This window comes from Cytobacillus oceanisediminis (genome assembly GCF_003182355.1).
GTDB classification, from domain to species: Bacteria; Bacillota; Bacilli; order Bacillales; family Cytobacillaceae; genus Cytobacillus; species Cytobacillus oceanisediminis_A.
Genome location: NZ_QGTW01000011.1, coordinates 57,672 through 115,342 on the forward strand (window position 1 = coordinate 57,672; position 57,671 = coordinate 115,342).

The 57,671-nt window shown below is 41.7% G+C and carries 46 protein-coding genes, 1 pseudogene and 1 other annotated feature; of the genes and pseudogenes, 13 read left to right on the forward strand and 34 right to left on the reverse strand.

The genetic code is table 11. The annotated features are described in order from the left end of the window. Positions 1–35 precede the first annotated feature (35 nt). Positions 36–1,373 (reverse strand): penicillin binding protein PBP4B, encoded by a 1,338-nt coding sequence (gene pbp4b, locus DFO73_RS18985; RefSeq protein WP_181396067.1) that lies wholly within the window; start codon positions 1,371–1,373, stop codon positions 36–38. Positions 1,374–1,679: 306 nt separating this feature from the next. Between pbp4b and DFO73_RS18990 the strand changes: the two genes are divergently transcribed. Then, a complete protein-coding gene (locus tag DFO73_RS18990; RefSeq protein WP_110066290.1) occupies positions 1,680–1,994 on the forward strand; it encodes a hypothetical protein in 315 nt (104 codons plus the stop codon). Between the two features lie 487 nt (positions 1,995–2,481). Here DFO73_RS18990 and DFO73_RS19000 read toward each other — a convergent pair whose 3' ends face one another. The 9 genes from DFO73_RS19000 to sppA form a co-directional block, all read right to left on the reverse strand. Further along, the gene (locus tag DFO73_RS19000) at positions 2,482–2,994 is read right to left on the reverse strand and encodes a MogA/MoaB family molybdenum cofactor biosynthesis protein (RefSeq protein ID WP_110066292.1); all 513 of its coding nucleotides are present in this window, start codon (positions 2,992–2,994) and stop codon (positions 2,482–2,484) included. A 61-nt stretch (positions 2,995–3,055) separates the two neighbouring features. After that, on the reverse strand, positions 3,056–3,895 hold the full coding sequence (locus DFO73_RS19005) for an EcsC family protein (RefSeq protein ID WP_110066293.1): 840 nt from the start codon (positions 3,893–3,895) through the stop codon (positions 3,056–3,058). Between the two features lie 375 nt (positions 3,896–4,270). Next, the gene (locus DFO73_RS19010; protein ID WP_110066294.1) at positions 4,271–5,458 is read right to left on the reverse strand and encodes an acetate kinase; all 1,188 of its coding nucleotides are present in this window, start codon (positions 5,456–5,458) and stop codon (positions 4,271–4,273) included. Positions 5,459–5,726: 268 nt separating this feature from the next. Beyond that, the gene (locus DFO73_RS19015) at positions 5,727–6,713 is read right to left on the reverse strand and encodes a class I SAM-dependent methyltransferase (RefSeq protein ID WP_110066295.1); all 987 of its coding nucleotides are present in this window, start codon (positions 6,711–6,713) and stop codon (positions 5,727–5,729) included. Between the two features lie 221 nt (positions 6,714–6,934). Next, complete coding sequence (tpx, locus tag DFO73_RS19020) at positions 6,935–7,435, reverse strand: thiol peroxidase (protein WP_110066296.1); 501 nt, start codon at positions 7,433–7,435, stop codon at positions 6,935–6,937. A 127-nt stretch (positions 7,436–7,562) separates the two neighbouring features. Next, positions 7,563–8,024, reverse strand: a complete 462-nt coding sequence (gene ytfJ, locus DFO73_RS19025; RefSeq protein WP_110066297.1) for a GerW family sporulation protein — start codon at positions 8,022–8,024, stop codon at positions 7,563–7,565. Positions 8,025–8,041: 17 nt separating this feature from the next. Beyond that, on the reverse strand, positions 8,042–8,737 hold the full coding sequence (locus tag DFO73_RS19030) for a DUF2953 domain-containing protein (protein WP_110066411.1): 696 nt from the start codon (positions 8,735–8,737) through the stop codon (positions 8,042–8,044). A gap of 100 nt (positions 8,738–8,837) precedes the next feature. Next, positions 8,838–9,422 carry an RDD family protein gene (locus DFO73_RS19035; RefSeq protein ID WP_110066298.1) on the reverse strand — a complete coding sequence of 195 codons (585 nt, stop codon included), beginning with the start codon at positions 9,420–9,422 and terminating at the stop codon, positions 8,838–8,840. A gap of 14 nt (positions 9,423–9,436) precedes the next feature. Then, positions 9,437–10,447: a signal peptide peptidase SppA gene (gene sppA / locus DFO73_RS19040; RefSeq protein ID WP_110066299.1), complete on the reverse strand. Its 1,011-nt coding sequence runs from the start codon at positions 10,445–10,447 to the stop codon at positions 9,437–9,439. Positions 10,448–10,687: 240 nt separating this feature from the next. Here sppA and DFO73_RS19045 point away from each other — a divergent pair, with 240 nt between their 5' ends. Then, positions 10,688–11,488 (forward strand): NAD kinase, encoded by an 801-nt coding sequence (locus tag DFO73_RS19045; protein ID WP_110066300.1) that lies wholly within the window; start codon positions 10,688–10,690, stop codon positions 11,486–11,488. Between the two features lie 263 nt (positions 11,489–11,751). Here the strand turns inward: DFO73_RS19045 and rarD are convergent, their stop codons facing one another. From rarD to DFO73_RS19075, 6 genes are all read right to left on the reverse strand, one after another. Continuing rightward, complete coding sequence (rarD, locus tag DFO73_RS19050) at positions 11,752–12,684, reverse strand: EamA family transporter RarD (protein WP_110066412.1); 933 nt, start codon at positions 12,682–12,684, stop codon at positions 11,752–11,754. A gap of 146 nt (positions 12,685–12,830) precedes the next feature. Further along, on the reverse strand, positions 12,831–14,426 hold the full coding sequence (locus DFO73_RS19055) for an amidohydrolase (protein WP_110066301.1): 1,596 nt from the start codon (positions 14,424–14,426) through the stop codon (positions 12,831–12,833). 93 nt (positions 14,427–14,519) lie between these two features. Beyond that, positions 14,520–16,109, reverse strand: a complete 1,590-nt coding sequence (gene mbcS / locus DFO73_RS19060; RefSeq protein ID WP_110066302.1) for an acyl-CoA synthetase MbcS — start codon at positions 16,107–16,109, stop codon at positions 14,520–14,522. Between the two features lie 429 nt (positions 16,110–16,538). Further along, a complete protein-coding gene (locus DFO73_RS19065; protein WP_110066303.1) occupies positions 16,539–16,742 on the reverse strand; it encodes an alpha/beta-type small acid-soluble spore protein in 204 nt (67 codons plus the stop codon). A gap of 138 nt (positions 16,743–16,880) precedes the next feature. Continuing rightward, positions 16,881–18,086: a tRNA uracil 4-sulfurtransferase ThiI gene (thiI, locus tag DFO73_RS19070; protein WP_181396068.1), complete on the reverse strand. Its 1,206-nt coding sequence runs from the start codon at positions 18,084–18,086 to the stop codon at positions 16,881–16,883. After that, on the reverse strand, positions 18,076–19,230 hold the full coding sequence (locus DFO73_RS19075; protein WP_110066305.1) for a cysteine desulfurase family protein: 1,155 nt from the start codon (positions 19,228–19,230) through the stop codon (positions 18,076–18,078). The genes thiI and DFO73_RS19075 overlap by 11 nt, the downstream gene beginning before the upstream one ends. A 348-nt stretch (positions 19,231–19,578) precedes the next feature. Here DFO73_RS19075 and brnQ point away from each other — a divergent pair, with 348 nt between their 5' ends. After that, positions 19,579–20,922: a branched-chain amino acid transport system II carrier protein gene (gene brnQ / locus DFO73_RS19080; protein WP_110066306.1), complete on the forward strand. Its 1,344-nt coding sequence runs from the start codon at positions 19,579–19,581 to the stop codon at positions 20,920–20,922. A 50-nt stretch (positions 20,923–20,972) separates the two neighbouring features. Here brnQ and ezrA read toward each other — a convergent pair whose 3' ends face one another. Further along, entirely contained in the window at positions 20,973–22,658 is a 1,686-nt protein-coding gene (gene ezrA / locus DFO73_RS19085) for a septation ring formation regulator EzrA (RefSeq protein WP_110066307.1), read from the reverse strand. Between the two features lie 346 nt (positions 22,659–23,004). On the opposite strand from ezrA, the gene hisJ reads away from it, so the two are divergent. Continuing rightward, positions 23,005–23,799 carry a histidinol-phosphatase HisJ gene (gene hisJ / locus DFO73_RS19090; RefSeq protein WP_110066308.1) on the forward strand — a complete coding sequence of 265 codons (795 nt, stop codon included), beginning with the start codon at positions 23,005–23,007 and terminating at the stop codon, positions 23,797–23,799. Between the two features lie 27 nt (positions 23,800–23,826). Here hisJ and refZ read toward each other — a convergent pair whose 3' ends face one another. Continuing rightward, positions 23,827–24,459, reverse strand: a complete 633-nt coding sequence (gene refZ / locus DFO73_RS19095; protein ID WP_110066309.1) for a forespore capture DNA-binding protein RefZ — start codon at positions 24,457–24,459, stop codon at positions 23,827–23,829. A gap of 177 nt (positions 24,460–24,636) precedes the next feature. Between refZ and DFO73_RS19100 the strand changes: the two genes are divergently transcribed. Next, positions 24,637–25,116, forward strand: coding sequence for a GAF domain-containing protein (locus DFO73_RS19100; RefSeq protein WP_110066310.1), 480 nt, complete (start codon positions 24,637–24,639; stop codon positions 25,114–25,116). A gap of 44 nt (positions 25,117–25,160) precedes the next feature. On the opposite strand, the gene megL is transcribed toward DFO73_RS19100, so the two are convergent. The 3 genes from megL to DFO73_RS19115 all read right to left on the reverse strand — a co-directional run bounded on the left by megL (position 25,161) and on the right by DFO73_RS19115 (position 28,961). Then, on the reverse strand, positions 25,161–26,348 hold the full coding sequence (gene megL / locus DFO73_RS19105; RefSeq protein ID WP_110066311.1) for a methionine gamma-lyase: 1,188 nt from the start codon (positions 26,346–26,348) through the stop codon (positions 25,161–25,163). Positions 26,349–26,504: 156 nt separating this feature from the next. Next, positions 26,505–28,379: a sensor domain-containing diguanylate cyclase gene (locus tag DFO73_RS19110; RefSeq protein ID WP_110066312.1), complete on the reverse strand. Its 1,875-nt coding sequence runs from the start codon at positions 28,377–28,379 to the stop codon at positions 26,505–26,507. Positions 28,380–28,475: 96 nt separating this feature from the next. Further along, positions 28,476–28,961 (reverse strand): hypothetical protein, encoded by a 486-nt coding sequence (locus DFO73_RS19115; RefSeq protein WP_110066313.1) that lies wholly within the window; start codon positions 28,959–28,961, stop codon positions 28,476–28,478. Positions 28,962–29,500: 539 nt separating this feature from the next. Here DFO73_RS19115 and rpsD point away from each other — a divergent pair. Further along, positions 29,501–30,103 (forward strand): 30S ribosomal protein S4, encoded by a 603-nt coding sequence (gene rpsD, locus DFO73_RS19125; protein WP_110066315.1) that lies wholly within the window; start codon positions 29,501–29,503, stop codon positions 30,101–30,103. Between the two features lie 390 nt (positions 30,104–30,493). Here the strand turns inward: rpsD and tyrS are convergent, their stop codons facing one another. Next, a complete protein-coding gene (gene tyrS, locus DFO73_RS19130; RefSeq protein ID WP_110066316.1) occupies positions 30,494–31,753 on the reverse strand; it encodes a tyrosine--tRNA ligase in 1,260 nt (419 codons plus the stop codon). 105 nt (positions 31,754–31,858) lie between these two features. Beyond that, positions 31,859–32,084 (reverse strand) — a binding site (T-box leader). A 185-nt stretch (positions 32,085–32,269) separates the two neighbouring features. Between tyrS and DFO73_RS19135 the strand changes: the two genes are divergently transcribed. Then, entirely contained in the window at positions 32,270–35,164 is a 2,895-nt protein-coding gene (locus tag DFO73_RS19135) for a transglycosylase domain-containing protein (RefSeq protein ID WP_110066317.1), read from the forward strand. Between the two features lie 356 nt (positions 35,165–35,520). On the opposite strand, the gene acsA is transcribed toward DFO73_RS19135, so the two are convergent. Next, complete coding sequence (acsA, locus tag DFO73_RS19140; RefSeq protein ID WP_110066318.1) at positions 35,521–37,239, reverse strand: acetate--CoA ligase; 1,719 nt, start codon at positions 37,237–37,239, stop codon at positions 35,521–35,523. A 224-nt stretch (positions 37,240–37,463) separates the two neighbouring features. Here acsA and DFO73_RS19145 point away from each other — a divergent pair, with 224 nt between their 5' ends. From DFO73_RS19145 to DFO73_RS19155, 3 genes are all read left to right on the forward strand, one after another. After that, positions 37,464–38,096: a GNAT family N-acetyltransferase gene (locus DFO73_RS19145; RefSeq protein ID WP_110066319.1), complete on the forward strand. Its 633-nt coding sequence runs from the start codon at positions 37,464–37,466 to the stop codon at positions 38,094–38,096. A 151-nt stretch (positions 38,097–38,247) separates the two neighbouring features. Beyond that, a complete protein-coding gene (locus tag DFO73_RS19150; protein ID WP_110066320.1) occupies positions 38,248–38,895 on the forward strand; it encodes an acetoin utilization AcuB family protein in 648 nt (215 codons plus the stop codon). Continuing rightward, positions 38,892–40,064 carry an acetoin utilization protein AcuC gene (locus tag DFO73_RS19155; RefSeq protein ID WP_110066321.1) on the forward strand — a complete coding sequence of 391 codons (1,173 nt, stop codon included), beginning with the start codon at positions 38,892–38,894 and terminating at the stop codon, positions 40,062–40,064. The genes DFO73_RS19150 and DFO73_RS19155 overlap by 4 nt, the downstream gene beginning before the upstream one ends. Positions 40,065–40,257: 193 nt before the next feature. Here the strand turns inward: DFO73_RS19155 and motS are convergent, their stop codons facing one another. From motS to DFO73_RS19175, 4 genes are all read right to left on the reverse strand, one after another. Then, positions 40,258–40,992 carry a flagellar motor protein MotS gene (gene motS, locus DFO73_RS19160; protein ID WP_110066322.1) on the reverse strand — a complete coding sequence of 245 codons (735 nt, stop codon included), beginning with the start codon at positions 40,990–40,992 and terminating at the stop codon, positions 40,258–40,260. Then, a complete protein-coding gene (gene motP / locus DFO73_RS19165; RefSeq protein ID WP_110066323.1) occupies positions 40,982–41,800 on the reverse strand; it encodes a flagellar motor protein MotP in 819 nt (272 codons plus the stop codon). The genes motS and motP overlap by 11 nt, the downstream gene beginning before the upstream one ends. Before the next feature lie 315 nt (positions 41,801–42,115). Continuing rightward, a complete protein-coding gene (gene ccpA / locus DFO73_RS19170; RefSeq protein WP_110066324.1) occupies positions 42,116–43,114 on the reverse strand; it encodes a catabolite control protein A in 999 nt (332 codons plus the stop codon). 495 nt (positions 43,115–43,609) lie between these two features. Next, positions 43,610–44,686, reverse strand: coding sequence for a bifunctional 3-deoxy-7-phosphoheptulonate synthase/chorismate mutase (locus DFO73_RS19175; RefSeq protein WP_110066325.1), 1,077 nt, complete (start codon positions 44,684–44,686; stop codon positions 43,610–43,612). A 273-nt stretch (positions 44,687–44,959) separates the two neighbouring features. On the opposite strand from DFO73_RS19175, the gene pilM reads away from it, so the two are divergent. Beyond that, entirely contained in the window at positions 44,960–47,137 is a 2,178-nt protein-coding gene (gene pilM, locus DFO73_RS19180) for a pilus assembly protein PilM (RefSeq protein ID WP_110066326.1), read from the forward strand. A 28-nt stretch (positions 47,138–47,165) separates the two neighbouring features. On the opposite strand, the gene ytxJ is transcribed toward pilM, so the two are convergent. The 3 genes from ytxJ to DFO73_RS19195 all read right to left on the reverse strand — a co-directional run bounded on the left by ytxJ (position 47,166) and on the right by DFO73_RS19195 (position 48,628). Then, on the reverse strand, positions 47,166–47,495 hold the full coding sequence (gene ytxJ, locus DFO73_RS19185) for a bacillithiol system redox-active protein YtxJ (protein WP_110066327.1): 330 nt from the start codon (positions 47,493–47,495) through the stop codon (positions 47,166–47,168). Positions 47,496–47,595: 100 nt separating this feature from the next. Beyond that, positions 47,596–48,120 carry a YtxH domain-containing protein gene (locus DFO73_RS19190; RefSeq protein WP_110066328.1) on the reverse strand — a complete coding sequence of 175 codons (525 nt, stop codon included), beginning with the start codon at positions 48,118–48,120 and terminating at the stop codon, positions 47,596–47,598. Positions 48,121–48,142: 22 nt separating this feature from the next. Next, positions 48,143–48,628: a DUF948 domain-containing protein gene (locus DFO73_RS19195; protein WP_110066329.1), complete on the reverse strand. Its 486-nt coding sequence runs from the start codon at positions 48,626–48,628 to the stop codon at positions 48,143–48,145. 227 nt (positions 48,629–48,855) lie between these two features. On the opposite strand from DFO73_RS19195, the gene DFO73_RS19200 reads away from it, so the two are divergent. After that, positions 48,856–49,971 (forward strand): aminopeptidase, encoded by a 1,116-nt coding sequence (locus DFO73_RS19200; protein WP_110066330.1) that lies wholly within the window; start codon positions 48,856–48,858, stop codon positions 49,969–49,971. 288 nt (positions 49,972–50,259) lie between these two features. Here the strand turns inward: DFO73_RS19200 and murC are convergent, their stop codons facing one another. The 4 genes from murC to DFO73_RS29430 all read right to left on the reverse strand — a co-directional run bounded on the left by murC (position 50,260) and on the right by DFO73_RS29430 (position 57,138). Then, complete coding sequence (murC, locus tag DFO73_RS19205; protein ID WP_110066331.1) at positions 50,260–51,555, reverse strand: UDP-N-acetylmuramate--L-alanine ligase; 1,296 nt, start codon at positions 51,553–51,555, stop codon at positions 50,260–50,262. 218 nt (positions 51,556–51,773) lie between these two features. After that, complete coding sequence (locus DFO73_RS19210; protein ID WP_110066332.1) at positions 51,774–52,424, reverse strand: hypothetical protein; 651 nt, start codon at positions 52,422–52,424, stop codon at positions 51,774–51,776. Positions 52,425–52,484: 60 nt separating this feature from the next. Continuing rightward, the gene (locus DFO73_RS19215) at positions 52,485–53,582 is read right to left on the reverse strand and encodes a nicotinate phosphoribosyltransferase (protein ID WP_110066333.1); all 1,098 of its coding nucleotides are present in this window, start codon (positions 53,580–53,582) and stop codon (positions 52,485–52,487) included. Positions 53,583–53,742: 160 nt separating this feature from the next. Then, complete coding sequence (locus DFO73_RS29430) at positions 53,743–57,138, reverse strand: DNA translocase FtsK (protein ID WP_258309607.1); 3,396 nt, start codon at positions 57,136–57,138, stop codon at positions 53,743–53,745. 345 nt (positions 57,139–57,483) lie between these two features. Between DFO73_RS29430 and DFO73_RS28805 the strand changes: the two are divergent. Further along, positions 57,484–57,633, forward strand: a pseudogene (locus tag DFO73_RS28805) (nuclease-related domain-containing protein); the annotation flags it as partial. Between the last annotated feature and the right edge of the window lie 38 nt (positions 57,634–57,671).

Consider the following 57,671-nt stretch of genomic DNA (forward strand, 5'->3'; position numbering starts at 1 on the left):
AGCAAAAGCCTTAAAAAGGCTTTTGCTATCCATATTTATTGAATTAAAGCTTCATAAACTGCTGACACGATACTTCCATATTGACTGATACTGTATGTGTCACCATAAAACTTATGAGGATCTGTAAGCGGATCAATAACAGGTGAATGTTTTTTATTTGTTAACAATGCAATGGCCAAGTTATTTTTCCTGTCAATAACAGTAACTGTTCCTGTCCAGCCTGTATGGCCAAAAACTTCTTCGTTTGCATATTTGCTGAACATCCATTCCATGCTTGAGTTTCCATTCAGGCGCCAGCCTAATCCATATGTAGGATTCATTTCATAAGGTTTTACAAACAGGTCTATCGTCTCTTTATCAAAAAGTTTTACATTTCCATATCCGCCCCCATTCAGCATAACCTGCATAAGCACAGCGAGATCTCCGGTTGTGGAAAATAATCCTGCATGCCCGGATACTCCATCCATTGAATAAAAGGATTTTTCATCATGAACTTCCCCCTGAAGAGTATAAGCTCTTATATTAGGGAAGTTAACTGCCCCATCTCTTGTGTTTCCATTTAATTCAGTAGCAGCAAAGTTCTTTTCTTTAAATCCTTTTCGAAGAGGGTTGAAGAGCGTATTTTTTAACCCTAATGGTTCATAGATTTGCTTTTCAGTATATTGGTCAAGTTTTTCCCCTGTTACTTTTTCAATAATAAATCCAAGAAGCATATAATCAATATCACTATAAATCTGCTTTGTACCCGGTTCGTATTGAAGAGGAGTCATTAATATCATTTCGAGTGTTCTGCTTCGTTCCTGGGAATATAATTCACCTGCCCTATCCGGGTTATGATAATGCACACTGGAAGGGAAACCAGCTGTATGATGGAGCAAATCAATTATGCGGAGTTCATCTTTGCCTTTTACATTATCTCCAGCTTTATCCTTGAATTCAGGGTAATAATGCTGGATCTTATCGTTTAAATCAACTTTCCCTTCACTGACTAAATGCTGAAGTGCGAAATTAATAGAGTACATTTTCGTATTAGATGCTAAATCAAACATTGTGTTTGTCTTCATTTTTTGCGGATGCTTAAGCATTTCAGATTCTTCGTATATTTTGGCGTAACCGTAAGCTGAATTTTTGACTATTTTCCCATCCTTAATAACAACAAGAGCGGCTCCTGGAAAGCCATTTTCTATTTCTTCATTGATTAGCTTATCAACCTGTTTAAGTTTTTCGGAAGAAAAGCCAGCATCCTCCGGTCTTTTGGCTTGTTTTAGAGTTGAATATTCTGTTGACTTTTTATCTTTATAGACGTCTGCTTCCGAGATTTCATTTCCTTTGTTGACTAAAGAATCGGCAAATGCATTAGAATGCCAAGGCATCACCAATACTGCCGCCATGCTAAATACAACTAAATGGTTTAAAAATTTCCTCATCTTCTCCCCCTAGAATAATTAATAGAATATTTTTAATAGTTTAAATAATATTTCAATCTTACTAATTCTGTAAATAAAAACAAGAGACTATCAGCCAATTCAGTTCCTCTATACCAGAAGAATTTAGTTTATTAGTTATAAATTAGTCCTATTGTATTATCTGCAATAAAGAAAATGGTTACTAAATAATTCATGCAGCAAAGTTAGCTTTATAGTAAAATGAACACAAGATCATTGTTTGGGGGCTTTATAATGGAAGAGCATTTTTTGCATGATAACCGGCTTGGTATCCCCATTCCGGATTTTGACCGCGAGTGGGATGAATATTCCCGGAAAACGCAGCAGGGGATTTTGTTTCAGTGGGAAAGGATTAGAGGCAGGATTCCAGATCGGATTGCTGAGCTTGAAGCGGATATAAACAGGAAACAGGCTGAGCTGTCGGATGAGGGCAATTTCGAAAGATCTTGCAAACTGAACAGCGAAATTTCCGAGCTTGCATCAGTTATAAATGATTTATGGCTCTGGTATAGAACCAATCAGGATATTACAGGAAAAATGCATTCATAGAAAAGGAAAGGCGCTCTTCGGAACAAGCAAAAAACCGCTTGTTCCTGCGAAGTTTATTCTAAGGAGCTTTCCTTAGTGCGCATCGACGGAGCGTGGTGGACTGGGGCCACAGGACAAAAAAGGCTTCGTCAGCTTTTGGGAGGATGTGAGTCACTCAGACGTTGCCTCAGGACAAGGATAGCTACTGCAGCGATACGTCGCACGACTAAAAGCGGGAGCTTTTGGAAGGACTTGGAGCTTTCGGAACGACTTGGCGCTTTTTGTCTGAGTTTCTTTTTTGAGTTAAAGGAAATACGAATTTGATTTTGACTTATAACGCCCGGAAACGCGCACGTCCTGTGCGCACTCGCCTTACTAGCACATCCTGTGCATCGTAGACGAGGTGATGGAAGCATGTCGAGTCGATAGATAGGGTGCCTTCATAGTTCAAAGTTATACTTTCTTATCTTTTAAAAAATCCTTTCCTGCCGGAAAGGATTTTTCTTATTTATAAGTCTTTCTTCAATTCCCTGACAACATGTCCGAGTTCAGGAAGTATCAGCTTATTCATGGCAAGACGTACTGCACCGGAGGAACCTGGGGTTGAGAATACTGCTTTATTTTTGACTGTGCCGGCAGCCGCTCTCGAAAGAATGGCTGCCGAGCCGATATCCTCCGTATAGCTTAACATACGGAAAAGTTCGCCGAATCCGTCTATTTCCTTATCAAACAAGTCTCTCACTGTTTCGATTGTGACGTCTCGCAAAGCGATTCCCGTACCGCCGTTGGTAAGCACAACATCTATATTGGAGTCTTCGCACCCTTTTAACACTGCTTCGCGGATCGGAATAGATTCATCTTTCACAATTACATAATCAGCAATGATATGTCCTGCCTCTTCCAATAGCTGGATCATCAGCTTGCCGCTTTTATCCGTATCTTTATCCCTTGTATCGCTGACTGTTACAATTTTACATCTTACTTCTTTTGGCGCTTCTTTTTTATGTTCGAATGTACTCATATAGCATCACCTTTGCTTATATTCCTAGTTAGCCTCAATCGTGTCGTCTATCTAAAAATTCTCAGCTGCGCTTTTTCTTTTCCTGCAAATATCTCATTTGATAATATTTATGGGCGAAATCTGTTACTTTTCTTGTCAGCTGGTAATTGGCCCCTGCTCCAATCGCCATGCTGATAAAAGGAATCCCTTGAACCGATTTTTTCCGGAAAAAGTAAATAGCCATCGCTTTGAACAGCTGCTTCATTGGCTGCTCAATCCACGTAATATCCGTTAAATCTTCCTTCCCTTCATAGAAATAGAACTCTTCCTGGCTTTGGAGCTCATACATTAATTCTTCCCAGGCACTGCCCTGCATTCGCGGCGGAAGGGTGGCAGCATGGAAAACCTTAAGAGAACTCATCATTTCGTATGGGGTATTGACTTCGAAACCATAGGTCATAGCTATAAGCTGTACAGCCCGAAGATTAATGACAGCCATTGCCGGAATATCTGCACCAAGCATCAGGGAGCTGCCTGTACCGGCAACTCCTCCCTGAGCAAAAGAATATAGCCGATGGCGCGCAATCTGCTGCTGTGCTATGTATTGAAGCTGGTCGATATTTAATGCTTTAAGATCTTCAATTGTCTCAATTTCAGAATGAAAGACACGGCCTGCAGTCAATATACGTTCCTTGGCATCCATCTGCAGCTGTGATCCCTGGATAAGTGCATGAAGATGGAACAGCCAGCTGTCCAGGGCTGAAAAAAACTGCTGCTGCGCCTCTTCAGGCAACAATGAAAAAGACCTTTCCAATGACTTTTCATAGACTAATTCCAAATCATTGGGTTCATAGCTATGCAATTTACTTTCCCAATCACGAATTCCGGCCAAAACACTATTTTCCCGTTCACTCAATGGCATCGCAATTCCTCCCAACAACTTCTTATTGGTCTCAGTATAGCATAATTAAGTTGGCAAATTCTCCTTCCGTCCTTTCGCCTATTAAATATAAAGGCTCTGTTAAATTTACCTGTTGATTTCCGCTGCAGGCACTCCCTTTCCGCGGGCGGTCCGACGCTCCTCGTCGCTTTGCTCCTGCGGGGTCTCCCTTTGATCCGCACTCCCGCAGGACGTTGAATAAGCATCCTTGAATAAACACCGCACGAAGAAAATGCGAATGCATTTTCGAGGAGTTCGTGCCATCCGCGCCAATCAACAGGGTGCTAAAAAACAACAACAAGCTTTAACAGAGTCAATATAAAAAAGACAAGGGCTTTAAAGCCCTTGTCTTGATTATTATTTAGCCAATCTCACAACATCGCGAGCAATCATGACTTCCTCATTTGTTGGGATGATCATGACTTTTACAGGTGAGTGAGGGTAGTTGATGAACGCTTCTTCCCCGCGTACCTTGTTCAACGCTGGATCCCAGTATACGCCCATGAATTCAAGTCCCTGAAGGACACGCTCACGGATAACATCACTATTTTCGCCGATTCCAGCTGTAAAGATGATTGCATCTACACCAAACATGCGGGATGCATAAGACCCGATATATTTGTGGATTCTGTTGGCAAATACTTCAAGAGCCAATTCCGCTCTTTCATTCCCTTCCACAGCTTGGGTTTCAATATCGCGAAGGTCGCTTGAGAAGCCTGAAACGCCAAGCATACCGCTCTTTTTATTAAGTATATCCAGAACTTCATCTGCATTCTTACCCGTTTTTTCCATAATGAACGGAATGAGGGCCGGGTCAATATTACCTGATCGGGTTCCCATTGTTACACCTGCAAGTGGAGTGAATCCCATTGAGGTATCAATAGACTTTCCGCCTTCAATAGCAGTAATACTTGCGCCATTTCCCAGGTGGCAGGAGATAAGACGAAGCTGTTCAAGAGGACGGCCAAGCATTTCTGCCGCACGTTCTGATACATATTTATGTGAGGTGCCATGGAATCCATATTTGCGGATACCATATTTCTCATAATACTCATATGGCAAACTGTATAAGAATGAACTTTCAGGCATTGTCTGGTGGAATGCTGTATCAAACACTGCAACAGCCGGCACATTTGGAAGCACCTGCTGGAATGCTTTTATTCCAGTAATATTTGCTGGATTGTGAAGAGGTGCAAGCTCGGAAAGCTCATCGATTTTCGCAAGTACTCCATCTGAAATGATAACAGAGTCATTAAATGCTTCTCCGCCGTGAACGACACGGTGGCCGATTCCTTCAATTTCATCCAGTGATTGAATGATTCCAAGATTCGTTAATTTATCAAGCAGAATTTTAACAGCTACATCATGATCAGGAATATCTGTAACTTCCTTAATTTTTTCGCCATTAACGGAAATATTGAAAACCGCATTATCCAATCCAATACGCTCAATTAAACCTTTTGTGATAACTTCTTCGCTCGGCATTTCAAAAAGCTGAAATTTTAACGAGGAACTGCCGGCGTTAATTGCTATGATTTTTGCCATAAAGCAACCGCTCCTTTTATATAAAAAACATCTGTGAGATGTCAAAATGGTACAACCTTATTTTGTACAACGGACATCATTAATATCTCTCAATTCCCCATTTAAACACTGTCAGCGGCACATTTCAAGAAATACCTTGCAATGGTATCGTTTTCATGTTAAATTAAATATTTTCTGATTTTCTGATACTTCGCTATATTGAGAAGACTTACTCCTTGCTATACACGAAAAAGAAGCCGGCTTTAGCAGCACGGCTTCGTCCTTTTGTTTATTGTTTACTTTCTTTATACCAGGCATCAACTTTCTTGAGGATTTTTTCAACTTCTGTTGTTTTCGATAAACTTGGCAGATTAACCAGAAGAGCCTGTTTAGGAGGAGTAACTCCTTCCCCTTTCTTCTGAAGAACGAAAATGCTTTTAGCTGCTTTTTCATTTTTGAACATGGTAAGCGGGAGCTGCATTAGACCTTGGATATACGCATTTTCCTTTAAGTACTCGTGCAGCTTCGGTGCTTGTTCGCTTTCAAACATGCCATTTGGAATGATGAAAAATAAATAGCCGCCCGGCTTCACATGATTAATGCTTTGCTCGATAAACAGGTGATGAGAGTAGGAATGCCCTTCATCTGCCTTTAGTTTATACTCAGCCGATCTGACATCATTTGGATAATAGCCAATAGGCAAATCACTGACCACTGCATCCGCAGCTTCGATAAACAGCGGTTCAAGGCTATCCTGGTTGAAAAACTGGATCGGATGTTCCTGCAGATTGGCATTAATATATGCGAGCTTAATTAATAGGTCATCAATTTCTACACCGGTTGCTTCAACTGTTTTATCCTTTTGGTGATTCATCACGGTTGTTAATAAATTCCCTGTCCCCACTGCCGGATCGAGAAGGCGGAAAGATTTTTTCTGGACAAACTTATCAACCAGATAGCCAATTAGCATACCCACAGCATCCGGGGTCATTTGGTGATTGGGCTGCACGTTTTCTTTCATTCCTTTTAAAATCGATAGCTGAAAGGACTTTCTGATTTCCTCTTTTGTATAATCGCTCAAGTTAACGGATTCATAGCTCTTCTTTAGCCTTTTTACCGTCAATTCGCTCAGTTCTTCCTGAAGAATGCTTTCATGGAAAAGATTTTCTCCCGTTTCAGCAAGAGCTTCCAAATATGTACACTGCAGTTCTTCCTGCATGATTGTTGCCGTTTCATTAAAAATTGTAAATAAATCCTCAACCGGAACTATTTTCACAGCATATTCCTCCCGTTCTTATTCTATTTTCCTATTTTAACGGGCTTTTGTGCCATTCACAAGTTTAGTGCTAATATCGGCCACTGGTTTATCCGCTAATATTTAATTTTATCCGTAAAAAATCGAATATAACCGCTATGTTTTTGATTTATCCGCGAAAAATTCTTTTTAGCCCGAAAAAAACCAAAGCCCCGGAAAATATCCGGGGCTTCATCATTCTATTATTTGGCTTGCTTGGCAGCTTCTACTGCTGCTTCGTAATTTGGATGATCCGTTGCTTCACTTACATATTCTACATAAGTAACAGTGTCATTTGAATCAACAACAAAAACGGCACGAGCCAATAGGCGAAGTTCTTTGATTGCAACTCCGTAAGCTTCCCCGAAAGAAAGGTCGCGGTGATCTGAAACAGTTTGGACGTTTTCAATGCCTGCTGCTGCACACCAGCGCTTTTGAGCAAATGGAAGATCCACGGATACTGTAAGAATCTTTACGTTATCAAGCTTAGCAGCCTCTTCGTTAAAACGGCGTGTTTGTGCATCACAAACGCCTGTATCGATTGAAGGAACCACACTGATTAAACGAACTTGCCCTTTTGAATCAGCAAGTGTTACCTCTGAAAGGTCATTTGCCAACACCTTAAATTCAGGAGCTTTATCTCCTGCTTTTACTTCATTTCCAAGCAATGTTACCGGATTTCCTTTAAATGTAATAGATGCCATATAAATCATCCTCCTTAATCACTTATGTACAGTGTAAATCATATCTTTTCAGAATCTTTTTTGCAATTATTAAGGGTAAGATCCAAGAAAAAAGTTAACTCCCCTTTGGAAAGTTAACTTTCTTCTATTAAATATCAAGGTCTTTTTTAGGGCCATTATATTCTTGGCTATTCTGATTTTGGCTTTGCTGATTCCCATTGCTGTTACCATTGTTCTTGTTGAACATTTGCTGAATCTTATCAACAGCCTGAGGGGCAAGGTCAAGAATTTTCTCATATAAATGAGTGCTTTCATCAAGGTGGACCATTTTCACACCATGGGAGTTAACAATTAAAAATGCAATCGGGGTGATGGAGACACCGCCTCCGCTACCTCCGCCAAAAGGGTGGCCCTTCTGCTCTCCTGACGGTCCGTCAAGCATAAATTCGCTTCCTCCAGCAGCAAACCCAAAGCCTACCTTCGAAACAGTTAAAATCACACTGCCGTCTGGGGTTTCAACTGGGTCTCCAATTATGGTATTAACATCAATCATTTCCTTCAAGTTTTCCATTGCAGTAGTCATAAGCCCTTGAATTGGATGGTCAGACATAAACTGCTCCTCCTCTTTTAGACAGATTTTGAACCATCATCAGATAAGGCAGAGAGCGGCTTTGTTTTGAAATCAGGCCGTCCGCCTTTCCAATATTTAATCAGTTTAATTCCTGCTAACATAGCATGCCCGACACGAAAATGAATCATACATGAAAAAGCTGTTTGTGATACAGCAAATTGAAAATGGGGAGTGACCGTGATATCGGGCGGTGCTTTCAGCTTCGTATAGTGGCTGATCAGCCCGATAATGCTGCCTTTAATCGCCCATAGTGCTCCGGTAAGCATACCTGTATGGGCTGCATCCCCGGTTCCTGCAAAGGTATGCCATTCAAGTTTACTGATGGTCACATGACCCAGGAATTTTCGGATGATCCGATGAAGTGACACAATATGGTTTATCAGTTCTTTCGTATCATGCAAGCCATTAATAAGATCCTTTGCGGAGAATTGCTTCGTCTCTTTATTTGTTGCGTCTTCCTGGGTTCCGGCTGCTTTTTTTTCTTCAACGACCAGTGTTGGGGAGTTGTCATCGACTTTTATAAGCGGGACTTCAATCTTGTACCTGATCAGCCCGAACCATGCTTTGAATTGAATCTTTACATGATCATTTTCATTTCCGTGATAAAAATGAAATAATACTTTCAGCTTCGTTACCATAATCAAAATGAAAAGAATTATAAGGGCAATTACGGCGATCAGCAGCCACTTCACTTTTCTCACCCCTTTCAGCCTTGTATTATGCCCAATTGGATAAAAATAAACCTGCCACCAATGGGTGACAGGCTTATTTACAATTACCTTATTATGGTTGCTATATCTGCCTTTCATGAACAACAGAGGTATCAGCAAAGAGATCATGCAGGCCCTGTTTTTTCGGAAGGAAGGCGACGATCACATAGCCGATAAAAATGGTCACTGATATAAACCGCCCAATCCATTCGCGGAAAATAATCGTTCCCCATGTTAGCTTTTTGCCTTCGAGGTCAACTACCTTCAACCCAAAGACCATTTTACCAAGTGTCTGGCCAAAGAATTTTGTCATTAGCACAAAGTAGGCGTAAAAAGTGATGGCTGTTGCTATCGTAATCGGTGCAAATAAACTATTTTCATTTAATGGGATATCCATTGCCCGGAAGATCGGGCTAATCAAAATCCGATCAATACTGCCAACAACAACTAAATCAAAAAGATAAGCCCAAAATCTCATCCAAAATCCGGCAAACCTAATTGGATCTGCTGTTTTTTGATCTGGGAGGAAGTTTCCTTGTTCAGCAGCCTGCTTACCCTCTATAGATACATCATGTTGTGAGTTTAGTAAATCGGTATCTCCATCTTTATACAATGGGTCAAAATCAGATTGTACAAACTCTTTATCATTCGGGTCATTAGAATTCATTTATTCGCACCTCCCTATTCAGCATATAGATACATTAAGCGCGGTGAATTTGGCTGGGACAGCATTTTCATTAATCCTGCCATTTCAAGATCTTCGCCCATGATTTTGCGCGCGCCCATGCTGAAGATGGATCCGAATCCAAGATTCTCGGTATACTCTACAACCTGCGCACCTTTTAAATTATGGTCTTTCTTTAATTGTTCAATCACATCATCGTCATAACCAAAGCCGTCAATCAGGTTTAGTTCCTTCGCCTGGCGTCCGTCATAGATGCGGCCATCTGCGATTTCTTTTACCTTTTGCTCAGGAAGGCTCCGGCCTTCCGAAATTACTTTAACAAAGCCCTCATATGAATTGTTAATCATGGATTGCAGGATCTTTCGTTCTTCTTCCGTCATATCCCTGGTTGGACTCATTATATCTTTATAAGGGCCGCTCTTGATGGTAACAAACTCAACACCATATTTTTCAGCCAGCCCGGCATAATTGTAGCCTTGCATAATGACGCCAAGAGAACCCGTCAATGTTTCAGGACTGGCAAAAATTTTATCAGCCGGAGCGGAAATATAATAGCCCCCTGAAGCAGCCATGGACCCCATTGATATGTAAACCGGCTTCTTTGTTTCCTTCTGAATTTCAACAATCTTATCATGAATTTCCGCGCTTTCGACTACGCCTCCGCCAGGGGAATTTACGCGAATGATAATGGCTTTTACAGCCTCATCTTCCTTAACATATTCGAGATTTTCCATGAAGCCCTTGTGATTGTATCCCGGACTGGCAAATAAAGAAGCAGCGTCTCCCGTATCCTGAATCACCCCATTTACATCCAGGACAGCAATTTTTTTCATTGCGTTCCCTTCCTCAATCACTTCTTCCATAAATGCCTCATTGCTGCCGGCAAACAGATCCGTAACCGAACTTTCAATATCTGTAAAAGCAAATGCCGTGACGAAATTCAGCACGACTGAAAAAACAAACAAACCAGCCGCTATCCCCAGAGCAGCCCAACGTTTTCCATTCATTGAATATCCTCCTTTTTAATCATCGCTCTCCATATCATAATCAGCCAGTGAACATAACCGTAACTGATTATTACGGCAAACCAATCCGTCACATATTCTCCATACGTATAAACTTTTAAAATGTTTCAAAAACAGGTAAACTGAATTCAACAACCATAATCATAGCAAAATATGAATTATTTGGGAAAGAAAAGCCATGTATTAGACTTATTATATAACCTATTGTTTGGAGGAATGAATATGCCTACACGCCGCAACATTTATTTTTATCACAAACGAGATGACGAAATGATGGAAAAAGTCAGCCCTCTATACAATCTGGCTAAAGAGCATGATTTTAATATCGTAACTGATTACAAGCAAGCAAATATCATTGTAAGCATTGGAGGAGACGGGACGTTCTTGCAGGCAGTCCGCAAAACCGGCTTCAGAGATGATTGCTTATATGCGGGAATCTCAACTACCGGCAGCCTGAGCCTCTATTGTGATTTTAATCTGGACGACACTGCAAAAATGGTGGAAGCAATGACTTATGAACAAGTGGAAGTTAGGCGCTATCCAACCATCGATGTAACGGTTGATGACCAGACATCTTTTCAGTGCTTAAATGAATTCAGCATCCGGTCTGCCATTATTAAAACATTTGTAATTGATGTATTCATTGATGATCTTCATTTTGAAACCTTTAGGGGAGACGGAATGATTGTTGCCACACCGACTGGAAGCACAGCCTATAACAAGTCTGTTAACGGCTCTGTGGTTGATCCAATGCTTCCTTGTATGCAGGTGAGCGAAATGGCATCTCTTAATAACAACCGCTATCGTACGCTTGGTTCCTCTTTTATCCTAAGCGGAAACCGCAAATTGACTTTAAGGGTTGTACAGGACGGCAACGACCATCCTACAATGGGCATGGACAATGAAGCTCTAAGCATCCAGCATGTAGAAAAGATAGATATAAAGCTCAGTGAAAAAATCATCAAAACAGTAAAACTTAAAGACAATTCTTTCTGGGAAAAAGTGAAAAGATCATTTTTGTAAGCTCATGGTGATTTTAGTACCCTGCTGATTGGAGCGGAAGGCGCGAGATCCCGATTGTACACCGCATTTCCTTTGTTCGTTGTAAAAATCGGGGAATTATTCAAAGTCCTGCGGGAAGAGCTTGTCAAAGGGAGACCCGGCAGGCGCTCCCGCCAAGGAGTGTCGGACCGTCTGCAGTTCGCTGAACGTCTTAAGCGGAAATCAACAGGCAAAATTAAAAGAGCCGTAAAAAAGAGTTTCGCACATCATGCGAAACTCTTTTTCTATATGCCAACATCTCTGCTGCGCTTCCATTTTGTTTCCCAATGAACAAAAAGCTTCGTCCTTGAGATCGAATAAATGGTCAATGCCAGCCAAATGAACATAAACGAAAGCAGATGGAGCTTTGTAAAATGCTCGTGGTATATAAACACACCGAGTATTAATGTGATTGTCGGAGCAATGTACTGCAAAAAGCCGAGCATGGACATCGGTATCTTCTGGGCGCCCTTTGCAAAGTACAGAAGCGGTATTGCAGTTGCCGCTCCAGCCCCAATAAGAAGCAAGTCGGTGCTTACTGAACCATTTAGGAATGCTTGCTTTTCGTTTATAAAAAGAGAAGTCATATAAAGCAATGCAATAGGGGTCACCACTAGCGTTTCGAGCGTAAGGCCAATGGCGGAGTCTACTTTTATCAGCTTTTTTGTTAAGCCATAAAGGCCAAAGGACAGAGCCAGCACAAAAGCAATCCACGGGAAACGTCCATAGCTTAAGGTTAAGATCATTACTCCCGTAAACGCCAGCCCAAAGGATACATATTGGGCTGGCGAAAGCTTTTCTTTAAAAACAATCATTCCCAGCAGTACACTTACAAGCGGGTTTATATAATAGCCAAGACTTGCCTCGATCATTTGGTCCGTGTTAACCGCCCAAATGTACAAAAACCAGTTTGTGCTGATTAACAACGAAGCAATGACAAGAGCATAAAGCTGCTTTCTGTTGGTCCGGAACCCTTTTAGTGTCGTAATGAGAGAGTGCCACTTCTTTGTGGACAGCAGAATACACAGCATAAAGAACAACGACCAAATAACCCGGTTTGCTAAAATCTCATCTGCATTAACATGATTTAAATACTTCCAGTAAATCGGCAGGATTCCCCACAAAAAGTAAGCGAACCCGGCATAAAGAGCACCCATTTGCACTTCATTATTTTTCATTGTCATTGCCTCAATTCTTTCTAGTATCGAAATATTTATATTATAAGTCGAACGGAAAAATGTTGGCAATCTTTTTTTCCCTTCCAAACGAGTACCAGGTACCTATACCAGTTGAGCGAAGTGGTATAGGTACCTGGTACTGAAATTTATGCATCATAAACGATTTTGCCGTCAATAACCGTTTTATCGACGGTTATATCGGCGATTTTCTGCTTCGGTATTTTAAAGATGTCTGCTTTTAATATGGTGAAATCTGCAAAATAGCCTTCTTTGATTATTCCAAGGTCGGATTCGTGTGATGCGGCAAAGGCACTTCCTTTGGTGAATAAGCTGACTGCCTCGTAAACAGATAATGCTTGGTTTGGATAATAAATTGTTTTATTTGGATCATCGATATTAGTTCTTGTGACAGCTGCATGGATGCCGAGAAGCGGATTGGCAGGTTCGATTGGCGCATCCGAGCCGCCTGCACAAGGTACCCCTTCCTCTAAAAGAGTTTTCCAGGCATAACAGTATTCCATATTTTCTTCGCCAATGCGGTCAATTACCCAAGGAAAGTCAGATGCTGTAAACCTTGGCTGGATATCCAGGATTAGAGGCAGTTTTTTAGCCCTGTCAATCAGATCCTTCCGCAAAATCTGCGCATGGATTAGCCTATCTCTTCCGATTCCTTTTAAAGGATGCTTTTCAATCGCATGCAAAGCCATTTCAAAAGCCAGATCTCCAATCGTGTGGACGGCAACAGGCATTTCATGAATACGCGCTTTTTCCACAAGGCCATCAAGCTCATCCTGGGAATAAATAGCGACTCCCGATGTGGAAGGATCGTCAGCATATGGATGGCTTAACAGAGCTGTTCTCCCACCCAGGGCTCCATCGGCAAAAATCTTCATTGCCCCGAACTCAATATGTTCGCTCCCGGCCAAAAAGCTTCCGCCTGCCTCCACCATATCTTCAACAACCTCGTGGTGGACAAGAAGATGGGCGCGAAACGGCAATTCATCTCCCTCTATTACCTGCTTGAATGCCTGATAGGTTTGGCCGAAGCCTCCATAATAATTCAGATCCTCTGTATGTCCGCCCGTTAGCCCCAGTTTATAAGCATCGCTTATAGCTGCATGAAGAGCCTTCTTTAAATAGTTCTCCGAAACCGCTGGAAGCACATGAAATAGAAGCTCCTGTGCCTGGTCTTTTAATAGTCCATTAGGCTTTCCATGTTCATCTATATCAATAACTCCCCCAGGCGGGCACTCTGTAGCTTCTGAAATATTAGCCTTTTTCAGACCAAGCGAGTTGGCTGCCAGTGCATGTCTGCATACACGTTTAAGCATCACAGGGTGATTGGGCACCACCTGATCCAGTTCATGGGCGTATATAGGTTCAGGCTGATCCCAAAGGTTCTCATTCCAGCCTTCGCCTATTACCCAGTCCCCTTCCTCAACTGTTTCTGAAAATTGCCTTACTGCCATAAGAACATCCTGCTTGGAGGTATGTTTTGAAAGATCCAGCCTGATCAGCCTTTCGCCATGCCCGATCAAATGCATATGGCTATCCACAAATCCCGGAAGCATTGTGCTCCCATTCAAATCTATTTCTTCCTGTATCTCTTCTTTATACTTTTCCTTTAAGTCGCGGAAACCGCCAAGCTCAACGATTCTGTTTCCTTTTGTAAAAACGGCTTCTACCTGATGATTTTCTTGCTGGAGGGTATAAATAGTCCCCCCATGCCACAGCGTTCCCATAAATCTTTTCCCCTTTACCATACTAAAAATTTCATTTTCACATAGTATAACAAAAATACAGGCGGATTTCCCGCCTGTATTTTTTATTGGGATTTAGTTTTGGGCTGAAGCTGTTTCGGCTTCCTTTTTCCTTAATTCAACTCGCATAATTTTTCCTGATGTTGTTTTAGGAAGCTCGGTTAAAAATTCGATTTTGCGTGGGTATTTATATGGTGCTGTCAGCTCCTTCACATGCTCCTGAAGCACTGATACTAAGTTTGGATCGTTTTGGTCAACGCCTTCCCTTAATACAACGAAGGCCTTGACAATATTTCCGCGTAACTCATCCGGACTGCCGACAACTGCACATTCAGCTACATACGGGTGCTTTACCAATGCATCTTCAACTTCAAAAGGCCCTATGGTATAGCCGGAGCTTATGATAATATCATCGCCGCGCCCTTCAAACCAGAAGTATCCGTCTTCATCTTTTTTTGCTTTATCTCCAGTAATATAATAATCCCCGCGGAATTGCATAACCGTTCTTTCCGGATCCTTATAATAGTTTTTAAATAATGCAGGAGTTTCTACATGGACAGCAATATCGCCTACTTCGCCTACAGCACAAACTTCTCCGTCCTCATTAACAATTTCAACCCTGTTGCCAGGAGTCGGTTTGCCCATCGAGCCTGCCTTAAGCTCCATATCTTTTGTAATACCGACAAGCAGGGTATTTTCTGTTTGGCCATAGCCATCACGCACGTTTACATTAAAATGCTTTTTAAATGTATCAATTACTTCGCGGTTCAGCGGCTCACCAGCTGAAACAGCACTATGGAGCTCCGGAAGCTTATATTCATGAATATTATCCACCTTTGCCATCAGCCTGTATTCTGTAGGCGTACAGCAAAGGACATTTACCTTATAATCCTCTAAAAGCTGCAAATACTTTTTCGGCTCAAACTTTCCATTGTACACTAGGCCAGTAGCACCTGAACCAAGGACGGAAAGGAACGGGCTCCAAATCCACTTTTGCCACCCAGGTCCTGCTGTAGCCCATACTGTATCCCCTTCTTCAATGCAGAGCCAGTTAGGTGCAGCTGTTTTTAGATGGGCGAATGCCCAGCCGTGTGTATGTACAACACCTTTCGGATTTCCTGTGGTTCCCGATGTATAGGATAGGAACGCCATATCATCCCTGGTTGTATCTGCCAATGGCAGTTCGTCAGAAGCCTCATTCATTGCCTCATCCAATTGGATCCAGCCCTCCGCTTGGCCCCCAATCACAAATTTCGGAATGCTGCCTGCTTCCTTAATATCTTTAAATTGATCAACATATGGATAATAACTTACAATACCTTTAACATCCCCATGATTAATTCGGTATTGAAGATCTTTTGTACGGAGCATTTCAGAACTCGGTATCACGACAATTCCGGCTTTTAATGAAGCAATGTATACTTGATATGCTTCAATCAGCCTTGGAACGATAATGAGAATAACATCTCCCTTTTGCAAACCATTTCCTAAGAAAACGTTTCCAATTTTGTTCGCATTACGGAGCAGCTCTCTGTATGTAACCTCTTTTTTCTCTCCCTGCTCATTTTCCCATTTGATTGCAAGCTTGTCCTTATCCTCGGCATAACGCTCCATTTCTGATACGAGATTGTATTTCTCCGGTGCGATTAGATCTTCCCGTTTCATCAAATCTCCCCCTAACAATGTCTTTTTGCTGATGCCTTGACCTGAGATGCAGTTCTATAGAAATTATTATACTAAACTATTCTAAAATTTTAAAATATTTATTTTTTGAAAAATATTTTCTGTTTAAAACATAGGCTATTTAGCTTGCCTGTTGATTCTGCTCAAGAAGCTCTACGAACGTAGTCAGTCGGGGAGCGTCCTCGGCCCACGCGCCCTGCGGGGTCTCCCTATGACATGCATTTCCCGCTGGAAATTGAACCATCATCGTCGAATAAACACCGTACTATTGAAATGCGAATGCATTTTCGAGGAGCTGCTCCAACCGCACCAACCAACAAATTACAAAAATTCAACAATGAGCTTAACAAAAAACTTAACATAAATAAGGAGCAGGAAAGAATTCCTGCTCCTTGTAGCCATAGTATTTAATTATTTTTGGAAACCGCCTAATTGCTGTTCAGCCATTTGAACTAAGCGCTTAGTGATTTCTCCTCCTACTGAACCGTTAGCGCGAGAAGTAGTTTCTGCACCAAGGTTTACACCGAATTCAGTAGCGATTTCGTACTTCATTTGATCTAGAGCTTGTTGAACTCCAGGAACTAGAAGTTGGTTTGAGTTGTTGTTGTTTGCCATGTGATTTCACCTCCTTGTGAGTATAGAATGTGTAGAATCACATGGCCATATTCAAATATTTACTGGTAATTATTGCATTATTTTTAAGAAGAATCTTGCAGTACAGCAGTGTATTCCGAACCTAAAAATCCAACAAGATTAGAATAAATCTTCAAAAGACTCTTCCTTGCCTGATTGAGGCTTAATGATTATCTCCTCTGTATTCTTAACCGCTTTTGCAATAAGAGGTTCGAAATCAACAAAGCTTTCAAAGTGACGGACTTTGTCCCGTTTCGGCTTTGTCTTTGGAGAAGCCGGAACAAATACCGTGCAGCAATCTTCAAAAGGCCTGATGGATATATCATGTGTATCAATCTTTCGAGCGATCTCGATGATTTCAGATTTATCCATTGTAATGAGGGGCCTAAGTACAGGAGTGTTTGTTACATCGTTAATGGCGTACATACTCTCCAGCGTCTGGCTTGCCACCTGGCCAAGGCTTTCCCCTGTTATGATGGCAAGCCCGTCATTTTTCCTGCGGATTTCATCTGTAATCCGCAGCATTAGGCGCCTTGTAGCCGTCATTGTATAATTTTGAGGAACCTGCTGCTGAATCAGCTGCTGGATTTCTGTAAATGGAACAATATGAAGTGCAACTGCCCCCGTAATATTTGACAATTTTTCCGTAAGATCAATGACCTTCTGCTTTGCTCGTTCACTTGTAAAAGGCGGGCTGTAAAAATGGACAGCTTCCACCTCCAGGCCTCTTTTCATGGACAAATAACCGGCTACTGGGCTATCAATCCCCCCAGAAAGCATCAGCATCGCCTTGCCGCCGGATCCAGCTGGAAGGCCTCCTGCTCCTTGGAATGTTTCACACGATAAATAAGCAGCTTCTTCCCGGATTTCAATTTGGAGATTAATATCCGGCTTTTTAACGTTTACCTTCAAGCCCGGTACATTCTTTAACAAATGCCCGCCAAATTCATGATTGAGTTCATCTGTATTTAAAGGGAAACTCTTATCGGCCCTCTTCGCTGTAATTTTAAATGTCTTTCCTTCTTCATACTTTTTTTGGAATAAGGCCAGCGCAGCATCCTTCATCGCTTCCATATCTTTATTAGTTTTAACAGCCGGGCTGAAGGATTGAATCCCAAATACACCTTTAAGCCGCTCTGAAACCTCCTTGCCATCTGCACCATTCAAAATGACATACATGCGGTCTCTGGTAGCCTCAATTTTGATTCCCGTAAAATCATGAAGCACATTGGATATGCTTTTTCTCAATTTATCTACAAACTTATTGCGGTTCCTGCCTTTTGTGGAAATTTCTCCATATCTTATAAGTATTCGATCATAATTTATCATATTTCATAACCTCTCTTAGCCGATTAACAGTCTCTTTCACTGCCTCTATGAAAGCTGCGGCTTCTTCCAGTGTATTTTCATAAGTTAAACTGACCCTTATGGCACTTTTTGCATCCTTTTCCTGAACTCCGATTGCAATCAGAGTACTGCTGGCAGCCGCTTTCTTTGACGAGCAAGCACTTGTCGTGGATACATAAATGTCCTTCTCTTCAAGAGCGTGGACAAATACCTCAGCTTTAAACCCTTTTATGGAAAAATTAATAATATGCGGAGCAGAATGGCTTTCAGGAGTATGGACAGTGATATCCTCCATTTTTCCAAGTTCCTCCACGAGGTACTTTTTAATAGATAGAAGCCGATCAAGAAATTTTTCCTTGTTATTCATCGTAAGTCTTAATGCTTTTGCCATCGCCACTGTCCCGGCTACATTTTCTGTACCGCTTCTTTGCTTCCATTCCTGATTCCCACCGGAAAATAATGGTGAAAGATGGATGCCATCACGGATGAACAGGACCCCATTTCCCTTTAAACCGTGAAATTTATGGGCCGAAATGGTACACAGGTCCACATTGGCTTCATAAAGATCAAGCGGAACCTTTCCAACCCCCTGAACATTATCCACATGGAATACAATTTTTGAATGTTTTTTCAGCAGCTTACCTATTTCATTAATGGGCTGAATAGAACCTATTTCATTATTTACATGCATAACCGATACTAAAATCGTTTCGGATGTTATCTCTTTCTCAATATCCTCCACACTTACAATTCCGCTGCTGTCTGGCGGTATAATCGTAATACGATAGCCCAAGTCCCGGAGCTGTGCCATGGTTTCACTAACCGAAGCATGTTCTACTGCCGTTGTAATAATATGGCGGCCCCTATTCCTGTGCATTAAAGCCGTACCCTTTATAGCTAAATTATTGCTTTCTGTCCCTCCAGAGGTAAAATAAACTTCATTAGGCTGGACATTCATCAATTGGGCAATTTGCTCCCTTGCCTGCATCAAAAGCCTTTCTGCCTGGCCTCCCATGCCATGCAGTGAAGATGGATTGCCATAGTATTCTGAGGAAACCTTTATAAATGAATCAAGCACTTCTTTATATGGTTTTGTTGTTGCACTATTATCAAAATAAATCATGGTCTTCTCCTTTCGTTGCGAAAACCCTTTTGCCAACTGTAAATCATATCATAACCTGCTCCGAATGAAAACGTAATTGATTATATCTGCTTAAATGACTGATAATAATAGGAAATGGCACTTTATTAAATTATTCAAATATGCCCTTTTTTAGTAAATGAATGAATATATTTCTCTGTGGAAGGCTGTTAAATGTTAGACTTACAGCACTGATTGTTTACTCGGATGTTATCATAAAATACTAAATATTAAGACTTCATTTTTATTCGACAATTTTTTCATTACGTGTGCTAATATGAAAATGTTCTAAACATTAAGAAATAGAACTATCTGTTCAGGAGGATATATATGGAGAATAAAACACTAACATCAAAACAAATTCTGGCGGTTGGACTAATGTTATTTGCTCTTTTCTTTGGAGCAGGGAATATGATTTTTCCTCCTTTCCTAGGCCAGGAAGCCGGAACAAATGTCTGGACTGCCATTGTTGGATTTTTGATTACAGGTGTTGGATTACCGCTTTTAGGAATTATTGCAATAGCGAAAAATGGTGACTTGCAGACGATAGCAAGCCGTGTACACCCCTTATACGGAATTATATTTACGATCGTCATGTATTTGGCCATAGGGCCACTATTTGGAATTCCGCGTACAGGGACTGTAGCTTATGAAATCGGAGTAATTCCGTTCTTATCTGAAACCGCTTCCAAAAATGGGTTGCCACTTTTTCTGTATACTGTAATCTTTTTCGGCATCACCGCCTGGCTTTCATTAAACCCTTCCAAATTGGTGGACAGGATTGGCAAGCTTTTTACACCGGCACTGCTTATTATTCTTTCAGTCCTTGTGATAAAAAGTTTGATTACACCGCTTGGTGATCTAAAAGCTCCACAGGGTGCATATACGGACGGGCCATTTTTTAAAGGATTTATAGAAGGTTATCTGACAATGGATACAATTGCTGCTTTGGTATTCGGGATCGTTGTCATTGGTTCTATTAAAGGAATGGGCGTTACAAATAAACAGGCTCTTATGAAGATATGCATTACTGCGGGGCTGATCGCAGCAGCAGGTTTAGCAGCGGTTTATCTGTCCCTTGCTTATATAGGGGCGACCAGCATGGATGCTTTAGGAAAAATGGATAATGGTGGTGCTATCCTTTCTGCTTCTGCACAATACCTGTTTGGATCGGCCGGAGCAGCGATACTGGCACTGGCCATTACAGTTGCCTGCCTGACAACTTCTGTCGGTCTTGTCTCTGCATGTGCTCAGTATTTCTCTAAGCTTCTTCCGAAAGTTTCTTATAAAACCATTGTGGCCATTCTCTCTTTGTTTAGCATGGTCGTGGCAAATATCGGATTAACACAGCTGATTCAAATTTCATTGCCAATATTGATCATAATCTACCCGCTGGCAATCGTTCTGATTTTGCTATCCTTCATGCATAATGCATTTAATGGATACTCTTTGGTCTATATAGGTGCTTTAATTCCTACAGGTCTGATCAGTTTTATTGATGGATTAAAAACAGCTGGTATGGATGTAGCATTCATAACAGACACTCTTCATTTCCTTCCATTTTTTGCCCAGGGAATCGGCTGGCTCGTGCCTGCCATCACAGGAGCCATAATTGGCTACTTCCTGGCGCTGGCTTTCGGGGAATCCAAAAAACCAATTCCTGTTCATGAGTAAACAAGCTTAAGACCAAAAAAGACCAGATCCTAGTGGATCTGGTCTTTTTTTTATTCTTTCATAATCTCTTCGATCTTCCTTATGGCCCCTGGCTCTACCTCTTCTATAGAAGCAGCAGCCTGTTCCAATGCTGTTTTATACTCATAGCTCCTAAACGAAGACTCCGCTTCTTTAAGGCCTTTATCTATGGATGGATATCTGCTTCTATATCTGTTTCCATATTGAATCACTTTCTCTGCAAGAAGAATGGTCTCAATCATTTCATTGGTCGAGTCAGCAGCCTTGTCTACAGTGAGAACTGCCACTTCTAGATACTGCTGTACAGCCGGGATGTTTAATGGCTTCTCATCCAGCTTCGCCAGCACATTATCTATGCTTTCTTTTGCATCCTGGATCAAATACTTATATTCCTGCGAAACACCAGGTACATTGCTTTTAGAAATAAACCTCATGGTCTCAGTAACTTTTTTGGTTAGCTCTTTTACCTTTTCCCTGGCAGACAATTCATCTTTTCTTAATGCCTGGAGTTTTTCTGCGAATGCTGTCTGCTCATCCGAGATTTCCTCCAGCTGTTCCTTGACTTCAGCAAGCTCTTCCCTCAAAACAGTGTGAGGAGCGCTTTGGCTGTTAATCTTATGCTCGAGTACCTCAAACTTTTTAAAGAGCTGGGTTAATTTCTTTTCTAATTGCACCTGAACTTCCAGATCCTTATCCGAAACATGGTAACTCTGCCGGACAACCGACATTTCTGCTTTCAGATGGCTGTTAATATCTTTGTTATTATACAGCATGTTTCTGGTTGCTTCATCCTGCTGGCTTAAGTAGTGTCTTGCATGAACTTCCTTTTCTAGGAGATCGTATAACAGCTCAATTTTGTCTTTGATCTCCTCTACACCTTTCTGGACCTCAGCAGTCTCTGCCTTGTCAACATAGCCGGCATATTCAGTTACTTCCTGTTCAAGCCGCTCAATTTCTTTATCCATTTGCAAATGATCAAGGATGTAGCCCTGTTCCAGCATTTCCTTGTATCCATCCTTTAATTCATCCAGCTGGGAAGGAATTTTGGATTGGCACTCCACCATTAAGTTGGGAATAGCCTCCATTTTGCTTTGGGCATCCTCCAGCAGAACTTTGATCATTAGAAGAGTTTCGCGGGCTTCGAGATAATTGCCCTTTTCTGTTTTCTCATCAAATTCTTCAAACTTCGCCATCGCCTCATCGAGCTGTTTTTCAAGAATGGTTTCTGCTTTCCCAAATGTATGGCGATGGGCAAGCAGTGATTTTTTGCATTCGCGGTACATATCTTTTAATTCTTCAATTTCCGCCCTGTTCTTTTCTTCGCTCCCAACAAGCTCATTCAATTCACCAAGCAATTTTTTAATGCTCTCTTCAATTTCGGTTAGACGCAGTTCGATTTTCTGCTGAATTTCCTGGGCTTTTTTAAACCGGTATTTATCGATATTCTCTTCAGCATCAAATAAATACTCCTCAACATCAGGAAGCTGTGTTGTTACAATTTCGTCCCACTCATTTCTCCAGCGTTCAAATAATTCCTCAGTTTGGCCTGTCATATTAAGCTTTTTAACCCTTGACATCTCATCGAGAACAGGGCGATCAGTTATTTCCATCTTCCATGTTTCAAGCCTGTCAATTTCTTTATAGTGTTTTTTCTTCAAAAAAAGTCCCGTCAGATATAGGCATATAAGTATGACTATACCTCCAATTATGTATTCCATGATAAAGCCCCCTGTTCTGTTCCCGAGCCGATATGTATATGTATAGGTTTTAATTTAAGTTGGTATTGCATACCCGAAGGCGCTTCCGCATTTCGTATGTTATTTTCAATGTTTTTATGATACCATGTAAACGACATTTTTTGACTATTTATTTCATATTTTTATGAATTAATTGAGTTAATCAATCGGTAATTTTTGAGTATGACTGATATTTTTCAAAAGTAAGAGAAATGAAAAAGACATTCGCCTTCTCTTTTTATTGAACAATATGAGATTCTCAATTACAAACAATTCGCTTTTTATTGCTTATTTCCTTCCTAAATGTAAAAGAAAGGTGATATTCCTTATGTTTAAAGACGGCCACATCCATACATCATTCTGTCCGCATGGTTCAAAAGACCCTCTGGAAGATTATGTCGAAAAAGCACTGGAGCTTGGCTACCGGGAAATTTCCTTTACTGAACATGCCCCATTGCCTAAGGGCTTCGAGGATCCTGCTCCTGCTTCTGACAGTGCTATTAGGCAAGAAGAACTGGAACAATATTTTGAAGAAATTTCAAGGGTCAAAGCGGCTTATAAAGGGAAAATCAAAATCAATGCGGGGCTTGAGGTAGATTTTATTGAAGGGTTTGAACAGGAAACCCGGAACTTTTTGAATAATGCAGGAAAATATTTGGATGATTCCATCTTATCTGTCCACTTTTTAAAGCATGATAACCAATACGAATGCCTGGACTACAGCCCAGATGTGTTTGGAAAAATGATCGAGCAATACGGTTCAATAGAAGCAGTATACAAAAATTACTTCCGTACCCTTCTTTTATCAGTCCGGTCTGATTTGGGTCCGTTTAAACCTAAAAGAATCGGTCATATTACACTGGTTAAAAAATTCCAAAAAAAATATCCCGTTGATAGGGAATTCAGGGAAGAAATTTCGGAGATTCTGGATGCAGTACAAATTCAGGGGTTTGAACTTGACTATAATGGAGCAGGCTTCTCCAAGCCCCTTTGCAAAGAACCATATCCTCCTGATTGGGCAGCTAAAGAAGCCCTCAAAAAAGGGATTGCACTTATTTATGGCTCAGATGCGCACCAGGTAAAGGAAATGGGGCAAGGCCGCAGTGTCATGAAATACCTTTAATTGGTCTTCAACGTTTTTTGGCGGGTTTCACAACACAGCAGCATATGGTTTTCCTGCATGATGATTGCATAGGACTCCGTCAATCCAATTAAAGATTTCCTTCGTGTATTTTTCTGCGAAGTATTTTTCGTGAGGAAATACATGCAGCACCTCTGCCATATAATGTGTATTCAAAAATGGCATGGACAGCAGCCCTTTTAATTGGATAATCATATAATTGGCTGAGTGGGACCGAAACTCTTTTGTTTTCACTCCGCGTTCCAAAACCTTGCTGAAATAGAATTTTTCCTTAGCCAAATAAGTGGACATAATTTCCCGGACCACTTGTGAATCAATCGATATTTCGCGGAGAATGAGCCTAGTCAAATGGCTATTATCAAATTGGTAAGCCATGATATTCTCCGCTATTTTTTTCAAGCTGAGGGCTGCTCCTTGGTCAATCAGAGAACATCCCTTCTCAATCTCCTGAATATAGCCTTCAAAAAAAGCAGTGAAGCAATATTCAAGTAATCCATGTTTGTTATCAAAGTAGTAGGATATATTTGCCGGGTTGGTTTTTGCTTTCCCGGCAATATCACGAATGGATGTCCCTGAAAAACCTTTCGTATTAAATAAGGATATGGCAGCCGAAACAATTGCATCTTTAGAATTTTTCCTCACCGTTCCCGCCTCGCTTTCTTTCGTTTAAATTCACTTTAATACGCGGATTAGTTGTTATAATTAAACATTCTTGCTAAAATCGTCTTATCCTTTTTTAAGTTCTCGACAATGTCTTCCTAATTTCCTGTGTTTCTGCCAGCAAATTCACATATTTTTTAGAGAGTAAGGTGAATAGTGATGTTTAATGTCGAATCATACCGGGGAACCCGTGAAGAAAACTATAAATTAGTAATCAAACAGCTTTCTGCATTGCTTGAAGGAGAAAAGAACCAAATAGCCAATCTCAGCAATGCATCCGCGCTGCTCAATCAATTCCTTGACCGTACAAATTGGGTAGGATTTTACCTGATGGAAGGAGGGGAGCTTGTGCTTGGGCCTTTTCAGGGACTGCCTGCCTGCGTAAGGATTCCACTTGGAAAAGGGGTCTGCGGAACAGCTGCCAAACAAAAGGAAACTCTACGGGTTGAAGATGTCCATCAATTCCCTGGACATATTGCCTGCGATGCAGCTTCCGAGTCTGAAATCGTTGTTCCTCTTATCAAAGACGGGAATCTGCTAGGTGTTTTGGATATCGATTCACCTGAAAAAAACCGCTTTGATGAACTCGATCAGGAATACTTAGAAGAATTTACAAAAGTGCTGGTATCTTATCTATAACAAAAAGGAGGTGTCCCTTCACAGGACATCTCCTTTTTTGACTATTAAATCCTATCAAGTGCCTGTGCCAGATCATCGCGGATATCTTCCCATGATTCAAGGCCGACAGAAAGTCTCAGCAGTGTATCTTCAATCCCCATTCGCTCCCGGGATTCTTGTGGCACAACCGCATGAGTCATGGTAGCCGGGTGCTGGATCAATGTCTCAGCATCTCCAAGACTCACCGCAATTTTGATTAGCTTTAGCTTATTCATAAATGCCTGGGCTGTTCCTTTATCTCCTTTCAGTGTAAAAGAGATCATTCCGCCTGGTTTCCTCATTTGTTTTTGGGCGATTTCGTACTCGGGATTATGGCTGTCCCCCGGAAAATAAATTTTCTCAACTTTTGGATGCTTCAATAAATATTCCGCAAGCTTTTCAGTATTCTCACAATGGCGGTCTAGCCTTACAGCTAGTGTTTTTAATCCCCGGAGGAGCAGCCAGGCATCAAATGGAGATATAATTCCCCCAATATCTTTTTGAGTGGTCGTTGAAACTTTATCCAAAAATTCTTTTGGACCTATGACAATCCCTGCTACGACATCCCCATGGCCGCCTATATATTTGGTCGCACTGTGAATAACAATATCACAGCCCAGTTCAATCGGATTTTGCAGATAAGGGGAACAGAAAGTATTATCGACTATAACAGGTATCCCTTTCTCTCTCCCTACTTCTGCAACCATTTTCAAGTCTACCAGTTTCATTGTTGGATTAATCGGCGTTTCAACATAAATGCAGGCTGTCTCAGGTTTTATTTCCTTCAGAAGCTGTTCTTTTGTTTCCATGGCGGAAAAATCATGGCTGATTTTATATTTTTCATCCATCATCTCCAGCAAACCAAATGTGCATCCATAAACGCCCTGAGAGCATAATATATGATCGCCGGTTTTAGTTAATGCAAATAGCACAGCGGATACCGCAGCCATGCCGGACCCAAAAGCAAGGGCAGATTCCCCCTTCTCAAGGGCTGCCATTCTTTCTTCAAGCATTTTAACCGTCGGATTGCCAAGACGTGAATAAATATATCCTTCCTCTTCACCGGCAAAGCGCTTTTCGCCTTGCTGTGCAGTTTCAAATGTAAAAGTTGATGTTTGAAAAATTGGCGGTGCAAGGCTTCCATTGAACATTTCCGAATCATAGCCTTCATGAATGACTTGTGTCTCAAACTTTACCTGATGTTTCCTTTCCATATAACTCTCCCTCTCGGTGTAAACGCTTTCAATATTTTCTAAAAAAACCTCTCTTTCAGCATATGATAAATGGCTATTTTTTGAAAGTGTTTTGTTTTGAAAAAAGTAAATATGCCTTTCACAGAAAGAGACTGCCTATTGAATTAGAGGCAGTCCCTATATAAATGAATTTTTAGCTGACTCGATGACCGCTTTGTTTTTGCCTGAATGCTTTGCAGTATATAATGCTCTGTCTGCTCTCTTAAATAAAGCCGGATAGGAGTCTTTCCGTCCCCTGCTCCAATAGGAGACTCCACAGGAAATGGTCACTCGAGGATTTGAACTCTCAAATACCTTTTTAACGAGCCTTTCAGCAATGATTGTCCCTGCTGCCAGTGAAACAGCCGGAAGGTAAACAGCCAGCTCCTCGCCGCCCCATCTCGCTCCTACATCAGTGCCGCGTATATTTCCATTAATTACATTGGCGACCTGGATAATAACATCATCCCCAACCTGATGTCCATATGTATCATTTATCGCTTTAAAATCATCAATATCAATTAGCATAAATGTTCCTTCATGGTCCTCATTCATCGATTGATGTATACGGTCGTCCAAATAGCTCCTGGAGTATAGCTTTGTTAAATGATCTGTCACAACCATCTTCTCCAGTTCTTCCCTTAACATTGAATTGGTAAAAGCTAAAGTGGAATGATGAATCAATGATTGCAGCAGTTTAAAAGTTTCAAATGAAAAATGGTAAGGAGAGCGGTGCATGACTAGCGCAAAACCCTTTAATGCTCCTGATTGGGTCATTGGCACTGCCATAATGGACTTAAAGTATGAAATCGGCTCCTGGTTTTGCAAGCTAAAATCCCCTATAAAAAGTGATTCCCTCTCCTTAATAATTTTTTCCTTAATATACCGAATATAGGGATCCGCATTCTTTGTGTGGAAGAAAGAGGTACTCCCATTAATTACATTTGAATTGACACCTTCAGGAGATATCAGAATAAAACCCGCTTCCTCAGCGTCAAATGAACGCACTATTTGCTCCGACATAAATGTCATCGTTTCCGTCAGGCGCAAATTCGAATTAAGGCGGTGGGAGGTTTCATTGATTAATTGAAGGTCTGTAATCAGGCGCTTGGATTGCTGATAAAGCTGGGCATTTTCAAGCGCACTCCCTGCTGTATTGGCAAGCAGCGTGATAAATTCCACCTCATTTTTAGGAAACATCAGGGTATTGGGAGCAATCACCTGCAGGACTCCATAAACCCCCTGTTTCCCTTTCAGCGGGGCATAAAGTACAGAGCGCTTTTCCTGAATGGAATCTTCAAATTGGACAGACCCTGTTACATATGCCTGCATGGCTGCGATATTTTCGCTGTCATATTCCAGATCCCTAATCGGCAAATCTCCGTGACTATTATTGTCCTGGGACAATAATAGATAATACGTAAAGGTAGGATAAACTTCTTGCAAAGTGTAGATAATTTCCCCAAGCACCCTATCCATATCCATCGAAGAGTGAAATTTCTCAGTTACACGGTATAGCTGTTTATACCGTTTTTCCTCCGATACAATCTTGGCAAGCCCATGGGCCTTATCTAAAAATTGTGCGCACTCTCCGCTAAGCTCATGTAAAATATTTTCTGGCAGAAACCTAAAAGAATCCAGTCCCCCTTTGAGGATCATACAGCCAAGCAATAGGTCACCCTTCATCAATGGAAGGATTAATTCCTCCCCCTGATTCTCTATGCCCGCAATGCGGAGTTCCCTGCTTTCCCTTACCCATGCCTTTAGGCCATTAAGGGAAATAACAGGCGGCACAGCGCTTGCCTGATCGCTGGTAGAAGCTTTTACAAAAAAATCCTGTTTCCATTCATTGCAGCCATATAAAATAATTTCTTCCGCACCGGTCAGAGTCTTTATGGCCGAAAGCATTTCATCCAGCAGTTTTTCATAATGAAAGAACCCGTTCTCTGTATCGATAATATCAAAGAAGCGGCTTTTTAATTTAAAAATGATTTGGCGTTCGAGCGTATCCATCTCCATCATCACCTATCAACCGTTTCAGATCAGGAATTTTTAAATCAATAAGACTATTATAGCTAGCTAAGATTATTTTTTTCGACAAATTTATGGCTATTTCGTATCAATTCGCACAATTTTAATATCTTCTTCAGCAAGTACCAGCCAAAGCAGGCCATCCTCAGATAAAGAATGGATCTCTTTCGCTTTTGCTCCGCTTGGCAGATTGATTGTATTATCTTTAATATGAAGCGTTTGTCCATCTGCAGAATCTTCTATTTGATAGGGTGATGAAGCCATTCTAAACCCCTCATCCCTATTCGCCTGCTGAAGGTTCCCGGCAAAATAACGCCAGCCCTTTCCGGTTTTAACCCAGAAGCCATTCCCTTCCCGATCCGGGGCAAGTTCCTCTGGAGCTAAGCTCAGTTCGGCTGCATAGAGAGTTTTAAACTTAAAGGGCCTTGTTCTTTCTACTTCAAATACTGCCAGCAGATGCTCGCCATTTTTATATTCATATACAGCTACTCTGGGAGAAACTTCGTTACTGCTTTGTTGAAGAACCAGCACTATCGGACCATTAGTCTCAGGCACCTGCTGCATATAAAATCCTGCAGCGGCTATTGAAATAAACACTAAAATTTAAAAAAAGCGGAGCCGCTTTTCTATTCTTGTTTCATTCATTATCTGCATATATTCCAATTTTTTCTTCATTATATCATATCTTTCCAAATGACTCTTTAGTTGTTTAATCATTTTACGCAAAAAATAGCCTAGTCCTTATTTCTCCTATATAATTGCAAATATCGTTTACTAAAACTAAGAGATTAATAATACGCAATAACACCTTGACTTATATCCAATAAAAGTTATATAATACTCTTTGTGTAAAATATTGCAGCCTATGTGAGCACCTTGATGTACTCATTTTGTTCCTCAACCAGAGCTTTGAAGTTAGTTTTATCTAGCTTCAGGCGCCATCCGCGACAAGCGGGGGCCTTACGCATTTCTGGGGATGGGGTACTGTGTAACCCTCTGCTGCTAGGGCGAAGGTACATGAAAACAAAATGGTCATAATTGTTGTGCACATCTGTTTCTGTTTTTATTTTACCAAAATAAAAACACAAAAGGAGGAGTCTTAAATGGCTCGTTATACTGGTCCAAGCTGGAAATTATCCCGCCGCCTTGGAATCTCTCTAAGCGGTACTGGTAAAGAATTAGAAAAGCGTCCTTACGCTCCTGGACAACATGGTCCAAACCAACGCAGAAAATTATCTGAATACGGATTGCAATTGCAAGAAAAGCAAAAGCTTCGTCATATGTACGGAGTGAATGAGCGCCAATTCCGTAACTTATTTGATAGAGCAGGCAAAATGCCTGGTAAGCACGGTGAAAATTTCATGATTCTTTTAGAATCACGTCTTGACAACGTTGTATACCGTTTAGGTCTTGCACGTACTCGCCGTCAGGCTCGCCAACTTGTTAACCATGGCCACATCATGGTTGATGGAGCTCGTGTTGATATTCCATCATACCGCGTTGCACCTGGTCAAACAATCACACTTCGCGAAAAATCTCGCAACCTTGACATCGTTAAAGAAGCAATCGAAGTGAACAACTTCGTACCTGACTTCGTATCTTTCGATGCAGACAAGCTAGAAGGAACTTTCACTCGTATGCCTGAGCGTTCTGAACTTCCAGCTGAAATCAACGAATCTCTAATCGTTGAATTCTACTCTCGTTAATATTTACTTGAAAACTGCCGATATGTGTCGGCAGTTTTTTTGTTTTAGGCAATAATGAGGTGGAGTTTCTAGAAGCATAACTGAGTAGGAATGGGATAGCTACCTTTTTTGATTCAGAATTATCACCGTCAATCAGTAGGATTAACTACCTTTTTTGGGTCTTGAGCGCCTTTATCGTCGTTAATCTGCGCGATTAACTACCTTTTTTGAACCTTGAGCGCTTTTACTGTAGTTAATCAGCATGATTAACTACCTTTTCTCTAGGATCGGCACTAATTGGTGAGATTAACTTCCATATCTTATATGTGGCGCTATTATCATTGTCAATAACCGGAATGGTGCCAAATGTGAACACAAGAAAAGCCCTCCTTCAACCGGAGGGCTTTCATTTTAGTATTTAATTAAGAAATATTTCTTCTTTCCGCGGCGAATGACGGTAAATTGGCCTTCAATCCTGTCTTTTTCCGAAAGAACATAATCAAGCTCTGTTACACGCTCACCATTTACAGAAACGGCACCATTTGTAACATCTTCACGGGCCTGGCGTTTAGATGGTGAAATTTTGGCAGCAACCAGTATATCAACGATACTAACTTCTCCGCCCTCTGAATGCTCATAGGAAGGAACATCCTTAAAGCCTTGTTTAATCTCAGAAGCAGATAGATTCTTAATGTCTCCGCTGAAAAGGGCAGCAGTAATTTTAATCGCCTGCTCCAAAGCTTCATCGCCATGGATCAGTCGAGTCATTTCTTCCGCAAGGGCTTTCTGTGCTTTGCGAAGATGGGGTTCTTCCTGAACTGCTTTTTCAAGCTCTTCAATTTCTTCGCGAGATAAGAATGTGAAAAACTTTAAGTATTTAATAACATCAGCATCAGCCGTATTAATCCAGAATTGGTAGAACTCGTATGGAGATGTCTTTTCCGGATCAAGCCAGATCGCTCCGCTTTCCGTCTTCCCAAACTTGGTTCCGTCTGCTTTTGTTACAAGCGGGATTGTCAGGCCATATGCTTTTGAACCTTCCGGCGCCATTTTACGGATAAGCTCAAGACCTGTCGTAATATTGCCCCATTGGTCGCTTCCCCCAATTTGCATCTTGCAGTTATGATTCTCATATAAATGAAGGAAATCCATTGCCTGCAAAATGGTGTAAGTAAATTCAGTAAAAGAAATCCCTGTTTCCAATCTGGAGGAAATCGTATCTTTCGCAAGCATGTAGTTGACTCCCACATGTTTTCCGTAATCACGGAGGAAAGTAACAATGTCCATGGAACCTGCCCAATCATAGTTGTTCACCATGATAGCACCATTTTCACTATCAAAATCAAAAATCCTTTTCAGCTGGTTTTGGATAGAGTCCACATTATGCTGAACAGTCTCCAATGTCTGCAGTTTTCGTTCCTCGCTTTTGCCGCTCGGATCTCCAATTAAACCGGTAGCTCCTCCAACGAGAACGATTGGGCGGTGTCCTTCTTTTTGAAAACGCCTTAAAGTTAAAAATGGAAGCAGATGCCCAATATGCATACTGTCCGCGGTAGGGTCCACACCACAGTATAAAGAGATCTTTTCTTTATTAATCGTATTCTGGATCCCCTCTTCATCTGTTTGCTGGTAAACGATCCCTCTCCATTGCAAATCTTCAAGTACATTCATTGTTAAGTTCCTCCTAAATTAAACTGTTACTAAATGGTTAAAATGCAATTTTTCCAGGCAAAGATGGTGGCGATTCCCCACATACAAAAAGCGCCCCTGCACATATGCAGGGACGCATGATTTATATTGCGCGGTACCACCCAAATTGAGGACAAATGCCCTCCACTCTTTCAAGATAACGGAATAACCGTTCACTGCTATGACTGCTGAGCAGGTTGACAGTGAAAGCTCAGGGAGGTAATTCACCCTTCTATTTGTACCGGCTCGCAGCGGCCGCCGGCTTTCTGAAACAGGGATAGAAGCATTACTGGGTTCCCATCAATGCCTATATAGTATTTTTTGAAACAGAAATTATGCTTCTTACGTCTATGACTAAGATAAACCATTTTTATCATAAAAATCAGCCAAATGTCAAATACATGTACAAAAAAAGGAAATTTCAGATAAATGGCGAACCTTGTCAATTAATATGTCGCAATATGCTATAATAGATGTGATTTTAGGGGGATTGATACGATGAAAGAAAAGTTTCAAATACTTATTGATAAATTGAGGCAAACTTCAGGTCTCTTCGGCAATAAAAAAGCAGCTAAAGGGGCTAGCATAACTTATCAGGTTGTCTGGAATTTAGCCTTGCTGTTTATCATTTTGGCTGTAATTGGCGGTGCGTTTGCTGGAGGTTTGGGAGCGGGTTATTTTGCCTCACTTGTAAAGGATGAGCCAATTCGGTCCTATGCCAGCATGAAAAAGGATATATACGATTATGAAGAAACTTCGGAAGTCTACTTTGCGGATAATGTGTATTTGGGCAAGCTACGGACCGACCTTGAACGGGAGGAAGTTAAGCTTGAGGATGTTTCAGACCACTTGATTAACGCAGTTGTAGCTACGGAGGATGAATATTTTTACGAGCATGACGGAGTGGTGCCAAAAGCAATTATGCGTGCCCTGTTCCAGGAAGTAACAAATTCATCTGTTCAATCCGGCGGAAGCACACTGACACAGCAGTTGATTAAGAACCAAATCTTAACGAATGAAGTTTCTTTTGAGCGAAAAGCAAAAGAGATACTATTGGCATTGCGCCTTGAGAAATTCTTTGATAAAAAAGAGATTCTAGAAGCATACCTGAATGTTTCCACCTTTGGAAGAAATGCTTCCGGCCGGAATATTGCCGGTGTTGAAGCAGCTGCCAAGGGCATTTTTGGGGTAAGCGCAAAGGAATTGACCTTGCCGCAGGCTGCTTTTATTGCGGGACTTCCGCAGAGCCCATTCGGCTATACCCCTTTTACGAGGGAAGGAACAGTTAAAGAGAACTTGGAACCAGGATTCTCAAGAATGAAAACTGTTCTAAAAAGAATGTACGACGATGGCAAGATTAACCAGAAACAATATGAAGAAGCTTTGGCTTACGACCTGACAAAGGATTTTGCCGATCCTTCAGCAAGCCCTTTAGAAAAGTATCCGTACTTAACATTTGAAATTGAAGAACGTGCAGTAAACATCATGACCAAGATTCTGGCGAAAAACGATGGTTATGAAGAACAGGATCTAAAAGAAGATGACGCACTCCGCGAGGAATATAGAACCCTTGCAGACCGGACAATCCGCCAAAATGGATATCAGATTCATACAACGGTTAATAAAGATATTTATGATAAAATGCAGCAGGTAAAAGATAATTACCCTTATTACGGACCTGACAAACCAGAGACAGTTAAGGATCCTGAAACGGGTGAGAACAAGCAAATCATGGAGCCTGTAGAAGTCGGTGCTATTTTAATTGAAAATAAGACCGGGAAAATTATCAGCTTTGTCGGCGGACGCGATCACAAACGTGAGCAATTGAACCATGCTACAAACGCTGTAAGGCAAAATGGTTCAACCATGAAGCCGCTGCTGGTGTATGCACCTGCCATGGAGCTAGGAAAGTCAGCTCCAGGAACAATTTTACCGGATGTGCCATTATACCTTGCTCCAGGATTGAACAGGCCTTGGCCAAATAACTATACCAGAACGTATAGCGGCCTGGTTTCTGCCAGAGAAGCTTTAAAGTATTCCTACAATGTTCCGGCTGTTAAGTTATATAAGGACATAGTCGGACAAAGACCTGCTGCCTACCTGGAAAAGATGGGCTTTACTTCCCTGATCGGACCGGACTATACAAATCTGTCTACAGCCATTGGTTCTTTGGAATATGGGGTAACAGTTGAAGAAAACACAAATGCATTTAGCACCTTTGCCAATGACGGTAAATTTGTCGATGCATATATGATTGAAAAAATCACTGACAAAAATGGTCAGATTATTTATCAGCATGAAGTCAAGCCTGTTGATGTATTCAGCCCGCAGACGGCTTACTTAACAATTGATATGATGCGGGATGTTATTAACAGCGGAACAGCCACTTCCGTTAGAAATAGATTGAAATTCAGTTCAGACTGGGCAGGAAAAACAGGAACAGGCGTAGATTTCCACGATGCGTGGTTTGTTGCAACCAATCCCAATGTTACTTTCGGGATCTGGTCCGGCTATGATACACCTAAGTCTTTAAAAGCTCCCGGCTCATTAAGCTACAGCCTGCGGAATAATTATCTATGGGCAGATCTCATGAATGCAGCATATGATGTTGCCCCTGATCTTGTCGACCCTAGCACAAGCTTTAAAATGCCTGGGGGGATTGTAAGAAGATCCTTCTGTGCTATATCTGGCCTTCTGCCTTCTGATGCATGCTCAAAGGCTGGCCTCGTTGAAACAGACTTATTCAACGCGAAGTTTGTTCCAACAAAAGTGGACGATAGCCTGGGCAATGGAAAACTTGTGAGAATTGGCGACAGAAAATACATGGCTCTTGATTCAACTCCTGAAGAATTTACAGAACCAGGATTGGTACTTAATCCAGAGTATATTGAAAAATTATTTGGCATAAAAGCAAATCCAGGCGATCTTATTCCTAATAAAGAGCGCTGGAAGAGCATTTTAACTACCGGCGACAAACTGGAGGATAACGGCAGGGCTCCTGCCGCCCTAAGCATTAAAGCTTCAGGCCAGACCGTTACATGGGGTGCTCATCCAGAAAAAGATGTTATTGGCTACCGCATCTATAGCAGCGGCAAAAAAGTCGGTACAGTAAAAGCTGGCTCCTCTCTAAGCTTCAAGGCTGGCAATGGGACTATACACGTAACAGCCGTTGATATTGCCGGGAAGGAATCCAAGCCTTCTAACGTGGTTGAAATCGGCAAAAAGCCTGAAGAAGAGAAACCTAAAGAAGAAAAGCCTAAAGAGGAAAAACCGAAAGAAGAGAAACCTGAAGAAGAAAAACCTGCAGACCCTCCAGCCGAGGAAAAGCCGGATCCTGAAAAGCCAGATGAACCTGGTGATGGAGGCGGAGAAGGTGAAGGCAGTACAAACTAGTTAAATATTTAAAAGTGAAGCTGATTTTCAAGCCGGTAAAGGCTCGAAAGTCAGCTTTTTTTTATTAGTTATTTTTCTAAAGCTCTGTATCTACTTATTTAGTGTTCCAACTAGCTGGAGTTTCCTATTTATTTGCCAGGATATGCAGTTTGTTCGCTAATTTTTTTATCATTTGTTCGTAAACTTCCCCCCTTAGCTTGCAAGTTTTCCTGCTTTATTCGCTAAGTTCACAATTATTCATATTTTCCCTGCTGCCCAAACCAAAAAAAGAGAACCGCGGCCATTGAAATGTACCTCCAATTGTTAGTCTTATCTAACAATTGGGGTGCATTTCACCATAAGCGGTTCTCTTTCTATTAGTCTTCCATTGTAGACAGATCGCCAGTTGGGAGATCTAGTTCCCAGGCTTTTAAGACGCGGCGCATAATTTTACCGCTTCGAGTTTTTGGAAGCTTGTCACGGAACTCAATTTCGCGTGGTGCTGCATGAGCTGCAAGACCTTTCTTAACGAATTGGCGGATATCCTCTACTAACTCTTCAGATGGCTCATGGCCGTCTCTTAATGCTACAAACGCTTTAATAATTTCGCCGCGAACTGGATCCGGTTTTCCGATTACTCCTGCTTCTGCAACAGCCGGATGCTCGATCAGCTTGCTTTCTACTTCAAACGGGCCTACACGTTCGCCAGATGTCATGATAACGTCATCCACACGTCCCTGGAACCAGAAGTAGCCCTCTTCATCCATATAAGCTGAATCACCGGATACATACCAGTCACCAGGCATAAAGTAAGATTCATATTTTTGCTCGTTATTCCAAATGGTGTGCATCATTGAAGGCCAGCCTTTTTTAATAGCAAGGTTACCCATGCGGTTTGGCGGCAATTCATTCCCCTGGTCATCAACAATGGCTGCTTTGACACCAGGAATAGGCTTGCCCATGGAACCAGGCTTAATTTCCATGCAAGGATAGTTGCAGATCAGCTGTGCACCTGTTTCTGTCATCCACCATGTATCATGGATGCGCAAATTGAACACCTTCATGCCCCATCTGACTACCTCAGGATTTAATGGCTCACCAACACTCAAGATGTGGCGAAGGCTGCTCATATCAAACTTCTTAACAACTTCATCCCCAGCACCCATCAGCATGCGGAAGGCTGTTGGGGCACTGTACCAAACAGAAACGCCATATTCTTCAATCCTCTTGTACCATGTTTCAGGATTAAATCTTCCACCGACAACCAGGTTAGATGTTCCTGTAAGCCATGGACCGAAAATGCCGTATGATGTTCCGGTAACCCAGCCTGGGTCAGCAGTGCACCAATACACATCCTCTTCCTTAAGATCTAATACCCATTTAGCCGTCTGGAAGTGCTGAATCATTGCATTATGTACATGCAGCACACCTTTTGGCTTGCCTGTGGAACCGGAAGTATAATGTAAAATCAATCCATCATTTCCATCAACCCATTCGATAGGAAGCTTTCGGCTTGATTCAGCCATTCTTTTATTAAAGTTAACATAAGAGCCTGTTTCCTCAACATTATCGCCTACAAGGAAAACATGCTTTAGAGCTGGCAGCTGATCAACCGGAACACGTTCCAGAAGTTCTGGAGTAGTGATTAAGACTTTTGCTTCACTGTCTTCAAGCCTGTCACGGACAGCGCCTTCCATGAATGCTTCAAACAATGGCCCGACGATCGCACCAAGCTTGATGGCTCCCAAAACGGCGAAATATAATTCGGGGGAACGAGGCATAAAAATAAACACCCTGTCTCCTTTTTCCACATCGCCGTATGTCTTCAAAGCATTTCCTGCTTTATTGGAAAGTTCTTTCATTTCTTTGAAAGTATACTTTTCATTTCTTTCACCGTCACGATAATATAGGGCAACCTTATTTTTTCTAAATGATTCCGCATGGCGGTCGATTGCCTCATAGGCCATATTCATTCGGCCCGTATCTTTCCAGGAAAACTCTTTTTCCACGTCCGCCCAGTTGAAATTCTCATATAACTCGTCATAGTTTTTTAAATTAAACTCTCCCTGGGTCACTGGCAGCGCTTCCACTTTCATTTATTGATATCCCCCTTTTTTGTGATTTGATATTATTATAGTATAAATATTATTTTTTCTCAATTTTTAAAATATTGCAGTTAAAAAATAATTCTTATGCATCATTCCGGGAATTGTCACAAAGTTTTTCAAATTAACCAGAAAATTATGTGAAAGCGCTTTAAATAGATAGTTTTTATGTATAATAGATAGTACATTGATCATGTCTTTTAGGCGGTGTATAAATGGAACATAAAAAAACGTACAATGCTAAAGAATTAAAAACGGCAAATGGAAAATTAATTATCGAAGGGCCTATCTCACCTGAAAAACTTGCAGATTACGAGTTTCATGAACATTTGGTAGCTTTCAGGCCTCCAGCACAGCAGCATAAAGCTCTGGTTGAAATTGCTGGATTGCCGGAGGGAAGAATTATAATCGCCAGAGACCGGCACACCATAGTAGGCTATGTAACTTATTTGTACCCGGATCCCCTTGAGCGGTGGTCCGAGGGAAAAATGGATAATTTAATAGAACTTGGTGCCATTGAAGTGATTCCGGCCTTCCGCGGTTCTGGAACAGGGAAGAGCCTATTAAAAGTCTCAATGATGGATGATGCGATGGAAGACTACATCATTATTACGACAGAATATTACTGGCATTGGGATCTAAAAGGAACCGGACTGAATGTTTGGGAGTATCGGAAGATAATGGAAAAAATGATGAATGCAGGCGGCCTGGAATGGTATGCCACTGACGACCCGGAAATCAGCTCCCATCCTGCAAATTGCCTGATGGCGAGAATCGGCAAAAGAGTAGAGCAGGAATCGGTCCAGCAATTCGACCGTCTGCGCTTTATGAACCGCTTTATGTATTAATAAAATACCATTGAAAACCAATATTATTTAGTATTAAAAAATTGCTTCAATGTTAGAAAATACGCTTTGTTCCTCCCTCCAGCTTTGGCTATTCATCCATTGGCTGGTGTGCGTGGAAACTCCATATAGTTCTATAAAGGAGGCTCTAAAAGTGATTGTTGAAGAAATTATGAAAACGGATGTCACTACACTGACAAAGGATGATAGTATAGCGGATGCCATAAAAATAATGAGTGCAAATAAAGTACGCCATTTGCCGATAACTGATAATGCAAATAAACTGGTAGGCCTTGTCACAGACAGGGACATCCGGGACGCCACTCCATCTATTTTTCATACAGAGTTATTTAAGGAAGATCTTCAGAAACCTTTGGAAACAATTATGAAAACAGAAATCATTTCGGGGCATCCCCTTGATTTTGCAGAAGAAATTGCTGCCATTTTCTATGAGCACCGCATTGGCTGTCTTCCTATATTAAAAGATAACAAGCTTGTTGGAATTGTGACTGAAACGGATCTTCTTCACACCCTGGTCCAATTAACAGGCGCACATCAGCCTGGGTCGCAAATTGAGGTAAAAGTGCCTAACAGGGCCGGCATGCTTTTTGAAGTTACAGAAGTCATTTGCAAAAGGAAAGCAAATATACAGAGTGTCCTTGTTTATCCGGATAAAAAGGATGAGAAATTTAAAATTTTAGTGTTAAGAGTGCAAACCATGAATCCCACCCTTGTGATTGAAGATTTGAAAAAATCCGGCTTTGCAGTATTATGGCCTAACATGCCGGGGATTTCCTTATGATTCATGATTCAATTTTTGTCTATTCGGAAGAGCTGCTGAACTACAAATTCAGCAAAAACCATCCTTTTAACCAGCTAAGGCTCAAACTTACACTCGATTTGCTTAAAAATATGAAAGCGATTGAGGACCATCAAATCGTTCCTCCTCGCCCAGCTACTGAAGAAGAACTCCACCTGATCCATGATCCAAATTATGTGAACGCTGTTAAACTCGCCGGCCAGGGACAGCTCCCTGAAGATGTTGGAGAGAATTACGGATTGGGGACTGAGGATACACCTATTTTTCCAAATATGCATGAAGCAAGCTCCTTGCTGGTAGGAGGAACTCTGGCTGCCGTAGACTCCGTCATGAGCGGACGGGCAAAGCATGCTCTCCACCTTGGCGGAGGACTGCATCATGGATTTCGCGGAAAAGCATCAGGATTTTGCATATATAATGATAGCTCCGTTGCCATAAAATATATTCAGGAAAAATATAAAGCGAAGGTACTGTATGTCGATACAGATGCTCACCATGGAGACGGTGTCCAATGGTCGTTTTATGATGATCCCGATGTATGCACCTTATCCATCCATGAAACTGGACGCTATTTATTTCCGGGGACAGGCAATGTAAATGAACGTGGGCAAGGAAAAGGATACGGTTATTCTTTCAATATACCAGTGGATGCTTTTACAGAAGATGATTCATGGCTCCATGCCTACCGGACAGCCTTTCGTGAGGTCGCTGAATTCTTTAAGCCTGACGTAATTCTCACTCAGAATGGTGCAGATTCACATTATTTGGACCCGCTTACCCATTTGTCATCAACTATGAAAATATACAGGGAGATTCCTAAACTGGCACATGAAATGGCCCATCAGTATTGCGATGGAAAATGGATTGCTGTCGGCGGCGGGGGCTATGATATTTGGCGTGTGGTTCCCCGGGCCTGGGCCATGATATGGCTTGAAATGACTGAAAACTCAAAGTCTTATGGCAATCTGCCTATAGAATGGATAAACACCTGGAAGAAGCATGCTCCTGTGCCCCTTCCCCTTCAATGGGACGATCCTGATGATCTCTATCCGCCGATTCCCCGAAAAAGTGAAATAACTGAAAAAAACACCCAAACATTGGACAAAGTTCTATATCCTATAAGAAATAGGAAAATGACAGAGTCCATGTAAATGAAAAGGCTGGCAAACGTTTTATTTGAACCCGGGTGTCAGCCTTTTTTCTAATGTACCGGCCAGACGAACATTTACCGGCCAAATTCTATTAATACCGGGCCATTGATCATATTTACCGGCCAAATACACTTTAATTCCGGCCAAATCCCCATTTCCAAATAAAAAAGCCTGGCAAATGCCAGACCGGCTATCAATTATTTATAAAACTTTCCTCATCATATTTCGGGTCAGAAATAATGATTTCAACCCGGCGGTTTTTTTCCCAATTTTCCGGTCCGGTATTGGGGACTACCGGTCGGGTCTCTCCGTAGCCAACAGCAATAAACCTGCGGTTCTCAAGGTTATGATTTTCGGTCAAGTATCTAATCACCGTGCTGGACCGGGCCGCAGACAGCTCCCAATTTGAAGGGTATCTGTATGTCTTAATCGGACGGTTATCCGTATGGCCTTCTACTTTTACCAGGTTTGGCATACTCGATAGAACTGTTCCGACTTTGTCCAGAAATGGATAGGAACGCTCAATTAGGCTAGCTTCTCCAGATTCAAATAATACCTGTTCCTGCAGGACAAGGACCACTCCACGTTCGGTCCTGTTTGCAACAATAACATCCTCAAGGCCGTATTGATCTAAAAATGTTTGAATTTCCATTAACAGCTGATCAAGGGAGTCGCCTTCTTCCCCAGCATTTTGATCATTTTGTTCCATGCTTGCTGGATGCTCATTGGGAATAATAGAAGGGTAAAAATCGAGTACCTGCCTATCACGGAATGACTCGGAAATCGCTTTAAATTTGATCATGTCAATCTGCGACATGGAAAAGAGCAATATAAAAAATACTAATATCAGTGTGACAAGATCTGAAAATGTAACCATCCACCTAGGGGCACCCTTAGCAGGCTTAGGAGGCCTTCGCCTAAGCTTCATATTCCAGTGCCTCCCCTGCGTTGATGGCTTCTTCCAATTCTCTGCGCTCTTCGGAAGATAAAAATGCACTTAGCTTTTCTTCAAGGATTTTTGGATTTTGTCCTGACTGAACCCCGATAACTCCTTCAATAATGATTTGCTTTAAAAAGACTTCCTTTTCAGTCTTTAAAGCCAGTTTTGCTGCCATTGGCAGAAAAACCAGATTGGCCAGAAGCGAGCCATATAAAGTAGTTAATAGGGCAATTGCCATATTAGGACCCAACGTAGACGGATCATTTAGATTTTTAAGCATAAGGACAAGACCAATCAGCGTCCCGATCATCCCCCATGCTGGAGCATACTCCCCTGCTTTCTCGAGAGTGCTTCTGCCTTTCCGGTGCCTTTCTTCCATCGCCGTGATTTCGGCGTTCATAATGTCCGTTATGACATCAGGCTCGATTCCATCTACGGCAAGATAAATGCCCTTTCGGATAAAAGCATCGTCCACCTTTTCCACTTCAGCCTCAAGCGATAAAAGCCCTTCCCGGCGGGCGCGATCGGAAAGGCGCACAAATATCCCAATTAGCCGGCCAATACTTTGTTCTTCGCTGGAGAAGACCTGTTTAATAACAGTAGCCATATGCTTGATATCTTTTAAAGGAAAACTCACAAGCAGCCCGGCTATTAGACCGCCTAAAACAATCAGAATGGAAGAAGGATCTATAAACGAAAAGAAACCACTGGTTCCCCCATTCGACATTATCCCAAAGATAAGCATTGCCAGGCCTATCACAAGCCCCACTGGCGTTAACACATCAAACTTCCTCATATTCTCTCTCCCTGATCGGTTACATAGATAGTAATAAATAGCTAAATGGCAGAAAGAAACGCCTTCCACATTTAACTGTAAGGCGTTTCCCTTTTCTACCCTTTGTCTAGCTGCAGCGGCTAGCCAGTTTTTCATCTTTGAATTTGCTTCCAGTATATCTTGCGAGAAGCATGATTCGAAGAACGATGCTTTGAGCAGCTTGAGGTCGCTTCGGTCCAGATGCTGAAGTCAAGGAACGACTTCAACGTCTCGCCCTCCAGCGCTTGGCGGGGCTGATCGAGGCACCTCCGCTTTTCTATTATATCGGCAGTTTTATTATTTTGTTGAGTCCCGTTCCTCAATTCGGTGAGGAAGTACCACAATTTGTTCATCCACTGATTCTTTATTCATCAATTTAGTAAGAAGGCGCATCGCAACGGCTCCAATGTCATATAACGGCTGTACAACAGAAGTCAGCTGAGGGCGCACCATCAATGCCAATCGGGTATTATCGGAGCTGATGACCTCAAAGTCCTCAGGAATTTTATAGCCTTTATCTTCGGCACCATGGACAATTCCCAGGGCCATTTCATCTGATCCCGCAAAGATCGCTGTTGGCCTTGGGTCAGCTTCCAATAGCTTTTCAAAAGCTTCTATTCCTGAATCATACGTATAATCTCCTTCAACGACCAGATCCTCGCGATAGGAAACTTCAGCTTCTTCCAACGCACGCTTATAGCCTGCCAGTTTCTTTTCTTTATTGATTGGCTCACGGAGAGGGCCCACAACAATTGCGACTTCTTTGTGGCCTTTTTCAATAAACGACTTCGTTACATCAAATGCTGCCCGTTCATAATTAATATTAACGGATGGAATTTTTCCTGATTCTTCAATGGAGCCTGCTAGAACGATCGGAACCGGAGACTTCTCAAACTCATCAACATGCTCTGATGTAATATTGCCCCCCATGAATACAATGCCATCCACCTGCTTTCCAAGCATGGTATTAAGCAAGTGCAGCTCTTTCTCGATATTTTGGTCAGAGTTGCTCAGAATGATATTGTACTTGTACATCGTTGCGATATCTTCAATACCCCTGGCAAGTTCTGCAAAAAAAGTACTTGAGATATCGGGTATAATAACTCCGACAGTTGTTGTTTTTTTGCTTGCCAGTCCGCGTGCTACAGCGTTTGGACGATATCCAAGCCTGTCGATTACTTCCATTACTTTCTTTCTTGTTGCGGGCTTTACATTCGGATTTCCATTTACGACACGAGAAACCGTTGCCATTGAAACATTCGCTTCTCTTGCCACATCGTATATTGTTACATTCATTACAGTCACTCCTTCTTCGAATAGCGGTCACTTCTATTACTTTTTATTTTACAGCAACATTACATAACCTACTCATTTTTTATCCTATTTTGTGATTGGATACACATGTTCAATTATGTATTTAATCATACGACAGTCCAGGATTTGCCGCAATGTCAAGGCTTGTTTTTTTGAAAAAAAGCTTGTTTTTGGATTTTCTACATAGAGCTATGTTAAAGATAATTGATGCTTTAGCACTGTGTTGATTGGTGCGGAAGGCACGAGATCCTCGAAAATGCATTCGCATTTTCTTTGTGCGGTGTTTATTCCAGGAAGCCAATTCAATATCCTGCGGGAAAAGCGTACCCAAGGGAGACCCCGCAGGCGGAGAATGCCAGGGAGCGTCTGAAGCCCGCGGAAACGAGTGCCCAGCGGAAATCAACACCCAAGCTTAACCGAGCGTCAAATAACGAAAAAGCCTTCTGCTGATTAGCAGAAGGCTCCATGCATTACGATTTATACTTTTAGCAAAGCCGAGGATTGCAATTCAGACATAAACTGATCAAATTGGTTAAGATCCATTTGCTGTGCTGAATCTGACAGGGCAACGGCTGGATCTGGATGTACTTCGGCCATTACGCCATCCGCTCCAATTGCCAATGCTGCTTTAGCAGCAGGGAGAAGCAAATCTCTGCGTCCTGTTGAATGCGTAACATCAACAAGTACCGGTAAATGTGTTTCCTGTTTCAGAATTGGCACTGCAGAGATATCCAAGGTATTTCGTGTTGCACGCTCGTAGGTGCGGATTCCTCGCTCGCAAAGAATGATTTGTCCATTTCCTTGGGACATAATATACTCTGCTGCATTAATGAATTCTTCGATGGTTGCTGCAATGCCGCGTTTCAAAAGAACTGGCTTGTTTACAGCCCCAGCTGCTTTTAAAAGTTCAAAGTTTTGCATATTTCTTGCACCAATTTGGATTACATCAATATAATTGACAGCAGTTTCAATATCATTTGGGCTTACAATTTCAGAAATTACAGCTAAATCGTATTCATCTGCCACTCTTTTTAATATTTTTAGCCCTTCAAGGCCAAGTCCCTGGAAATCATATGGAGAAGTTCTAGGCTTATAAGCACCGCCGCGCAGAAGCTTAAGGCCTTTCGCTTTAACAGCTTCGGCAACTGTCGCAACTTGTTCATAAGATTCAACCGCACAAGGGCCGAACACTAAATGAGGGTTGCCGTCTCCCACCTTTTCTCCCTTTAAATCAACAATTGTATTTTCAGGCTTCTTTTTTCGTGAAACAAGAAGCGCTTTTCGATGATCATCTTTTTGAAGCTCAAGGCCTGCTTTAAAAATTTCCTTGAACATATGCTCAATCGTTGAGTTTTCAAATGGACCGTCATTATGCTCTTTTATCAAGTCCAGCATGTTGCGTTCGCGGACAGGATCATAACGATAAACCCCTTGTGTTTCCTTAACTCTTCCGATTTCCTGAACAAGTTCTGCTCTTTCATTGATCAATGATAACAGCTGAAGGTTCAGCTCATCTACCCGATCCCGCAGTTTATCTAGCTCATTATTGCTCATTTCCTGTCCCTTCCTTTCGAATCTGAATTAGAGCCGCACTTTTTGATAAGAAACTTGCACCTGAGCGAATATATTTTATCATTCGCCAAGTTAAACATTTCCATTCTTTCTCTTTTACGGCATCTGGATATGTGATACATTTTTTATAATTAGGGTTATTATATATGAATTATTCAGACATGTCACTAAAAATTTCTTTATTAATTAAACGCTTTTAAGTAATAAAGCAAAATTAAGCCATTTTATGGCATAAAACAAAGAAGGTGTATCGCTTTGTACGATCAAAAAAAGCTTTTTGCACTGGATATCGGTACGCGTTCTGTGGTTGGCATTATTCTTGAAGAACACGAGGGCCAGTATCATGCTCAAGATATTGTAGTAAAGGAGCATGCTGAACGTGCAATGTTAGACGGGCAAATTCATGATATTTTAGCTGTTTCAAGGATTATATCAGAAATCAGGGGTGAACTTGAAACAAAACATGGCCCTCTAAAAAAAGTATGTGTTGCTGCAGCAGGGAGAGCTTTAAGAACAGAGTGGGCTCAAGCCTCCATTAATATTAACGGAAAGCCGATGATGCAAAAACAGGATATCCTTCATCTTGAATTAAGCGCTGTTCAGCTGGCCCAGGCAATAGTTGCCGAAAAACATGAAATTGAAAAAAGCTATTATTATTATTGCGTAGGTTATTCTGTGCTTTACTACCGCCTGGATGGGGAAGAAATCGGCAATTTGATTGATCAGCAGGGAGAAGAGGCTTCAGTAGAAATTATTGCTACTTTTTTGCCAAAGGTTGTAGTAGAGTCCCTTATTTCAGCTCTCCAGAGAGCGGGGCTTGAAATGGAGGCTTTAACCCTTGAGCCGATTGCAGCGATAAATGTGCTCATTCCGCCGTCCATGAGGCGATTGAATGTCGCTCTTGTAGATATTGGAGCCGGTACCTCGGATATTGCCATTACAGACATGGGAACTGTTATTGCTTATGGCATGGTGCCTGTAGCAGGTGATGAAATAACAGAGGCTGTCAGCGACCATCTTCTGTTGGATTTTCCGTTAGCCGAAAAAGCCAAAAGAGATCTTCATGTCCATGATACCATTACAGTGACAGATATTCTTGGATTTGAAACGGAGATCAGCAAAGTCGATCTTGTAGAACAGATATCCCCGGCCTTAGACCGCCTGGCAGATTCCATTTGCAGCGAAATCTTGAATTTGAATAACAGGCCCCCTAAAGCCGTTATGCTTGTAGGAGGCGGAAGCTTAACTCCAGATCTTCCTGCAAGAATAGCCCGGAAACTAAGCCTCCCTGAGAACAGGGTTGCTATCCGGGGAATAGACGCTATAAATGAGCTGACTGTTTCGGACATAATTGACAAAGGTCCGGAACTTGTCACCCCAATCGGGATTGCCATTGCGGCACAAAAATCCCCTGTCCATTATTGTACTGTCTACGTCAATGAGCAGCCTGTCCGCTTATTTGAGGTTAAAAAACTTACAGTAGGAGACTGTCTTTTGGCCGCAGGCGTTAAGATGAATAAACTATATGGAAAACCGGGCCTTGCCATGATTGTTAGCGTAAATGCACAAAATATAACAATCCCGGGCGGCTATGGGGAACCTCCAGCAATTTTACGGAATGGGATTTCAAGTTCATTGGAGGAAGAAGTTGCAGCTGGAGACCAAATTACGGTTAAAATAGGCAGGGACGGCCTTTCCGCTGAAGTACGGATTGGGGATTTAATTGATGAGATTCCTGTTAAGTCTGTGACCATTAATAGCCATAACTATACCATCCAGACTGAAATCACCTGTAATGGAATACCAGCTGCAGCTGATCAGGTTTTAAGGGATAGGGATAAAATAGAATGCAGGATTCCTGAAACAGTTGAAGAAATCCTCAATGCCTTAGACTTAAAAGAACTGCTAAAAGAGCTAAAGCCTTTTCAGATCAAAATGAATGGAAAAGAAACCTTCCTGCCGCGCCTTTCAGGAAAAGTCCTCCGAAACGGCATGGAGGTAAAGCATCACAAAACGATTGAAGATGGTGACAATCTTTTAATTCAAAAAAGAGGTACACCAACTGTAAAAGAAATAGCTGAATTAAAGCAGCTAATACTATCGAAAAGCATCCCTGTTATTTTTAATGGAAAAAAAATAGAGCTTTCCAGAACCATGACCGAATTCCACAGAGAAGGAACAGCCTTATCAGAAAATGACAGAATTTCTGATGGTGATGTACTTACTGTTTTACACAAAAAAATAAGCCCATTTATATTCCAAGACTTATTTAACCACGTAGAGATTGAAATGCCTAGAGATTCAGCAGGAAAATTTGTTCTTTTAAAAAATGGGGAAAAAACTACTTTTCATGACCCGATAGAACCCGGTGATGATCTAAAAATCGTCTGGCCTGCCATTAATAAGAAGAGCTCGAAGCTAAAGCCTATATAGATAAAAAACATCCGAATTCGGATGTCTTTTATCTATTTTCTTCCAAAGCTTTCTCCAAGGAGTCATATGTAATTTTCCAATGGGAAGCATGCCATGCCACATCCCCATTTTTAAACAAAATAGCTTGGGGCGATTCATGCTTAATATGAAAAGTCTCCGCGATATGATTGGATAATGGGCGATCCTCCTGGACAACTAAATAATAAATGTTCAAATCTTTATGCTCATTTGCAAAGCTTTCATATTCTTCATAAGCCGCACCGCTGACAGGGCATGTTGAGCTGTGTTTTAAAAGCAGCATCTGCTCTCCTGATTTAACAGCTTGGTCAAATGCTTCATTGCTATCAAATTTTTTCATCTCTATACCTCCTCAATTAGAAAAGCGCAGGCGCCAAAGCTAAATCAAAAAATAAATAACGGTGAAGTAATAGTATCACTTCACCGTTTTTAAGACAAATTTATTGATTGTACTTTTGTTCGGTTTCATCAAAAGCCTGTTTTGTTTCCTCAAGCTTCATTTGAATTTCAGCATCATTTACTGGTGCATTGCCTTCTGACTGAAATCCTTCATCATTAATGCTTTCTGAAGCAAGTTCGGCGTTCCCTTCAGCAGCGCTATTTTCAGAAGCTTGTCCATTAGCATTCTGCCCCTCTTTAAGGCTTTTTACTTTATTGACTAACCCATTTGATTGCTTGGAAACGGTTTGAGTAATGGCATTTGTTTTTTCTTTTGCCACACTCGCCAGCTCAGTTCCCTTTGTCATTGCTGTTTCACGAAACTGGCCTGATTTCTCTTTTAAGACAGACGCTTTTTCGTTTAAGTCGCTCTGAAGCTCTTTGCCTGATTTAGGAGCGAGGAAGAGGGCAGTTGCAGCGCCAACTATGCCTCCGATTAAAGCGCCGATCATAAAGTCTTTCGTATTGATATTTTCCTCTGATTTTGACTGGTTTACCTCAAATTGGTTGCGGTCTTGGCTATTCATTCTCCTTTTTCCTCCTCGATTTCTAGTATCTTGCTCTTTCTCTTTGGCGTTCGGGCGGCAACATTTGTTTCTCGTCAACATTGTACTGATAAGGGTCATTTTTTCTCATTTTCCACTTATCTTTAATTTCGAGAAGAACATTGCTCCACTGTACCACCTGTGAAATTTTATCTTTATTTTGTTCAAGCTGTGTGTTTACAGAAGATGTGATTTTCTGAATAGATCCGTTAAATCTGCGGACAGAGTCCCCCACTTCTTTCACTGCCGTTACAACACTGTTCAAGTTTTCAGACTTTTGCTGAATGTCTGTTGCCAAGGTGTTGGTCTTATGTAGCAGGACCGTTGTTTCCTTTGTTACTCCATCCAATTGCCTTTCGAGACCTGCTAGCGTGTGAGAAACATTATCTAATGTTCCCTGTAAAGATTTTAACGTTTTGGCCAAATAAATGACTAAAACCAGGAATGCGATAGCAATTACTGCCACACTCAAATATAAAATAATTTCCATTTCATACACCTCCGGTTATCTGTATACTAACTTTTTACCCAGATGCACTGCCTCTAAACCAGGCGTACATTAATAGATTCCATTTCCAATACCCAATTTCCTTCATTAATTCCTATATTCCCTTACTAAAGTAAATCTTAGCATACTTGGAAAAGATTCAACAAAATCTTTAATTTCGGTTACAATAAGATCTGTCGGAAAAAATATTATTTGGAGGGATTTAGGCAATGAAAGATCCTCGTATTGAAAAGCTGGCTAAGAACCTGATCAATTATTCTGTCCGGCTGCAAAAAGGCGAGAAAGTCCTGATTGAAAATTTCGGGCTGCAAAGAGAACTGGTAACCGCCCTTGTTAAAGAAGCATATGCGGCAGGGGGATATCCCTTTGTTTTATTAAAAGACCACCAGGTTGACCGTTCCCTGCTTTTAGAGGCACAGGAGGAACAATTTAATATGATGGCTGAGTTTGAAGCCAATGTAATGGCCAAGATGGATGCATACATAGGCCTGCGCTCAGGCGATAACATTAACGAACATGCAGATGTGCCTGACGATAAAATGAAAATTCATGGGTCCACAATCGGCAAGAAAGTTCATAGAGAAATTCGCGTGCCAAAGACAAAATGGGTTGTTCTCCGCTATCCTAACTCTTCTATGGCCCAATTAGCTAAAATGAGCACAGAAGCATTTGAAGATTTCTACTTTAATGTCTGTAATTTGGATTACGGAAAAATGGACAAAGCAATGGACAATCTTGTTGAATTGATGAATAAGACCGATAAGGTCAGAATTACTGGGCCTGGAACAGATTTGTCTTTCTCTATTAAAGACATTCCGGCTATCAAGTGTTCGGGCCAGATGAATATTCCGGATGGAGAGGTTTATACGGCTCCGGTACGTGATTCAGTTAATGGGGTTATCACATATAATACTCCATCTCCATACCATGGATTTACTTTCGAAAATGTAAAATTGACATTCAAAGACGGCAAAATTGTTGAGGCGAAAGCCAATGACAGTGAACGAATTAATAAAATCTTTGATACAGATGAAGGCGCACGTTATGTCGGCGAATTTGCCATAGGGGTCAATCCGTATATTCTGCATCCGATGCAGGATATCCTATTCGATGAAAAAATTGACGGCAGCTTCCACTTTACACCGGGCCAATGCTATGACGAAGCTTATAATGGCAATAAATCCAACATCCATTGGGATATGGTAAATATCCAGCGCCCTGACTACGGCGGCGGTGAAATTTATTTTGATGATATGTTAATCCGCAAAGACGGCCGTTTTGTGATTCCTGAACTGGAAGCACTCAACCCGGAAAATTTAAAATAAAAAAGCTCTGTTAAAGCTCATTTTTGATATTGGCGCCCTATTGATTGGAGCGGAAGACTTGAGATCCTCGACTAGACTATCGCATTTCTTTCGTGCGGTGATAATTCAAGGAAGCTTCTTCAATGCCCAGCGGGAGAAGCGAGTCAAAGAGAGTCCCCGAAGGTTAGTGGTTGAGGAGGCTCCCGGACCGCCGGCATTCGCTGAGCGCCTGAAGCGAAAATCAATAGGCAAGTTTAGCAGAGCCAATAAATAAAAAAGGATGCTGCCATTTGGCTGCATCCTTTTTTATTAAAATTGATTTTCATATGCTTGCTGGAACTTTTGAATATCGCCGGCTCCCATAAACATAATAACGCTATCTTCATGGTTTTTTAAAACAGCTGTTTCTTCTTCGCTCAGAATCTCTGCATCTGGTATTTTTGCTTTTAAATCATCAATCGTGAGCTTTCCGTGGTTCTCACGGGCAGAGCCGAAAATTTCGCAAAGATAGACTTTATCGGCTAAATTAAGGCTAGCTGCAAAATCATCAAGAAACGCTTGAGTCCTTGTAAAAGTGTGAGGCTGGAATACAGCTACAACGTCCTTTTCCGGATACTTTTGCCTTGCCGCTTCTACAGTAGCTTTTATTTCGGTGGGATGATGAGCATAGTCATCAATGATAATCTGTGATCCCATATTTTTTTCAGAGAATCTTCTTTTTACACCTTCAAAGGAAAGAAGCTGCTCCTGAACAATCTTTGCATCTATTTCTTCATAATGGCAAAGAGCAATAACGGCCAGGGAATTCAATACATTGTGATCTCCATAAGCTGCAATGGAGAAGGTTCCAAAGAAGGTGTTGCGGACAAATACATCAAATGTCGTCCCTTCTGTTGTTTTCACCACATTCCGTGCCTGAAAATCATTGTCTTCTCCAAAACCATAAAATACGACTGGCACTTTTGCCTGAATTTTTTGCAGCTGCTCGTCATCTCCGCATGCAAAAATCCCCTTATTCACTTGCCATGACATCTCCTGAAAAGCAGAGAAAACATCATCAATGTTGGCAAAGTAATCAGGGTGGTCAAAATCAATATTCGTCATTATTGCATAATCAGGGAAGTATGAAAGGAAGTGCCTCCTATACTCGCAAGCTTCAAATACAAAATATTCCGCTTCCTCGTCCCCTTTGCCCGTTCCGTCTCCAATTAGGAATGAAGTTGGTTTTGCGCCTCTCATCACATGCGCAAGCAAACCTGTAGTGGACGTCTTCCCATGAGCCCCAGTCACCGCAATGCTTGTGAATTTTTTCATAAAGTCACCTAAAAAACGGTGGTAACGTACAACAGGCAAGCCAAGCTTCATTGCTTCCTCAATCTCTTCATGCGTGTCCGGATATGCATTTCCGGCGATTACCGTCATGCCCGGCTGTATATTTTCCTTTTGAAAGGGAAGGATCTTTATTCCTGATTTTTCAAGGGCCTCCTGAGTAAAAAAGTGTTTCTCAAAATCGGAGCCTTGAACCTGATAATTCATATCATGCAGAACTTGCGCCAAAGCACTCATTCCAGACCCCTTAATACCTACGAAATGGTAAATAGTCATATAAAGAACCTCCAACCATCGTATATCTGTAAAACAGTATATGACATATATCTAGATTTGCGCATACCCCTTTGAGGACATGCTACACTGACTGTGTTTCTATTATGTATGTTCAGAAAGTCCGACTTTCTTGTCTCCTTTAAGAACAGACACTTTAACGTATTGCATCATTATAACACTAATTATATTTAAAAACTATGTAACGTATTGCCAGCTATTTATTCCCCAAATAAAAAATATAAAACATTTGTTTTTAAAAAGGCTCTCCAGGTTAGTTCAGGAAACTTTTTTTTTGCCTCCGAATAGGCATCCAGCATTCTATCTACTGTAACTTTATTCTTAACAGGCAAAACTGGCCCCATCGCAAAATCAAACATCTGTATCGGAATTTTTCTGATGAATAACCATTCACACGTTTCAGGCAGATTCCTATGCATATGCCTCATTTGAAAAGGACTTTCAGATTCTGCCCCAAAAGCGGTTATTACGTTATGATCAATCTTTATGATCCTAATCGGTTCCATGGCAGATGTTAAAAAGAGAGCCCCTTGGATTAAATCGGGCTCTGAAAGCTGCCGGGAATTGTTTTTCAAGAAGAGACTGAACATCGTTGAACCTTGGATCGTTTTATAATCAAACAGGAACCAATTCTGAAACACTTCATTTTGCAATGACGTAAAGGCAGCTTCAGGAGGAAGGCCGAGCGTCTTTCGAAATAGATGTTTTGCCCGGACTTTCTCTCTGATATTTGCGGTCCGTTCAGTGTAATCTCCGGCTAGTTTGTATAACTGAACTGCATTTTTCTCTCCTTGAAGCTGTTTGGTCTCACGGAAAGAATTCAGATCCAAAATTGAGCCTTCCATATCCATACAGGATGCTCCTTACTTTGTTTGTAAATATTAATAGATGCTGATTGCGCTGGACCTGGCTTATTCAACCTTTTCTAGGCGCGGATTCGGGCGGTACCGCCGTCCAGCTTTGGCTGCGTGTTTTCCATCTATCATGACATTGTCGCCGGTAAACCCTGTTGTAATTTTCAGGAGGCTGCTTCCCACTCCATAGGTATCAACGGGGACACCCTGTTCTTCAAATTCGCGGATACGTGATTCGGTAAATCCCCCGCTAACCACAATTTTCACATGGCCGAAGCCTTCATCATCCAATGCTTTTCTTAGAGCAAATATCAGCTCGGCATTAACCCCGCGAGGGTCAAACGTTCCCAGCAGATGCTGGTTCCTTAGGAAATATTGATCAATCAAGGTTCTCGATGTATCTACCCGTACACCTTTAAGTTCGTCTCCAAATGCCCTCGCCACTTTCAATGAATCTGTGATCGCATCATTATTGTAATCAACCAAAGCAACCAATTCATCTTCCGGGAAGGTTTCCTGATAAGCTTTTGTGGCTGCTACGATGTCACCTTCAAACATTTGAATGAGTGCATGGGGCATTGTCCCCATTCCCTTCTTGCCCCACCATTCGTTCATAGCATGTGTAGCTTGGGCAGTTGCCCCCCCAATGAAGGCTGCGTATCCGTCGCCAGCCTGGGTAATATAATGGTCATCACGGTCTCCCATGAAAATGACCTGTTTTTGGACCCCTGAAGTACCTGCAGCTTTAACCACATTATATACATTCGTTGCGACCGAGGTTCTTCTGGCCAGAATTCCATCAATGATACCTTCCAGGTAACCGAAGTCCTGGTACTTTCCTGTAATCGTCAGTACTGTTTCAAAGGGCGAAATCTTATCGCCATCTTTTAAAGAATAAATTTCCAAATCGTCCGGACGGTCCGCAAAGGTTTTAAGCAGGGCAATCACTTCATCTGTCCCGCACAAAACGGCATGGCTCTTCTGGAAAAACTGCATTGTTACGATTTTATCCTCATGGTATTTCTTAACGATTTCCCTAGTCTTGAGAAAATAAACTGCTGAAAACCAGCCATCCCTTACACGTTCATCGAATTTAAAGGTCTGGTTTGTCAGACGTTTAATTTCCCCTTTTACCTTCATCTCAATTTCCTTCATCCCTAAAGCTCCTCACAAACAATAAAGAAAGCAATTGTGCCTGCTGGTATTGGCGTCTCCATGGGCACGTTCTAAAGCTGGCCAGCTTCAGAAAGCTTTCTTATTTTATAATAGTAGTTATATCTATTATTTAAAACATGCAAGTAAAGAATACCATGTATTAATTTAATGTACTAGTGTCTTGTATAGATTCGAGGTCGGCTTCGGTAATGAGGACGTCCCTAGGCTTGCTGCCTCTATTTTCAGAAATAAAGCCTTGCTTCTCCATCAGATCAATCAGGCGGGCTGCTCTGTTATAGCCAATTTTGAATCGTCTCTGCAGGCTTGAAGTGGAAGCCCCTCCCTGATCAACGACAAACTCGCATGCTTCAAAAAACAATTCATCCTCTTCCTCAACTACCTGGGCTTTTTTTAAAAGCTCTTCCTGTTCAAATAAATAGTCCGGATCGCGTTCCCTGCGTACATGTGCTACCACATCATCAATCTCTTTATCAGAAACGAATGTGCCCTGCAGGCGCACTGGCTTGGACGTTCCATTTTCAAGGAAAAGCATATCTCCGCGGCCCAGCAGTTTTTCAGCTCCGCTTATATCGATAATCGTTCTGGAATCAATCTGGGAGGATACTGAAAAAGCAATTCTGGTTGGAACATTTGCTTTAATTAATCCTGTAATTACATCTACTGATGGACGCTGGGTAGCAATAATCAGATGGATACCGCATGCCCGCGCTTTTTGGGCTATCCGGCAAATCGCCTCTTCCACATCCGCTGGAGACATCATCATTAAGTCTGCCAGCTCATCAATCACGATCACCATAAATGGCAGTTTTTCTGAGTAGCGTTTATGCTCTTCTGCCAATTCATTAAAACGGTTAATATCCCTGACCCCTGCATGTGCAAACAATTCATATCTGCGCTCCATCTCTTCGACAGCCCATTTCAAAGCAGCCGTAGCCGCTTTTACATCTGTAATGACTGGACTGACTAGATGAGGGATGCGGTTATATGGCGCAAGTTCAACCATTTTTGGATCAACCAGCAGCAGCTTCAGTTCATCAGGGCTTGCTTTGTACAGCAAGCTTACAAGGATTGTGTTAATGCAGACACTTTTACCCGAACCAGTTGCCCCAGCAATCAATCCGTGCGGCATCTTTCTTAAATCGGTTACAATCGGCTTTCCGGAGATATCAAGCCCCAATACAGCCGTTAATGGGGATTCGCTATTTTGAAACTCCGGCGTATTGATAATCTCGCTGATAAAAACAGGCCTGCTGTTTTGGTTTGGAACCTCGATACCAATTGTATGCTTACCTGGAATTGGCGCCTCAATCCGAATATCCCTTGCGGCAAGGCTTAATTTAATGTCATCTGAAAGATTCGTAATCTTATTCACCTTAACACCAGGTTCCGGCTGAACTTCAAATCTCGTAACAGATGGGCCTTGCGTTACATTGACTACCCTTGCCCTGACATTGAAATTTTTCAATGTTGAGTTTAACATTTGCTCCTGCTCATACAGCCAATCAGAAGTCTCTTCTTTGATAACAGGCGGCGTTAGCAGCGTTTTGGACGGAAATTCGTAATAAGAGATATCATCTTCCTCTTGGAGAGTATTTACTTCAGACTGCTTGTCTTCAAATGCTTGTGGTGACGGTTCTTCAGCTTGGCGCGCTGTCTTTGCATGAACATTGCTTTGATCCTCAACATGCTCTACAGCTGCAGCCGATTGCTGGAAACTTTCCACTGGGAATCTGGTAATATTACTTTTTTTTTGCTGTTCTTCTGCAGGCTTGTTCTGTGATACCGCTGGCTTAGCCACCTGTCTTTGCTGGTTTAGTTTTTTCCTGTCATTATTAAGCATGATGACGTTAAACGGAATAGTCCCTCTGTTTGAAGGCTTTTTCTCTTGTTGCCCTTCATCTGATGGTCCGGCCTGCGCCACTAAGGCGTCTTCTGTTTTTAAAGATTCAGATGAAGCGGTTCCCCGCTCCAGATCCGCACTTTCATTCTGTTCTGATGGAACGGGCTGCACAGTGTTTGCAGCTTCCTGTTCTATCTCGCTTGATGCTGAAATTGTTTCTATTATAGTGTCTTCCGGAAGATCAAATTCTTCCAGCTGTTCAGGCTTAGCTTCAATGTTTTCAGGTTCCGGCTTTTCTTTTGGGATGATTTCGTAAACTGGCAGTTCTTCTCCAAAAGCTTCTGGCTCATGTAGTACTTCTTCTGCCATCCCCGGCTTTTCCTGTATTTCTTCGATTGCTTCAGATTCCTGGTGTAGGCGTTTGCTGGTATCTGGCTTATGAGTGATTTCTTCTGTTTCGGAAGTAAGCTCTAAATCTTCTGGTTTTAATTCTGCTTCTTCTGCTTGTTCATCTTCCAGTGAAGGTTCATCCATAAAACGGTTGAAGTCCTGATCGATGCCCTCCTGGTTATGGCCGGTTTCAGTGGATTGTCCCTGCACTTCCTCTTCAAAAGTTAAGTCTGATAGGTCAGTGTCGGCTTGCACCTCGGTTTTAGGAACATTCAGTTCATCCTCAGACGATAAGGATGCATGACGATTTTCACCAATTGGATTAGAAACTTCTGCTGTAATTTCTTGCTTGTTCTCCTGTACCTTGGAAGCTGCCTCTTCTAAAAGAGCGTATTCCAGCAAATCACTTATGTTTGCCTTGGCAGAGTTTTTATTTTTCGGAGGTGTTTCAAATCTGGCCTCTTCATCGTTAATTAACCCAGGTTCGTGCTGGTCGGATATAACTTCCTGCAGTTCTGCCCCTGAGGGTTGATTAGTCTCAGAATGATGCTTTGCTTCGCCGTCTTCTTCCGGAATTTCGAACATTAAGTCAGAAGATTCGCCAATTGTATATTTGTTCACTGTCTGTTCTTCCGTTTCAGATACAGCTGCCTGTGTGTGAAAGGCCTCGATTTTATCGGAAATGGTGTCACCCTGATCTTCTTTTTTTACGTTCTCTGCAGTACCCTTCGACTTTTGCGCCGGTCTTTGCTGTATTTTGCGCATAATCTCATCATATGTAAGCTCTTTAGGTTTAAACTCATTTGTCTCAGTTTCTGATTTGTTTTTTGAAGCACCTGAATTACGTCTCTCAAACCCATAAATAGGTGACGGGATTTCTGTTGGCTGGAAAGGCCTCTTCTTGTTAGCCGCCTCTCTTTCATTCCTGGTCAGTATTTTTTCTTCCCTCGCAGCAGGAGGTGCAGGTTTTTTCTGCTGTTCACGTTCGACACTGCGCGGCTGCCGCTTTTCAGGCTTTCGTGCAGGGGCCTCTTGTTTCTCAACCGGGCGAGGGCGGGGTCTCGGCCTTCTTTTCTCCCGTTCGCCTTCACCGTCGGGAATTACCGGAAAACGGAACTGGCCTTTCGGATATTGATAAACCACCTTTGCATCAACATCTCTTGAACTTTCTCTTGAACTTTCTTTTGAACTTTTAGGCGGGTGTGCATTTTCATGCCCGCGTTCATCAGCATATTCTTCTTCTATATTTTCATATTCATCTTCATCGGTTTTGAACATATGGAAAAGTTTTTTAATCCAGCTCATTTATATCAACTCTTTCTATTTAAAACTTTATTAGTCTATCTTTCTTATTTTATCAGGTATTCACCGTTTTTGAATAATAAATGCGAGAATGAGTCCATTTAAAGGCAGAATGGGTAAATTTACAAACAAACTCCAGGTTTAAGGCATACTTTCGACTCAATACCTGATGAAAGGTTCACAGGAATTGCTATCAGACTTATTACCCAGGGCAATTATCGCGATTCGTTGATACATTGCTATTTTTCGTTGAGATCTCAAAAAAGAGACTCCACCAAATAATCAAAAGAAGGAAATTCACCGTTTATCCAAAATTTTAATTTAGAAAAATGAAAAAGGAGTGATATTTTGATTGTAAAAGAACGTTCAACACCGATAAAAATTACATATTTGGAGGCATTATTAAGAAGGCTTCCCTATGACCATCCTAAGCGGTCCCGGATTGAAGAAGATTTATTTAAAAGACGCGGAGGCTACCGAGGTGAAAAAGCTTTAGATCAATTTTTCTGGGGTGCCTCGTGAGAAATGCAGCTGTC

Excerpts from the sequence above, each read along its gene's own strand:
- DFO73_RS19005 (WP_110066293.1), bottom strand. The coding sequence starts at position 3,895 with ATGCCATTGAGTGAACGGGAAAATAGTGTTTTGGCCGGAATTCGTGAT.
- pbp4b (WP_181396067.1), bottom strand. The coding sequence starts at position 1,373 with ATGCCTTGGCATTCTAATGCATTTGCCGATTCTTTAGTCAACAAAGGA.
- tyrS (WP_110066316.1), bottom strand. The coding sequence starts at position 31,753 with ATGAATGTACTTGAAGATTTGCAATGGAGAGGGATCGTTTACCAGCAA.
- acsA (WP_110066318.1), bottom strand. The coding sequence starts at position 37,239 with ATGAAAGTGGAAGCGCTGCCAGTGACCCAGGGAGAGTTTAATTTAAAA.
- DFO73_RS19000 (WP_110066292.1), bottom strand. The coding sequence starts at position 2,994 with ATGAGTACATTCGAACATAAAAAAGAAGCGCCAAAAGAAGTAAGATGT.
- DFO73_RS19115 (WP_110066313.1), bottom strand. The coding sequence starts at position 28,961 with ATGCAGCAGGTGCCTGAGACTAATGGTCCGATAGTGCTGGTTCTTCAA.
- DFO73_RS19210 (WP_110066332.1), bottom strand. The coding sequence starts at position 52,424 with ATGGATATGGAAGGCTCAATTTTGGATCTGAATTCTTTCCGTGAGACC.
- DFO73_RS19075 (WP_110066305.1), bottom strand. The coding sequence starts at position 19,230 with ATGATTTATTTTGATAATAGTGCAACAACAAAACCATATAAAGAAGTG.
- DFO73_RS19155 (WP_110066321.1), top strand. The coding sequence starts at position 38,892 with ATGATTCATGATTCAATTTTTGTCTATTCGGAAGAGCTGCTGAACTAC.
- mbcS (WP_110066302.1), bottom strand. The coding sequence starts at position 16,109 with ATGAAACGGGAAGATCTAATCGCACCGGAGAAATACAATCTCGTATCA.
- DFO73_RS19010 (WP_110066294.1), bottom strand. The coding sequence starts at position 5,458 with ATGGCAAAAATCATAGCAATTAACGCCGGCAGTTCCTCGTTAAAATTT.
- DFO73_RS19035 (WP_110066298.1), bottom strand. The coding sequence starts at position 9,422 with ATGAATTCTAATGACCCGAATGATAAAGAGTTTGTACAATCTGATTTT.
- DFO73_RS19195 (WP_110066329.1), bottom strand. The coding sequence starts at position 48,628 with ATGGAAATTATTTTATATTTGAGTGTGGCAGTAATTGCTATCGCATTC.
- DFO73_RS19215 (WP_110066333.1), bottom strand. The coding sequence starts at position 53,582 with ATGAAGGAAATTGAGATGAAGGTAAAAGGGGAAATTAAACGTCTGACA.
- DFO73_RS18990 (WP_110066290.1), top strand. The coding sequence starts at position 1,680 with ATGGAAGAGCATTTTTTGCATGATAACCGGCTTGGTATCCCCATTCCG.
- ytxJ (WP_110066327.1), bottom strand. The coding sequence starts at position 47,495 with ATGAAAAAATTTGATAGCAATGAAGCATTTGACCAAGCTGTTAAATCA.
- motS (WP_110066322.1), bottom strand. The coding sequence starts at position 40,992 with ATGAAGCTTAGGCGAAGGCCTCCTAAGCCTGCTAAGGGTGCCCCTAGG.
- ccpA (WP_110066324.1), bottom strand. The coding sequence starts at position 43,114 with ATGAATGTAACAATATACGATGTGGCAAGAGAAGCGAATGTTTCAATG.
- tpx (WP_110066296.1), bottom strand. The coding sequence starts at position 7,435 with ATGGCATCTATTACATTTAAAGGAAATCCGGTAACATTGCTTGGAAAT.
- megL (WP_110066311.1), bottom strand. The coding sequence starts at position 26,348 with ATGGAAAGGAAACATCAGGTAAAGTTTGAGACACAAGTCATTCATGAA.
- brnQ (WP_110066306.1), top strand. The coding sequence starts at position 19,579 with ATGGAGAATAAAACACTAACATCAAAACAAATTCTGGCGGTTGGACTA.
- rarD (WP_110066412.1), bottom strand. The coding sequence starts at position 12,684 with ATGAAAAATAATGAAGTGCAAATGGGTGCTCTTTATGCCGGGTTCGCT.
- rpsD (WP_110066315.1), top strand. The coding sequence starts at position 29,501 with ATGGCTCGTTATACTGGTCCAAGCTGGAAATTATCCCGCCGCCTTGGA.
- DFO73_RS19135 (WP_110066317.1), top strand. The coding sequence starts at position 32,270 with ATGAAAGAAAAGTTTCAAATACTTATTGATAAATTGAGGCAAACTTCA.
- DFO73_RS19065 (WP_110066303.1), bottom strand. The coding sequence starts at position 16,742 with ATGGCAAACAACAACAACTCAAACCAACTTCTAGTTCCTGGAGTTCAA.
- murC (WP_110066331.1), bottom strand. The coding sequence starts at position 51,555 with ATGACTATTTACCATTTCGTAGGTATTAAGGGGTCTGGAATGAGTGCT.
- DFO73_RS19100 (WP_110066310.1), top strand. The coding sequence starts at position 24,637 with ATGTTTAATGTCGAATCATACCGGGGAACCCGTGAAGAAAACTATAAA.
- DFO73_RS19190 (WP_110066328.1), bottom strand. The coding sequence starts at position 48,120 with ATGAATAGCCAAGACCGCAACCAATTTGAGGTAAACCAGTCAAAATCA.
- DFO73_RS19145 (WP_110066319.1), top strand. The coding sequence starts at position 37,464 with ATGGAACATAAAAAAACGTACAATGCTAAAGAATTAAAAACGGCAAAT.
- DFO73_RS19200 (WP_110066330.1), top strand. The coding sequence starts at position 48,856 with ATGAAAGATCCTCGTATTGAAAAGCTGGCTAAGAACCTGATCAATTAT.
- hisJ (WP_110066308.1), top strand. The coding sequence starts at position 23,005 with ATGTTTAAAGACGGCCACATCCATACATCATTCTGTCCGCATGGTTCA.
- DFO73_RS19055 (WP_110066301.1), bottom strand. The coding sequence starts at position 14,426 with ATGGGAACGCTGTGGCATGGGGGGACTATTTATACCCTCCAGCAAGAA.
- DFO73_RS29430 (WP_258309607.1), bottom strand. The coding sequence starts at position 57,138 with ATGAGCTGGATTAAAAAACTTTTCCATATGTTCAAAACCGATGAAGAT.
- ezrA (WP_110066307.1), bottom strand. The coding sequence starts at position 22,658 with ATGGAATACATAATTGGAGGTATAGTCATACTTATATGCCTATATCTG.
- DFO73_RS19110 (WP_110066312.1), bottom strand. The coding sequence starts at position 28,379 with ATGGATACGCTCGAACGCCAAATCATTTTTAAATTAAAAAGCCGCTTC.
- motP (WP_110066323.1), bottom strand. The coding sequence starts at position 41,800 with ATGAGGAAGTTTGATGTGTTAACGCCAGTGGGGCTTGTGATAGGCCTG.
- DFO73_RS19175 (WP_110066325.1), bottom strand. The coding sequence starts at position 44,686 with ATGAGCAATAATGAGCTAGATAAACTGCGGGATCGGGTAGATGAGCTG.
- sppA (WP_110066299.1), bottom strand. The coding sequence starts at position 10,447 with ATGAATGGAAAACGTTGGGCTGCTCTGGGGATAGCGGCTGGTTTGTTT.
- DFO73_RS19045 (WP_110066300.1), top strand. The coding sequence starts at position 10,688 with ATGCCTACACGCCGCAACATTTATTTTTATCACAAACGAGATGACGAA.
- ytfJ (WP_110066297.1), bottom strand. The coding sequence starts at position 8,024 with ATGTCTGACCATCCAATTCAAGGGCTTATGACTACTGCAATGGAAAAC.